The 57,671-nt window shown below is 65.6% G+C and carries 39 protein-coding genes (2 of these 39 only partly in view); 12 read left to right on the plus strand and 27 right to left on the minus strand.

Annotated features, from left to right (window positions below; genetic code table 11):
* The 6 genes from QM588_RS10775 to QM588_RS10800 all read right to left on the minus strand — a co-directional run.
* Nucleotides 1-14,341 carry the 5' portion of a non-ribosomal peptide synthase/polyketide synthase gene (locus QM588_RS10775; RefSeq protein ID WP_283313174.1) on the minus strand. It extends 12,413 nt beyond the left edge of the window, so only the first 14,341 of its 26,754 coding nucleotides appear in the window; the start codon lies at nucleotides 14,339-14,341; its stop codon lies off the left edge, out of view.
* 636 nt (nucleotides 14,342-14,977) lie between these two features.
* Nucleotides 14,978-16,555 carry an apolipoprotein N-acyltransferase gene (lnt, locus tag QM588_RS10780; protein ID WP_283313175.1) on the minus strand — a complete coding sequence of 526 codons (1,578 nt, stop codon included), beginning with the start codon at nucleotides 16,553-16,555 and terminating at the stop codon, nucleotides 14,978-14,980.
* On the minus strand, nucleotides 16,545-18,140 hold the full coding sequence (locus QM588_RS10785; RefSeq protein WP_283313176.1) for an amidohydrolase: 1,596 nt from the start codon (nucleotides 18,138-18,140) through the stop codon (nucleotides 16,545-16,547). Before QM588_RS10785 ends, lnt begins: the two co-directional genes overlap by 11 nt.
* Nucleotides 18,141-18,157: 17 nt before the next feature.
* Complete coding sequence (locus tag QM588_RS10790; protein WP_283313178.1) at nucleotides 18,158-18,694, minus strand: FxsA family protein; 537 nt, start codon at nucleotides 18,692-18,694, stop codon at nucleotides 18,158-18,160.
* An 81-nt stretch (nucleotides 18,695-18,775) separates the two neighbouring features.
* Nucleotides 18,776-19,432 (minus strand): response regulator, encoded by a 657-nt coding sequence (locus QM588_RS10795; RefSeq protein WP_135045852.1) that lies wholly within the window; start codon nucleotides 19,430-19,432, stop codon nucleotides 18,776-18,778.
* A gap of 16 nt (nucleotides 19,433-19,448) precedes the next feature.
* Nucleotides 19,449-20,609 (minus strand): sensor histidine kinase, encoded by a 1,161-nt coding sequence (locus QM588_RS10800; RefSeq protein ID WP_283313182.1) that lies wholly within the window; start codon nucleotides 20,607-20,609, stop codon nucleotides 19,449-19,451.
* Nucleotides 20,610-20,626: 17 nt separating this feature from the next.
* Here QM588_RS10800 and QM588_RS10805 point away from each other — a divergent pair, with 17 nt between their 5' ends.
* From QM588_RS10805 to QM588_RS10815, 3 genes are read left to right on the plus strand one after another with little or no spacing between them, the layout of a single operon-like run.
* Nucleotides 20,627-21,394: a TSUP family transporter gene (locus QM588_RS10805; protein ID WP_283313185.1), complete on the plus strand. Its 768-nt coding sequence runs from the start codon at nucleotides 20,627-20,629 to the stop codon at nucleotides 21,392-21,394.
* A 10-nt stretch (nucleotides 21,395-21,404) separates the two neighbouring features.
* Nucleotides 21,405-22,931, plus strand: a complete 1,527-nt coding sequence (locus QM588_RS10810) for a TldD/PmbA family protein (protein WP_283313188.1) — start codon at nucleotides 21,405-21,407, stop codon at nucleotides 22,929-22,931.
* Nucleotides 22,928-24,289, plus strand: coding sequence for a metallopeptidase TldD-related protein (locus QM588_RS10815; RefSeq protein ID WP_283313190.1), 1,362 nt, complete (start codon nucleotides 22,928-22,930; stop codon nucleotides 24,287-24,289). Before QM588_RS10810 ends, QM588_RS10815 begins: the two co-directional genes overlap by 4 nt.
* A 39-nt stretch (nucleotides 24,290-24,328) precedes the next feature.
* Here QM588_RS10815 and QM588_RS10820 read toward each other — a convergent pair whose 3' ends face one another.
* The 3 genes from QM588_RS10820 to cobN all read right to left on the minus strand — a co-directional run bounded on the left by QM588_RS10820 (nucleotide 24,329) and on the right by cobN (nucleotide 28,847).
* Nucleotides 24,329-24,754 (minus strand): VOC family protein, encoded by a 426-nt coding sequence (locus tag QM588_RS10820; RefSeq protein ID WP_032365857.1) that lies wholly within the window; start codon nucleotides 24,752-24,754, stop codon nucleotides 24,329-24,331.
* A gap of 88 nt (nucleotides 24,755-24,842) precedes the next feature.
* The gene (locus QM588_RS10825) at nucleotides 24,843-25,223 is read right to left on the minus strand and encodes a PPOX class F420-dependent oxidoreductase (protein WP_283313193.1); all 381 of its coding nucleotides are present in this window, start codon (nucleotides 25,221-25,223) and stop codon (nucleotides 24,843-24,845) included.
* 18 nt (nucleotides 25,224-25,241) lie between these two features.
* Nucleotides 25,242-28,847 carry a cobaltochelatase subunit CobN gene (cobN, locus tag QM588_RS10830; RefSeq protein ID WP_283313194.1) on the minus strand — a complete coding sequence of 1,202 codons (3,606 nt, stop codon included), beginning with the start codon at nucleotides 28,845-28,847 and terminating at the stop codon, nucleotides 25,242-25,244.
* A gap of 280 nt (nucleotides 28,848-29,127) precedes the next feature.
* On the opposite strand from cobN, the gene cobG reads away from it, so the two are divergent.
* From cobG to cobJ, 3 genes are read left to right on the plus strand one after another with little or no spacing between them, the layout of a single operon-like run.
* Nucleotides 29,128-30,258, plus strand: coding sequence for a precorrin-3B synthase (gene cobG / locus QM588_RS10835; protein ID WP_283313195.1), 1,131 nt, complete (start codon nucleotides 29,128-29,130; stop codon nucleotides 30,256-30,258).
* Between the two features lie 54 nt (nucleotides 30,259-30,312).
* A complete protein-coding gene (locus tag QM588_RS10840) occupies nucleotides 30,313-30,939 on the plus strand; it encodes a precorrin-8X methylmutase (protein ID WP_283313197.1) in 627 nt (208 codons plus the stop codon).
* Nucleotides 30,936-32,429 carry a precorrin-3B C(17)-methyltransferase gene (gene cobJ, locus QM588_RS10845; RefSeq protein WP_283313198.1) on the plus strand — a complete coding sequence of 498 codons (1,494 nt, stop codon included), beginning with the start codon at nucleotides 30,936-30,938 and terminating at the stop codon, nucleotides 32,427-32,429. The genes QM588_RS10840 and cobJ overlap by 4 nt, the downstream gene beginning before the upstream one ends.
* Here the strand turns inward: cobJ and QM588_RS10850 are convergent.
* Genes QM588_RS10850 through QM588_RS10860 form a run of 3 tightly spaced genes read right to left on the minus strand, consistent with a single transcriptional unit; the run spans nucleotide 32,412 to nucleotide 35,178 of the window.
* Nucleotides 32,412-33,158 carry a cobalt-precorrin-6A reductase gene (locus QM588_RS10850; protein WP_283313201.1) on the minus strand — a complete coding sequence of 249 codons (747 nt, stop codon included), beginning with the start codon at nucleotides 33,156-33,158 and terminating at the stop codon, nucleotides 32,412-32,414. The genes cobJ and QM588_RS10850 overlap by 18 nt on opposite strands.
* The gene (gene cbiE / locus QM588_RS10855) at nucleotides 33,155-34,447 is read right to left on the minus strand and encodes a precorrin-6y C5,15-methyltransferase (decarboxylating) subunit CbiE (RefSeq protein ID WP_283313203.1); all 1,293 of its coding nucleotides are present in this window, start codon (nucleotides 34,445-34,447) and stop codon (nucleotides 33,155-33,157) included. Before cbiE ends, QM588_RS10850 begins: the two co-directional genes overlap by 4 nt.
* On the minus strand, nucleotides 34,420-35,178 hold the full coding sequence (locus tag QM588_RS10860; RefSeq protein WP_283313205.1) for an SDR family NAD(P)-dependent oxidoreductase: 759 nt from the start codon (nucleotides 35,176-35,178) through the stop codon (nucleotides 34,420-34,422). Before QM588_RS10860 ends, cbiE begins: the two co-directional genes overlap by 28 nt.
* Nucleotides 35,179-35,242: 64 nt before the next feature.
* On the opposite strand from QM588_RS10860, the gene QM588_RS10865 reads away from it, so the two are divergent.
* Nucleotides 35,243-35,656 (plus strand): TIGR03618 family F420-dependent PPOX class oxidoreductase, encoded by a 414-nt coding sequence (locus QM588_RS10865; RefSeq protein WP_283313206.1) that lies wholly within the window; start codon nucleotides 35,243-35,245, stop codon nucleotides 35,654-35,656.
* Here the strand turns inward: QM588_RS10865 and QM588_RS10870 are convergent.
* Nucleotides 35,653-36,186, minus strand: a complete 534-nt coding sequence (locus tag QM588_RS10870) for a nucleotidyltransferase family protein (protein WP_283313208.1) — start codon at nucleotides 36,184-36,186, stop codon at nucleotides 35,653-35,655. The two genes, QM588_RS10865 and QM588_RS10870, sit on opposite strands and share 4 nt — an antisense overlap.
* A gap of 50 nt (nucleotides 36,187-36,236) precedes the next feature.
* Entirely contained in the window at nucleotides 36,237-37,367 is a 1,131-nt protein-coding gene (locus QM588_RS10875; RefSeq protein ID WP_283313209.1) for a M24 family metallopeptidase, read from the minus strand.
* A gap of 27 nt (nucleotides 37,368-37,394) precedes the next feature.
* Between QM588_RS10875 and QM588_RS10880 the strand changes: the two genes are divergently transcribed.
* Entirely contained in the window at nucleotides 37,395-38,372 is a 978-nt protein-coding gene (locus QM588_RS10880; RefSeq protein WP_283313211.1) for a 5'-3' exonuclease, read from the plus strand.
* A gap of 6 nt (nucleotides 38,373-38,378) precedes the next feature.
* Here the strand turns inward: QM588_RS10880 and QM588_RS10885 are convergent, their stop codons facing one another.
* The 7 genes from QM588_RS10885 to pafA form a co-directional block, all read right to left on the minus strand.
* Nucleotides 38,379-39,383 (minus strand): DUF4333 domain-containing protein, encoded by a 1,005-nt coding sequence (locus QM588_RS10885; RefSeq protein WP_283313213.1) that lies wholly within the window; start codon nucleotides 39,381-39,383, stop codon nucleotides 38,379-38,381.
* A gap of 108 nt (nucleotides 39,384-39,491) precedes the next feature.
* Entirely contained in the window at nucleotides 39,492-42,266 is a 2,775-nt protein-coding gene (locus QM588_RS10890; RefSeq protein ID WP_283313215.1) for a DEAD/DEAH box helicase, read from the minus strand.
* 27 nt (nucleotides 42,267-42,293) lie between these two features.
* Nucleotides 42,294-43,265, minus strand: a complete 972-nt coding sequence (gene tatC / locus QM588_RS10895; RefSeq protein WP_283313216.1) for a twin-arginine translocase subunit TatC — start codon at nucleotides 43,263-43,265, stop codon at nucleotides 42,294-42,296.
* Between the two features lie 109 nt (nucleotides 43,266-43,374).
* Nucleotides 43,375-43,641: a Sec-independent protein translocase subunit TatA gene (gene tatA, locus QM588_RS10900; RefSeq protein ID WP_027497093.1), complete on the minus strand. Its 267-nt coding sequence runs from the start codon at nucleotides 43,639-43,641 to the stop codon at nucleotides 43,375-43,377.
* 85 nt (nucleotides 43,642-43,726) lie between these two features.
* Nucleotides 43,727-44,722, minus strand: a complete 996-nt coding sequence (locus QM588_RS10905; RefSeq protein ID WP_283313219.1) for a helix-turn-helix transcriptional regulator — start codon at nucleotides 44,720-44,722, stop codon at nucleotides 43,727-43,729.
* Nucleotides 44,719-45,711, minus strand: coding sequence for a helix-turn-helix transcriptional regulator (locus QM588_RS10910; RefSeq protein WP_283313220.1), 993 nt, complete (start codon nucleotides 45,709-45,711; stop codon nucleotides 44,719-44,721). Before QM588_RS10910 ends, QM588_RS10905 begins: the two co-directional genes overlap by 4 nt.
* Before the next feature lie 93 nt (nucleotides 45,712-45,804).
* A complete protein-coding gene (gene pafA, locus QM588_RS10915) occupies nucleotides 45,805-47,163 on the minus strand; it encodes a Pup--protein ligase (RefSeq protein WP_200937361.1) in 1,359 nt (452 codons plus the stop codon).
* 58 nt (nucleotides 47,164-47,221) lie between these two features.
* Between pafA and QM588_RS10920 the strand changes: the two genes are divergently transcribed.
* Nucleotides 47,222-48,709 (plus strand): bifunctional phosphatase PAP2/diacylglycerol kinase family protein, encoded by a 1,488-nt coding sequence (locus QM588_RS10920; protein ID WP_442972900.1) that lies wholly within the window; start codon nucleotides 47,222-47,224, stop codon nucleotides 48,707-48,709.
* A 40-nt stretch (nucleotides 48,710-48,749) separates the two neighbouring features.
* On the opposite strand, the gene prcA is transcribed toward QM588_RS10920, so the two are convergent.
* From prcA to arc, 5 genes are all read right to left on the minus strand, one after another.
* A complete protein-coding gene (prcA, locus tag QM588_RS10925; RefSeq protein ID WP_283313224.1) occupies nucleotides 48,750-49,520 on the minus strand; it encodes a proteasome subunit alpha in 771 nt (256 codons plus the stop codon).
* Complete coding sequence (prcB, locus tag QM588_RS10930; RefSeq protein ID WP_283313225.1) at nucleotides 49,517-50,455, minus strand: proteasome subunit beta; 939 nt, start codon at nucleotides 50,453-50,455, stop codon at nucleotides 49,517-49,519. The genes prcA and prcB overlap by 4 nt, the downstream gene beginning before the upstream one ends.
* Nucleotides 50,452-50,646: a ubiquitin-like protein Pup gene (locus QM588_RS10935; protein ID WP_027497086.1), complete on the minus strand. Its 195-nt coding sequence runs from the start codon at nucleotides 50,644-50,646 to the stop codon at nucleotides 50,452-50,454. Before QM588_RS10935 ends, prcB begins: the two co-directional genes overlap by 4 nt.
* 195 nt (nucleotides 50,647-50,841) lie before the next feature.
* Nucleotides 50,842-52,341 carry a depupylase/deamidase Dop gene (gene dop, locus QM588_RS10940; protein WP_027497085.1) on the minus strand — a complete coding sequence of 500 codons (1,500 nt, stop codon included), beginning with the start codon at nucleotides 52,339-52,341 and terminating at the stop codon, nucleotides 50,842-50,844.
* Between the two features lie 81 nt (nucleotides 52,342-52,422).
* A complete protein-coding gene (arc, locus tag QM588_RS10945) occupies nucleotides 52,423-54,186 on the minus strand; it encodes a proteasome ATPase (RefSeq protein ID WP_032365854.1) in 1,764 nt (587 codons plus the stop codon).
* A gap of 184 nt (nucleotides 54,187-54,370) precedes the next feature.
* Between arc and QM588_RS10950 the strand changes: the two genes are divergently transcribed.
* The gene (locus tag QM588_RS10950; RefSeq protein WP_283313532.1) at nucleotides 54,371-54,856 is read left to right on the plus strand and encodes a hypothetical protein; all 486 of its coding nucleotides are present in this window, start codon (nucleotides 54,371-54,373) and stop codon (nucleotides 54,854-54,856) included.
* Nucleotides 54,857-54,878: 22 nt separating this feature from the next.
* Here the strand turns inward: QM588_RS10950 and QM588_RS10955 are convergent, their stop codons facing one another.
* On the minus strand, nucleotides 54,879-55,694 hold the full coding sequence (locus tag QM588_RS10955; protein ID WP_045841903.1) for a tRNA (adenine-N1)-methyltransferase: 816 nt from the start codon (nucleotides 55,692-55,694) through the stop codon (nucleotides 54,879-54,881).
* A 370-nt stretch (nucleotides 55,695-56,064) separates the two neighbouring features.
* Between QM588_RS10955 and QM588_RS10960 the strand changes: the two genes are divergently transcribed.
* Complete coding sequence (locus QM588_RS10960) at nucleotides 56,065-56,949, plus strand: RecB family exonuclease (protein ID WP_442972901.1); 885 nt, start codon at nucleotides 56,065-56,067, stop codon at nucleotides 56,947-56,949.
* Nucleotides 56,946-57,671 carry the 5' portion of a thioesterase family protein gene (locus QM588_RS10965; protein WP_442972895.1) on the plus strand. The gene runs 87 nt beyond the window's last position, so only the first 726 of its 813 coding nucleotides appear in the window; its start codon is at nucleotides 56,946-56,948; the stop codon falls past the right edge of the window. The genes QM588_RS10960 and QM588_RS10965 overlap by 4 nt, the downstream gene beginning before the upstream one ends.

Raw genomic sequence — 57,671 nt, forward strand, 5'->3', positions numbered from 1 at the left:
CCTTGACCTGGAAGTCGCTGCGTCCGACGTACTCGAGGGTGCCCGACTCGGTCCACCGCACGACGTCGCCGGTTCGGTACATACGCTCGCCGGGCTCGCCGAACGGGTTCGCGACGAACCGCTCTGCCGTCAGACCGAATCGCGAATGGTAGCCACGCGCCAGGGCGGGGCCGGCGAGGTAGAGCTCTCCTGCGACACCGACCGGTACCGGATGCAGACGCGAATCCAGCACTACTTCGCCGAAACCGATTGTCGGCGAGCCGATATCGATGGGCGAGCCCACGTGCAGCTGGTCGCTGACGGAGGAGAAGATGGTGGCCTCCGTGGGGCCGTACGCATTGAACATGCGCCGGCCGGGTGCCCACCGTGCGACGAGCTCGGGCGGACACACGTCGCCACCGGTTGCAACGACGCTCAGTTCGGTCAGACCGTCGGGGTCCACCGAGGCGAGGGCCGCGGGAGTCACGAACGCATGCGTGACGTGCTGCTGTGCCAAGAGCTCGCCGAGCTCCACGCCGCCGTAGACCGAGGTGGGTGCGATCACCATCGTGGCGGCACCCGAGATCACCATGGCCAGCTCGAGAATGGACGCATCGAAGCTCGGCGACGCGAACGCGAGAACCCGAGCGTTCGGAGTCACCTCGAAACGAGATCGTTCCTCCTCGGCCAGGTTGGCCAAGCCGTGATGAGTGACGGTGACGCCCTTGGGAACTCCGGTGGAGCCGGAGGTGTAGATCAAGTACGCGACCTGGTCGACGTGTACCGGTCGAGTGCGGTCGGAGTCGAGAACCGGCGCGGTCGAGCGGTTCTCGAGATCGCGGCGAGTGTCGTCGTGGTCGAGGACGGACCACGTAGCCGAGCCCAGACCCTCGACGGCACCGACGTGCTCGGTCGACGTGACGCCGATGGATGCGCCGGAGTCGACGAGCATGTGCTCGACTCGATCACGGGGGTAACTCGGATCGATCGGCAGGAAGGCCGCACCGGTCTTGGCCACGGCCCAGATTGCGAGGACCGATTCGATGGAGCGCGGCAAAGCAAGCGCCACAACGGTTTCCGGGCCTGCTCCGCGGGCGATCAACGCACGCGCCAACGCGGACGACCGAGCGTCCAATTCGGTGTAGGTCAGTGTCCGACCTGCGCTCCACACCGCCGCACCACCGGGGTTGCGGGCTGCGGCATCGGTGAGGATGTCCGGCAGGAGACGCGCGATCGTGGAAGCGGGACCACGTACCGGGGCCAGCCTGTTCGATTCTTCCGAGGACAGTAGCGACAGCGATGCGACCCGTTGGTCGGTGTCGGTCGCGATCGCCTCGAGAACACGCACGATTCGGTCGACCGTAGCGACGACGACGCTGTGCTCGAACAGCTCGGGCAGATACTTGGCTTCGATGTGCAATCGGTCGTCGACCATCGCGACCAGGGTCAGCGGATACTGTGCGGTGTCGCTGCCGTCGTGCACGTCGTGCACCCGCATGCCGGCGAGATCGGTCTCGGCCGACAGGCCCGCGCGATCCATCGGATACGACTCGAACACGGTGAGCGTGTCGAACGCGACCGCGGGACCGACGGCACGCTGGATATCGGTCAGGCCCAGGTAGTGGTGATCGAGCAGCGAAGCCTGTTCGGCCTGCACTCGATCGAGGTACTGGCCGAGTGTCTCGGCTGGATCCAGCACGATGCGCACCGGCAGCGTGTTGATGAACAGACCGACCATGGACTCGATGTCCGAGACCTCCGGCGGACGTCCCGAGACGGTGGCACCGAACACGACGTCTGTGCGACCGGTCAACGTGCCCAGCACCATCGCCCACGAAGCCTGCACCATCGAGTTCATCGTGATGCCGCGTGCTCGGGCGAGACTGCGCAGTCGCTCGGTCTGCTCGATGTCCAAGGAAACCAACGCGCGGCCGGCCAAGGTCGACTCCTGGCGACGGCTCTCGACCGGCGTCAGCAGGGTGGGTTCGGCGAGACCCGCGAGGGCCTCCGTCCATGCTGCACGAGCTGCCGAGTGATCACGCCGCGACAACCACGACAGATAGTCGCGGTACGCAGGTACGCGCGGAAGAACGGCGTCGTCGCCGTCCACGACGTAGAGCGTGAGCAGGTCCTTCAGGAGCAGCGGCGTCGACCATCCGTCGAGCAGGATGTGGTGGTTGGTCATCACCAGACGCCACTCGCCCGGGGCCAGCGTCACGAGCATGAAGCGCAGCAACGGCGCCTGTGCCATGTTGAATCGTGTTGCGCGGTCGTCGTGTTCGATTCGCTCGAGCTCGGCTGCGCGATCGTCGACGTTCAGCGACGACAGGTCGACCGAGGTCCACGGCACATCGGCGTCGTGATGCACGATCTGGATGGATTCGCCGTCGTTGTTGTGGACGAACGCCGTGCGTAGGTTCGCGTGGCGCCGCAGTAGAGCCTGGGCAGCGCGGCGGAAGCGAGCCTCGTCGACGTCCCCGCGGAGGTCGAGCACCAGCTGCACGATGTAGGCATCGACGGACTGATCCGACAGTTCGGCATGGAAGAGCAAACCGGCCTGCAGAGGCGTCATCGACCAGATGTCGTCGAGAGTCGGGTACACCCGCTCGAGATCGTCGATGGACTTCTGGTCGAGGCTGACCAGATCGAGATCGGACGGGGTGAAACCGCCGGTCCCCGGTCGCTGAGCGAGCTGCGTCAGCGCGGTGAGAGCCTGCTTCCACAATTGGGCGAGTTCGGTGACCTCGTCGGCGTCGAGCACGCCCGTCGGGAATGCGAAGGTCGCCTCCAACCGAGGTCCGGTCGGCGTCGCGGTGGTGACCGCGTTGATGTCGAGTGCAGCGGCGACCGGCAGGTCCTCGTCCTGGGAATCGCCGACGCCGGAGTCGTCGACCGGCAGCCACCCGTGTCCGCGGAGCTCGTCCGGAACGTCGGTGCTGTACCGACCGAGGTAGTTGAAACTGACCTGGGGTGCCGGGAAGTCACGCAGTGTCGCACCGGCCTCCTCGTCCAGGTAGCGGAGCATGCCGTACCCGATACCGTGATCGGCAACGGCGAGCAGCTGCTCCTTGACGGACTTGACCAGCGCTGCGGCCGCGTCCCCGCCGGCGAGAGCGTCGTCGAGGTCGATCCCGTCGAGGGTCAGTCGAAGTGGGTAGATGGTGGTGAACCAACCGATGGTGCGGCTGAGATCGGCTCCCGGAACCACATGGTCCTCACGACCGTGGCCCTCCAGGGAGATGAGTGCGTCGGACACGACGACACCGCGGTTTCGTCGCCACACGGCGGTCGCCAGAGCCAGGGCGGCCAGTAGACCGTCGTTGACGCTGCCGTGGAACGCCTCGGGCAGAGCCGTCAACAGCCCCTCGGTGACATCGGTCGGCAGGGTCACCTCGACCTTGTCCACCGTTCGGTAGACGTCGATCTCGCGGTCGAGTGCGCGCGAACCGATGAGCGGATCGGGATCGGCGAGCGCATCGCGCCATACTGCGAGCTCGGCCGAACGGGTTGCGGTGACCTCACGCAGACCGTGCGCCCAACGACGCATCGAGGTACCGACCGGGGCCAGTTCCGGTGTGCTGCCGCCGATGATCTGAGCCCACGCCGACGCGAGGTCGGGCACGAGGATTCTCCACGAGACGCCGTCGATCACCAGGTGGTGCGCGACGACGAGCAGGCGGCTGCCCTCAGAGCCTGCGTCGAACCAGACCATCTGGATCATGACACCGGCGTCGGGTGCCAAACGACCCACTGCTGCAGCGGCTTCCGACTTGGCCTGATCCGAGAACTCCGGTCCGCGAACACTGTTCGACTCCACCCGGCGGACGACGGACCGCGCCGTCACGGAACCGATCGGGAGCACCTCCATCGACGGTTCTCCGGCACGGTGCAGAACTGCACGGAGCATGTCGTGGTGATCGAGGACGGTCTGAACGGTTGCTTCGAGAACGTCGAGCTCGATATCGGACGGCAGTGTCAGCACGGCGGTCTGCGTGTGCTTGTCGAGAACCGACGTGCGGTCGAGCATCCAGTGCACGATCGGGGTGAGCGGGACGTCTCCGACGCCACCGCCGGGCAGCTCGTCCAGCACGAGCGGAACGGTCCCGTCGCCGGCGGCGACGACCTCGGCCAGCGCAGCAACGGTCTTGTGCTCGAACACATCTCGCGGCGACAGAGCCAGCCCTGCCGCTTTCGCGCGGGAGACGAGCTGAATCGACATGATGCTGTCTCCGCCGAGAGCGAAGAAGGAATCGTCGACTCCGACGCGATCGAGGCGGAGCACCTCGGCGAACAAACCGGCAAGCGTCTTCTCGACGGCATTGTCGGCGTCGCGTCCCGAGGTGACCTGAGCGGACCAGTCGGGTTCGGGGAGGGCTTTGCGGTCGAGTTTGCCGGCCGGAGTCAACGGGATCGACTCCAACATCACGAACGCCGAGGGCACCATGTGCGCAGGCAGCACCGACGCCGCATGATCCCGCAGCACACCGGCATCGAACGACGCACCGGCCACCGGCAACACATACGACACCAACACCGTCGACCCCGCCGCGGACTCACGCCCGACAGTGACCACGAAATCGACACCCGACACAGCCGCCAACACCGAATCGATCTCACCCAACTCGATGCGGAAACCACGCACCTTCACCTGAAAATCGCTGCGCCCCACATACTCCAACGCACCCGAGGCATTCCACCGCACCACATCACCGGTGCGATACATCCGCGAACCCGCACCACCGAACGGATTGGCCACGAACCGCTCCGCCGACAACCCCGACCGCGCGTGATACCCACGAGCCAACGCCGGACCCGCCAGATACAACTCACCCACCACACCCACGGGCACCGGATTCAACCGCGCATCCAACACCACCTCCGCGAAACCGATCGTCGGCGAACCGATATCGACCGACTCCCCCACCACCAACGCCGACGAAATCGACGAGAAGATCGTCGCCTCCGTCGGACCGTACGCATTGAACATCCGCCGACCCGGCGCCCACCGCGCCACCAACTCCGGCGCACACACATCACCACCGGTGACCACGACCTCCACCGAATCCAACCCCACCGGATCCACCGACGCCAACGCCGCCGGAGTCACGAACGCATGCGTGACCCGCTCCTGCGCCAACAACGACGCCAACTCCACCCCACCGAACACCATCGCCGGCGCAATCACCATCGTCGCCCCACCCGAGAACGCCAACACGAACTCGAGAATCGAAGCATCGAAACTCGGCGACGCGAACGCCAACACCCGAGACGACGGCCCCACACCGAACCGAACCCGCTCCTCGGCAGCCAAGTTCCCCACACCACGATGAGTGACCACCACACCCTTGGGCACACCCGTGGACCCCGAGGTATAGATCAGATACGCCGCATCATCGAGACGCAACACACCCGAACGCTCGGCATCCAACACCGGAGCAGGCGAAGCGAACGCCAGATCCGCCACCACATCGGCATCGTCGAGCACCACCCACGACACCCCACCCACACCCGCAACCGCATCCAGATGCGCACCCAACGTCACACCCACCACAGCACCGGAATCGACCAACATGTGTTCGATCCGATCCACCGGATAATTCGGATCCACCGGCAAGAACGCACCACCGGCCTTCGCCACCGCCCACACCGCCACCACGGACTCCACCGACCGCGACAACGCCAACGCCACGAACGACCCCGGACCCACACCACACGACATCAACACCCGCGCCAAACGCGACGACGCCGCATCCAACTCCCCATACGACAGCACCCGCGAACCCGACACCACCGCAACACCACCGACACCAGCAACACCGACCGCACCAGCCAACAACTCCGGCAACACCACACCCGCAACAGAACGCGGACCACGAACCGGAGCCAACGCGGAGTACTCGTCGGTCGAAAGGATGTCGATGTCGCCGACGCGAACGGACGGCGTGGCCGTCACGGCGTCGAGGATCCGCACCAGACGATCGGACATGAGGCGCACGGTGTCGGCATCGAACAGTTCTGTGGCGTAACGGAAACTGGCTTCGATGCCGACCGGGTTTCCGGACGCGTCGAACTCCTCGGAGACCGTGAGCTGCAGGTCGAAGTTGGAGATGTCGTTGGGCAGTTCGATGCCCTCGATCGACAGCCCGGGCAAGGTCACCGTCGGTCGATCGGTGTGCTGGAACTCGAGCATCACCTGGAACAACGGGGCGTGAGCGGTGGACCTGGCGGGATCGACGGCGTCGACGACCCGCTCGAACGGCACGTCCGCGTGCGTGAAGGCCGCCAGGTCGACGGTGCGCACATCCGCCAACAGATCCTCGAACGGAGTCGACCCGGGAACCTGGGTGCGGAGAACGAGCGTGTTGACGAACATGCCGACGAGCTCGTCGAGTGCGGCATCGCCTCGACCGGAGATCGGTGTGCCGACCGAAATGTCCTCGGTGCCGGACAGCCGTGACAGCAGCACGGCCAGAGCGGCGTGCACGATCATGAACGAGCTCGAATTGTGCTGCGCAGCAACGGCGACGAGCCGAGCATGCACTGCGGGATCGATCGCGAACGAGACGGTGTCGCCGCGCAAGGACGCCACTGCCGGACGCGGACGATCGGTCGGCAACGGTAGCACTTCCGGGCTTCCCGCCAACGCATCGACCCAGTACGTCACCTGCTTCGCCATCAGGGAGTCGGGATCGGATTCCTCGCCGAGGAAACGGCGCTGCCACAGCGCGTAGTCGGCGTACTGCACCGGCAACGGTTCCTGGCTCGGCGCATGACCTGCAGCTCGGGCGCTGTACGCCACCATCAGGTCGCGGGCGAGCGGCGCGCTGGAGAAGCCGTCGGAGGAGATGTGATGGACCACCATGACGAGTACGTGTTCGTTCTCGTCCTGACGGATCAGGCGGACGCGCAACGGAACGTCGGCCACGACGTCGAAGCCGGCACCGGCGGCGGCACCGATCAGCTCGGCGACCTGCCGGTCGTCCTCTGCGGGAACCGGAGTCAGGTCCGGTACGGCCGATGCCACGTCGAGGACGGACTGCACGGGGCCGTCGTCGGTGAGCGGGAACATCGTTCGAAGAGACTCGTGGCGTGTGAGCACGTCCGCTATGGCCGAGCGCATCGCGTCGACGTCGAGGATGCCGCTCAGGCGCATCGCGAATGCGACGTTGTAGGCAGCCGACTCGGTGTCGTACTGGTTGATGAACCACATCCGCTGCTGTGCCAGCGACAGCGGCACCACCGCGGGCCGTTCCTGCGGCACCAACCGAGGCGTCGGTGCGGAGTCCTGTGTGCTGACATCGATGCCCGCGGACAGCGATCGGACAGTCGGGGAATCGAAGAGATCCCTGATGCCGATGTCGGTTCCGAGGGCGGCATTGACGCGTGCAACGAGGCGCATCGCGATCAGCGAGTTACCGCCGATCTCGAAGAAGCTCGAGGTCGCGCTGACCTGTGCGACGCCGAGCAGATCCGCGAAGACACCCGCGACGATTTCCTCGACCGGATTCTCCGGTCCGACGAATTCGTGCGCGGCAACGGTGAACTCGGGGGCCGGCAGCGCTTTTCGATCGAGCTTGCCGCTGGCGTTGAGAGGAAGTGAGTCGAGTACGACCACGTGCGAGGGCACCATGTACCCCGGCAGCCGGCGTCCGGCCTCGGCGATCACCTCGGCCGAGTCGACGGCATGACCGGACGCGGAGACCACGTAGGCCACCAACGTCTCACCGGTGTTCGGATCCTTGTGCACCAGAGCGATCGCCTGGGCGACGGACTCCGAGCGCAGCAGCACCGCTTCGATCTCGGGAAGCTCGATTCGCAGACCACGGAGCTTCACCTGGAAGTCGGTACGGCCGATGTACTCGAGTTCGCCGTCGGCGCGCCAACGAACCAGGTCGCCGGTGCGGTAGAGACGATCACCCGGCTCGCCGAAGGGATCGGCGACGAAGCGATCGGCGGTGAGATCGCCGCGGCCGACATAGCCGCGAGCGAGCTGAACTCCGGCCAGGTACAGCTCGCCGGGAGCACCGATCGGGGCCGGTCGAAGCGACGCGTCGAGCACGTAGAGACGGGTGTTCCAGACCGGTGAACCGATGGGAATGGACACGCCGTCATGCCCGGTGACGTGGTAGTAGCTGACGTCGACGGCGGCCTCGGTAGGACCGTAGAGGTTGTGCAGCTCGGCCTGCGAGAACTGCGCGAACTGAGCGGCGGTGGCGGGCGGAAGTGCTTCACCACTGCAGAAGACGAGTCGTAGTGACACACAGTCCGCAGCCCGAGCTCCGGCTGCGAACACCGCGAGCATCGACGGCACGAAGTGCGCGGTGGTGATGTGTTCGGCCGCGATGATCTTCGACAGGTACACCGGGTCGCGATGGCCGTCGGGCTCCGCCACGACGAGCTTGGCACCGACCTGTAGGGGCCAGAAGAACTCCCACACCGATACGTCGAACGTGGCCGGGGTCTTCTGCAACACCGTGTCGGCGGGCGCGAGGTGGTACTCGTCCTGCATCCACAGCAGTCGGTTCACGATGGCCGAGTGCGTGACGGCGACGCCCTTGGGCCGGCCGGTGGAGCCGGAGGTGTAGATCACGTAGGCGGTGTCGGCTCCGTGCAGGCTTCCGAGGCGGTCCTGGTCGGTGATCGAGGAGCGGTCGCGATCGGAGACGTCGAGAAGATCCACCGCGAGAACCGGAGTGGCGACCGCGATGTCGATCCAATCGCGGCTCGTGGTGAGAATGCACACCGGCTGAGCGCTCGACAGCACGTAGGACGATCGCTCGACCGGGTGATCGGGGTCGATCGGTACATAGGCACCGCCGGCCTTGACGATCGCGTACATACCCACGAGCAGATCGATCGAACGTCGAATCGCGAGCCCGACGTGGGACTCGGGCCCCACGCCCAGTGAAATGAGATGTCGCGCAAGCTGATTGGCGCGCTCGTCCAGCTCCAGGTAGGTGATGTGCTCGTCCTCGAAAACGAGGGCGGTCGAGTACGGACTACGTAGCACCTGACGGTCGAACAGACTGCTCAGAGTCATGTCGACGGTCCCGGCAGGGAGCTGTCGGTGGAGCGGATCCTCGATGAGACGTGCGGTGTCGTTCCACTCGAACAGGACGAGTTCTCGTTCGGCCGGGGACAGAATGTCGATGTCGCCGGTACGAACGTCCGTGGAGCTGCCGATGGTCGCGACGATCCTCAGGAACCGGTCGACGAAACGGTCGATGGTCTCGGGATCGAACAGATCCGTTGCGTACGTGAACGACGCGGACAGGGCCCCGGACTCGTCGACCGGTTCCTGGTCGACGCGAAGCTGCAGATCGAATTTCGCAGTGTCGGTACCGATCTCCTCGAATTCGACGACGAGTTCGGGTAGCTCGAGCACGGCGGTGGCGTTGTTCTGGAACTCGAGGAGCACCTGGAACAGGGGTGAATGGTCGGTGGACCTGGCGGGATCGAGTACGTCCACGAGCCGCTCGAACGGAATGTCGGTGTTGTCGAAGGCCGCGAGGTCGGAGCTACGAGCGCCGGCGAGCAGTTCGGCGAAGCTTGCCTGTGGCTCGACCTGCGTGCGGAGAACGAGGGTTCCGACGAACATTCCGACGAGATCGTCGAGTGCTGCGTCCCCTCGGCCGGCGATCGGGGTGCCGATGGCGATGTCCTGGGTGCCGCTCAGGCGCGCGAGCAGCACGGCCAGAGCGGAGTGCACCACCATGAACAGAGTCGACTCGTGTTCGGCAGCAACCGAAGACAGGCGAGCTGCGACATCGGCCGGGATGGTGAACGGTGTGACGCTTCCGCGCATCGACTGACGGGTGGGGCGTGGCCGATCGAGCGGCATCGGTAGTACGTCGGGAAGGTCGGTCAGCGCGGACTTCCAGAACTCGATCTGGCGCGCTGCCACGGACGTGGGGTCGTTCTCGTCGCCGAGCACGGCGTGCTGCCACAGCGCGAAGTCCGCGTACTGCACCGGCAGTGGCGTCCACGTGGGCTGCGAACCCGCGGATCGAGCACTGTAGGCGACCATGACGTCGCGGGCGAGCGGTGCCATCGAGGCGCCGTCTGCCGCGATGTGATGGACCACGATCGAGAGCACGAAGCTCTCCGGGCCGGTGCGGTACAGAACCGCGCGGAAGGGCAGATCGACGGTGACATCGAATCCCGTTGTGGCAGAGCTACGCACGAGCGCATCGACTGCCTCTGCAGCCACGTCGACGATACGGAGCGGAAGGTTCGGTCCGGTGACGTTCTCGGGCGGAAGTATCACCTGGTTCGGCAGGTCGCCCACTGTGGGGAACACCGTGCGCAGCGACTCGTGTCGAGTCAGCACGTCGCCGACGGCAGCGGACATCGCATCGACGTCCAGCCGGCCCGACAGACGAACGAGGAGAGGAATGTTGTACGCAGGCGAGGATGCATCGAACTGATTGATGAACCACATGCGTTGCTGCGCCAGCGACAGCGGAACGGACTCCGGCCGATCGGCGGGAACCAGTGCCGGGCGACGGTGCAGCGATGCGCCCGTCGACTCCGCACGGTCGGCGAGGGTGCGCACCGTCGATGCCTCGAACAGATCGAGAACCCGCAGATCCGTACCCAGAGCTGCGTTGACGCGGGCGATCAAACGTGTTGCGACAAGGGAGTTTCCGCCGAGATCGAAGAAGCTGTCGGTGACGCCGACACGATCGAGCTCCAGTACGTCGCAGAACACGGCAGCCACAGCCGCCTCGTACTCGGTTTCCGGCGACTCCGTTGTGCTCTGGGAACCGAGCTCGGGTTCGGGGAGGGCTTTGCGGTCGAGTTTGCCGGCCGGAGTCAACGGGATCGACTCCAACATCACGAACGCCGAGGGCACCATGTGCGCAGGCAGCACCGACGCCGCATGATCCCGCAGCACACCGGCATCGAACGACGCACCGGCCACCGGCAACACATACGACACCAACACCGTCGACCCCGCCGCGGACTCACGCCCGACAGTGACCACGAAATCGACACCCGACACAGCCGCCAACACCGAATCGATCTCACCCAACTCGATGCGGAAACCACGCACCTTCACCTGAAAATCGCTGCGCCCCACATACTCCAACGCACCCGAGGCATTCCACCGCACCACATCACCGGTGCGATACATCCGCGAACCCGCACCACCGAACGGATTGGCCACGAACCGCTCCGCCGACAACCCCGACCGCGCGTGATACCCACGAGCCAACGCCGGACCCGCCAGATACAACTCACCCACCACACCCACGGGCACCGGATTCAACCGCGCATCCAACACCACCTCCGCGAAACCGATCGTCGGCGAACCGATATCGACCGACTCCCCCACCACCAACGCCGACGAAATCGACGAGAAGATCGTCGCCTCCGTCGGACCGTACGCATTGAACATCCGCCGACCCGGCGCCCACCGCGCCACCAACTCCGGCGCACACACATCACCACCGGTGACCACGACCTCCACCGAATCCAACCCCACCGGATCCACCGACGCCAACGCCGCCGGAGTCACGAACGCATGCGTGACCCGCTCCTGCGCCAACAACGACGCCAACTCCACCCCACCGAACACCATCGCCGGCGCAATCACCATCGTCGCCCCACCCGAGAACGCCAACACGAACTCGAGAATCGAAGCATCGAAACTCGGCGACGCGAACGCCAACACCCGAGACGACGGCCCCACACCGAACCGAACCCGCTCCTCGGCAGCCAAGTTCCCCACACCACGATGAGTGACCACCACACCCTTGGGCACACCCGTGGACCCCGAGGTATAGATCAGATACGCCGCATCATCGAGACGCAACACACCCGAACGCTCGGCATCCAACACCGGAGCAGGCGAAGCGAACGCCAGATCCGCCACCACATCGGCATCGTCGAGCACCACCCACGACACCCCACCCACACCCGCAACCGCATCCAGATGCGCACCCAACGTCACACCCACCACAGCACCGGAATCGACCAACATGTGTTCGATCCGATCCACCGGATAATTCGGATCCACCGGCAAGAACGCACCACCGGCCTTCGCCACCGCCCACACCGCCACCACGGACTCCACCGACCGCGACAACGCCAACGCCACGAACGACCCCGGACCCACACCACACGACATCAACACCCGCGCCAAACGCGACGACGCCGCATCCAACTCCCCATACGACAGCACCCGCGAACCCGACACCACCGCAACACCACCGACACCAGCAACACCGACCGCACCAGCCAACAACTCCGGCAACACCACACCCGCAACAGAACGCGGACCACGAACCGGAGCGAGACGCGCACGTTCGGCGGCGGAGAGCAATTCCACGTCACCGACGGCACGCTGTGGGTCATTCGTCAGTGCGTCGACGATGCGCACCAGACGACGACCGATCTGAGCAACACTGCCGGCATCGAACAGTTCTGTGGCGTAATCGATGACGACATGCGGAGATTCGGACTCGTGAACCGTGACGACGAGATCGAAATCTATTCCGTCGCGCGGCAGCGGAGACTCCCCGAAGCGGAGCGCGACCTGGGCGAGGGGGTTGTGCGAGCCGGTTTCGGCCGAGCCGAGTGCTCGGGCTATCTCGGCGAAGGTGGCATCGGCGTGGGCCGACGCATCGACGAACTCTGCCGCGGTGGTGCCGACGAAGTACGAGAACGACTGGCGGCGGTCGGGGCGGGTGCGCAGAACAACCGTCTCGCCGCGGCCGGAGGGTACTGCAATCGAGACGTCATCGGTGGATGCGAGACGCGAAAGAAGAACGGCCACAGCGGATTCGAGCACGACGAACGGGGTGGTCGAGCTGTCGTCGGCGAGTCGGCTCACGGCATCCCACGCTGCGGACCCCAGGGCAACCTCGTGCGATGCGCGAACATGCCCGATGCGCGAAGGCCGGGGGCGGTCGGTCGGCAGCGCGAGCAGGTCCGGTGCATCGGCCAGTCGATCGACCCAGTGGGCTACGTGCGCCGCAGCGCGACGGCGGCGGCGACCTTCGAGGGCGCTGTCCGGATGAACTTGCAGGACGGGCACGTCCGGGCCGGACGCGATGAATTCGGTGACCATGTCGACGAAACTGGAGTGATGCGTCGTCAGGTCGTTGTCGTCGTAGCGGTTGGGGTTTGCCCGGAAATCGACGAATGTTCTTGCAGGAGTACCGCTCTGGTAAACGTTGACGAGGAGGTCCTCGACCGGGCCGGACGTGACGATGTTGAATTCGCCGACGATCGAGCCGAGCTGAATCTGCTGATGGAACAGCATCATGTTGACCATCGGGCCGGCGAGTTGTTTGTCGCTTCCCGTGGCTGCCAACTCGCGCCGGATGTCTTCGATGCTGAACCTCTGGTGCCGCAACGCACCCATCAGCTCGAGCTGTACCTGCTGTACGAGTTCACCGACGGTGGCCTTCTCGGAGACGCGCATCGGAATGGGTGCGACGTTGACCAACATTCCGCCGGATCGACGGAGGAGGGCCGTGGTGCGCGCGGACACGGGGATGTTGACCAGGACGTCTTCTCGCCCGGTCATGCGCGAGAGGTAACAGCCGAATGCAGCGATGAACACCGCGGCGGCCGTCCCGCCCTTCGTCGAGTCAGACGCTTCGAGTTCGGTGACGACGTCATCGGGCAGTGCGACACTGCGCAGCTTGCTGGCCGCGATGGTACGACCGGGTGTGTTGGACAGCGTGGCACCGTCGTGGATGCCCGCGGCCCTCGATGTCCAGTACTCCTTGTCCGTCTCGAAACGAGTGGACGTCCGGTACTCCTGATCGAGGTCGTACAGTCGCCGAAGTTCGGCTGCCTTGTTCGGCTCGGGTTCGACATTCTCGACCGCTGCGGTGTAGAGCGCTGCGGTGCGCTGGACCAGTGTCATGGCACCGTAGCCGTCGAGGGCGACGTGGTGGATCTTGCTGTACCAGAGGTTGCGTTCGTCCTCGACCTGAAGGATCCAGCTGTCGACGAGCGGATCGTTCTCCATGTCGACCGGCTTGACGTAGTTCTCGTCTATCCATGCCAGCGCCGACGCCATCGGATCGTCTTCGCCGCGAAGATCCAGGTAGTGCACCGACTGATCTATGCCGTGGTCGACCGTCTGAACCGGCTCCCCGTCGACCTGGGCCAGGCGCAGGTAGGCCGACTGGAACTCGTGCCCGGCGCGGGCCGACGCCTCCTGGAGAACCGCTATGTCGAGTGGTCCGCGCAGATCGACGTATTGGGCGATACAGACAGCGACGTCAGGCGCGAGTTGTTGCGCAAACCACATTCCGCGCTGCGCCGAGGACAGCGGGAAGGAATTGTCGAACCCTGTTCCGGTCGGCGGGACCTGCGAGCCACCGGTGGTCACTGCGCGCATTCACTTGCCTTTCGGCGGGACGGAGGCACCGGCAAAAACCGACGTCGAACCCGTGGAATCGGAGCCTTCGGCCGGGTGAGAGATCTTCGGCCGCGGCGGCGTCTGCGCGCGATTGAGCAATTCTGGCGTCCGTTCTGGTCTGCGTTCGTATCGGTCCACACACACTCGATGGCGGTTGTGGGGCTGTTTGGATTCGTCGCCTGGAGCTTGTCGGATTGAAACAGGGAAGAACCCCGTTTTCACCGGGCGGGCTGCATCGCGGGAACCTCACGCGAAGTAGAGCCGATCGACGGTGTCCGTGAACTCAGGAACACGGTTCCCCCTCCCTGTCAGGCGCTCGATCCGGACGCGGCATCGATGCCGATTGTTCACTCCCCTGACATCGTGACCGAGGCGGCGTTCGGGGGTACGACGGCGGCCGCATCCTGGACCTCCAACACCTCCAGCGGCTTACAAAGATACAACATCGGCGAAGTTCTTTTGTGCGGTAGTCCTAGTGGGCATCGATTGTTCGGGGAAGCTTGTTACAGGATTGCTTGTGTGCGCCACCCGGCCACCGTTTTTACATCGAACGAATGATAGTGATTCGGACCGTCGATGCGCCGAATGTCGACCCGAACGAACTTGACGATTGTTTCATTCACGAAGCCGCAGACGTCGGACGTCGACGAGCGTCGCGATCAACCCCACTGCCGCGGCCAGAATCAGCGCCAGCTCCGCGCCGAAACCGATGCGTGTTGCCGGTGTGAGCGAGCTCCGCAGTTCGACCGTCGATACCAGTACATCCGGCTCGAACAGCGGGGTTTGCTGCAGGACGTTCCCCTCGGGTCCGACTACAGCACTGACGCCGCTCGTCGCCGCAACCACGACGGTGCGTCCGTGTTCGACGGCTCGCACCCGCGACATCGCCAGCTGTTGATACGTCATTTCCGTATCGCCGAACGTGGCGTTGTTGGTAGGGATCGCGATGAATTGCGCACCCGAACGAACGGACTCGTCGAGGGCCCGATCGAATGCGACTTCGTAGCACGTGGCTATTCCGGCCGCTATTCCTGCAGCGTGTACGACACCGTTTCCATTTCCAGGAACGAAATACCCCGCTCGATCGGCGTATTCCGAAAACAGCCGAAAAAAACTTCGGTACGGCAAGTATTCACCGAAGGGCTGAATGATCTTCTTGTCGTGCCGCTCCCCTGGTCCGTCGGCACCGTTCCATGCGATGACGGAATTGGTGTTCGTGTTGTTCGCGTTGACCAGGACGGTGCCCACGAGGATCGGGGCACCGACGGCAACCGACGCCTGCGTGATGAGCGTCGCAGCGTCGGAGTTGCGCAGCGGGTCGATATCCGATGCGTTCTCCGGCCACACGACGAGATCCGGCGCGGGTTGCCTGCCCGCGTCGACATCGGCGGCCAGCGCCATCGTCTCGCGCACGTGGTTGTCCAGTACCGCGCGTCGCTGCGCGTTGAAGTCCAGCCCCAGGCGAGGAACACTGCCCTGAATGGCAGCGATCGTCGCCGTGCGATCGCCGTCCCCGGTGTCGTTCGTGTGCAGAGTCGGGATCAGCGACACCGCAGTGATCGATGCGATCGCCGTGGTCACGACCGGTCCGACGAGCGATCGGGCGGTGACGCGACGCGTGAGTGTCAGCATCAGCGCGGCCAGTCCGGTACCGGTGAGCGCGACCCCGAAACTGAGCAGCGGTGCGCCTCCGACGCTCGCCAACGGAAGCAACCAGCCCTCGGGTTGTCCGAACGCCAGCCGGCCCCACGGAAATCCTCCGAAAGGAACGCTCGACCGAAGCCACTCGGCGGCGCTCCACATCAGTGCCATCGACAGCGGCCACCACGCACTGCGCGCAACCAGCACGGCCGTCATACCGAACAGACCGAGGAATAACGATTCGGCTGCGGCCAGCGCGAGCCACGGCACCGGGCCGACGTAGACGCCGATCCACGGGAGCAGAGGAACGAAGAAGGCGAGGCCGGCCACGTAGCCGTATCCGAATCCGCCTTTCAGCGACACCGATCGCCGACCGCCGAACCCCGTCAGAACCAGTGCCAGTACTGCGATGCCGATGGGTCCCAGAAACCAGAGCGTTCGCGGCGGAAAACTGGCGAAGACGAGCGCGCCGGCAACGGCAGCCAGGACGGTCGACAGCGCAGGCCCGTACAGCCGGGTCAGTCGCGCAGTCGAGGAGTTCTCACTGCTCATGAACGACCCGTCCACGGTGCACCGTCATCGAGCAGCGGGGACCGACGGACGACGCCTCGAGGCTGGGCAGCGGTGCCACGCCCGCACGGGGGTCGGTCGACCACCGTTGAACGCTGTCCTTCGGTGCTCGCACGACGAGTTCGTCCACGTCCCATACCGCAAAGGACGCGGGGGCGCCCGGCACCAATGTTCCGGCCAAACCGTCGCGCACTCCCCCCGCCCGCCATGCACCGCGCGTCGCAGCCGAGAACGCCGCACGCGGCGACACCGAGCTCCCCGGAGTGCGGTGGTTCGCCGCAGCCCGGACCGTCGCCCACGGATCGAGGGACGTCACCGGCGCATCGGAGCCGAACGCCAGCGAGACTCCCGCAGACGCCAAGCGTGCGAACGGGTGGAGTTCGGCAGCGCGCTCGGCACCCAGACGTGCGGCGTAGAGGCCGTCGGCTCCGCCCCACGCCGCGTCGAACGCCGGCTGCATGCTGGCGATGACGCCCCATGACGCCAACAGGTCGGCTTGCTGCGCGGACACCATCGCCACGTGCTCGAGCCGGTGTCCGCAGGACGCGACGGCGGGTGTGCCCAGATCGGCGACCACCCGGCCGAATGCAGTGACGGCGGCCGACACCGCGGCGTCGCCGATGACGTGGAAGCCGGCCTGAATTCCGGCCGTCGTGCAGGCGGCGATGTGTGCAGCTATCGCGTCGACATCTGCGTACGACACCCCGGTTCCGGGACCATCGGCGTACGGCGAGCTCAACCATGCGGTGTGCGACCCGAGGGATCCGTCGACGAAGATATCGCCTGCCAATCCGTGGGCACCGGTCTCTTCGAGCAAGTCACGGGCGCGTTCGGGGGTATCTGCCAGCTCGCCCCAGTAGCCGCGTACTTCGACGCCGTGCTCGGTGTTCATGAGTTCTCGGAAATCGACGATGCCCGACACCACCGGTCCTGCACATTCGTGGACCGCGACGATTCCGTGCGCCGCGGCTGCATCGAGCGCAGCAGCCCTGGCCCGGCGTCGGGTATCGGCGGTGAGCAGCGAGCGAGCGGTCTGCCGAGCACGATGGTGCGCGTCTGCGGTCAGTGGAGACTGTTCGGAGTAGCCGGAGGTGGCGTCGGCAGCGGACGCGGCGAACCGCAAGCGGGTGGATACGGCGGCCGAGTGCGAGTCGACTCGGGTGAGGTACACCGCTCGTCCGGGAGCAGCCGCATCGAGTTCGGCGGTGGTGGGAGGACGTTGTTCGGACCAGGTGGACTCGTCCCAACCGTGACCCCAGATCAGGTCGTCTTCCGAGGATGCCGCATGTTCTCGCACCATGCGTACGCAGTCCTCGACCGACGTGGACCGGCTCAGGTCCAGGCCGATCAACGACAGTCCGAGGTCGGTCACGTGAACGTGCGTGTCCACGAAGGCCGGAGCGACGAAAGAACCGGCCAGATCGATGACGGGAACGCCGGGATGCAAGGCTCGTCCGGTGCGATCCTCACCGATCCAGCTGATGATTCCGTCGGTCACGGCCATGGCGGTGGCATCGGGAGCCGAAGGACTGTAGATCCGTCCGCCGCAGAACAATTCGGTGGTCACGAGCGACCAGTCTGCCCCTACCGGTGGGGCTTGGGGAAATCCCCGGCAGCGGGATCGACGCGGCCCGGGTCGATCACCTCACCCTCGAGAACGAGCGACGGTCCGGTGGTTCGTGGTCCGCGATTCTCGCCGGCCGCACGGTCGTCGAGTACCTCACCGTCGATGACCGTGGGGCGCATGCGCCGAGTGGACGCCGCGACTCGGGGCAGCCACCGCGCGGCCGCCCACAGCACGGCAGGCCGGAGCAGCCAGCGAGTCGGTGGGATCAACAGCAACAGGCCTACCACCGTGGTCACCAGGCCGGGCACGAACATGGCCACCGACCCGGCAGCGAAGAGTGCGCCGTCGGCCACGGCTCCCTCGGCCGAGCGTTCACCCTGCGATGCGCGTCGCAGGCCGTCCAGTACCCGCCGGCCTTGCGAACGGACCAGCAACGAACCGACCAACGATCCGGCGATGAGCAGCACCACGGTCCACAGCACACCGAGTGCACTGCCCACAGCGACCAGGGCTGCGACCTCGACCACGACGTAGAGCACGAACAGAGCGAGCATGACGGTCCTTTCTTCGCTTGGTCCGTACAACGTCCGGCACAGTCGTTTTTCTCCCGATGCGTCCTGTTTGCCGGGAGATTCTCAGGATCCAGGTCTGACGAGGCCGGATTCGTAGGCGAGTACGACGGCTTGCACTCGGTCACGTACTCCCAGCTTGGTCAGTATTCGGCCGATGTGGGTCTTGATGGTTGCCTCGGACAGGTGCAACACCGTCGCGATCTCGGCATTGGACAGCCCGGTTGCCAGGTGCGCCATGACCTCTCGCTCACGCCCGGTCAGGCCGTCCAGTACCGATGGGTCGACGGCCGGCTCGGTGCGCTCGACGAACCGCGACAACAGCCTCTTCGTGACTTTCGGTGATACGACGGCGTCACCCGCAGCCACGCTCCGAATCGCGGATACCAGATCCTCGGGCGGTGTGTCCTTGAGCAGAAATCCACTGGCTCCTGCCCTGAGCGCACCGAGTACGTGCTCGTCGAGATCGAACGTAGTCATGACCAGAACCCTGGTGTCCGATCCTGATTCGGTGATCGCTCGAGTGGCGGAGACCCCGTCGATCCCGGGCATGCGGACGTCCATCAAGACCACGGCGGGCGCCAGCCGTGCCACGGCTTCGATGGCACCGGAGCCGTCGGACGCTTCACCGACCACCTCGATGTCGTCCTGGGCTTCGAGCACCATGTTCAGGCCCATTCGCATCAGTTCCTGGTCGTCCACGACGACAACGGTGATCGGCACCGACACAACCTAACGCCTACTCGATCGGCAGTCTCGCCCGCACGAGCCATGAGCCCTGGGGTGTACGACCGACCTGCAACGTGCCCTGCAACACCGCGACTCGCTCCCGCATCCCCACGAGTCCGTGTCCTCCGCCACCGGTCGGTGGTGCCGCATTGCCGGTGCCGTTGTCGGAGATTTCGACGGTGACGGTGTCTGCTTCGCGTGCGACCCGCACGACGGCTCGCGGGGCATGGCCGGCGTGCCGAAGAACGTTCGTCAGCGATTCCTGGACGAGTCGGTGTACGCCGAGACTGATCGCCGGACTGATGTCGTCGAGATTGCCCGTCTGTTCCAACTCGACGTTCAGGCCCGCTCGACTCATCATTTCCACGACGCGGGCCAGACCGGCCGTGCCGTACTCGGGCATGTCGTCCGCGTCGGGGGTCGTCCGCAGCAGCGCGACCGTCCTACGCAGTTCGGCCAGCGCCTGTCGGCCCGTCGCCGAGATGTTGGCCACCGCCTGCTCGGCACGTTCGGGGTTGCGCCGGATCGCATACGACGCCCCGTCGGCCTGGACCACCATCACGCTCACCCCGTGGGCGACGACATCGTGCAGCTCGCGCGCGATACGTGTCCTTTCCATGAGCACGGCCTCCTCGGCGCGGCGATCCCGGTCGTACTCGGCCACGATCAGTCGGGCTTCCATCGCCTCGTCGTATGCGCGTCGGGCACCGAGGAATTCGGCAGCGACCCACGACAGTGCGTACAGCAGAGCGCTGAACAGCAGCGTCGTGAACAACGGCTGGTGGAAGAGCAACAACGACGACACCGAGTAGGCGGCCACACCGGCGGCGTAGACGGCCCCCTGCGCGCGGCCCACGTAGGCCACCAGGGTGTAGAGCATGATCGGCAACGCCAGTGCGGCCGGATGGCCGTTGGAGGTATCCCCGACCATGGCTCCCCACACGTCGGCGACGAACGTCGAGACGAGCGCCACGGCCGCCACGGACCTGGGGAATCGACGCCGCCACGCGACGGGAACGGTCAGCACCACCGAGAAGGTCAGAAACAACGGCCCGTTCAGGCCGTCGGCCGAACTGACGAACACGAGGATCTCGATGACGAAAAGCCCACCGGCGAGCAACGCGTCGGCCACGAACGGTTGGCCACGGAGCCACAGGCTGAATCGACGCATGTGATTGAGTTTGCCGTATGACTGTCGCGGACTGGGGATTGTTGATGGCCGCCGCGACAGCAGCAGGATGGGTCGACGCCGTGGTCGGCGGAGGGGGTCTCATTCTGTTGCCGGCGATCTTGCTCGTGGCACCGCAACTGACGCAGCAAGCAGCCCTCGCGACCAACAAGGCGACCGCAGTCTTCGGAACAGTCGCCGCCGTCGTCACGTTCGCCCGCAAGGTCTCGCTCGACTGGAAGGTGCTCGTTCCTGCCGGTGCGATCGCGGCGACGACCTCGGCGGCGGGCGCTGCCGCGGTGTCGTTGATCGACCGTGACCTCTTCGTGCCGATCATCATGGTCGTGCTGGTCGGCGTTGCGGTACTGGTGACCTGCCGACCGACCATCGGCCGCACCGCGGCACCGTCGCCCCCGACACACCGCAAGGTTCTGATCGTCATCGGCCTCGCCGCAGCGGGCATCGGCTTCTACGACGGCATTCTCGGTCCTGGGACCGGCACCTTCCTCATCATCGTCTTCGCGACGATGCTGGGCACCGAATTCGTCCGCAGTGCCGCGATGGCGAAAGTGATCAACGTCGGCTCCAACGTCGGTGCGCTGGCCTACTTCGCGTTCACCGGCAGCGTGTACTGGCAACTCGGTGCTGCGATGGCGGCCTGCAATGTCGTCGGTGCGGTACTCGGTTCGAGGACGGCGGTCGCCCGTGGCGCAGGCTTCGTCAGGATCGTGTTGCTCGTCGTTGTCATCGGCATGGTCCTACGCCTCGGCTGGCAACAATTCGGCTAGCGTCACCGTGGTGACGACACCATCGGACCGGTCGGTCGACGCCGACTTCCTCGCCCTCCCCCTGCGAGAACTGGCCGACGCAGCCCTGAGCGCGGCGCGCACGGCCGGGGCCTCGCACGCGGACTTCCGGGTGCAGCGGCTGACGACCCAGTCGATTGCACTGCGGGACGGCTCTGTGCAATCCGCCGTCGACGCCGGGGAAATCGGGTTGGCGGTGCGGGTGGTCGTCGACGGCACCTGGGGTTTCGCCTCTCACGCCGAGCTGAGTACCGACGCGGCTGCCACCACGGCGCGGCGTGCGGCCGAGGTGGCGACGGCGTTACGCGTGCTCAACCGCGAACGGGTCGAACTCGCGCCCGAACCGGTGTACTCGGACGCGGTCTGGGTCTCGCAGTACGAGATCGACCCGTTCGACGTTCCCACCACCGACAAAGTGGCGCTGCTGGCCGAGTACTCGGCCAGGTTGTCCGCCTCCGACGGCGTCGACCACGTCACGGCGTCGGTGCTGCAGGTCAAGGAACAGTCGTTCTATGCCGATTCGGCGGGTAGCTCGATCACTCAGCAACGGGTACGACTACACCCGCAGTTCGAGGCCACTGCCGTGGACCGAGCGGCCGGTGCGTTCGATTCGATGCGGACATTGGCACCGCCCGTCGGACGTGGCTGGGAACACCTCGGTGAACACAGCACGTGGGACTGGGCGGACGAACTCGCGCGCATCCCGGAGTGGCTGGCCGAGAAGGTCAAGGCCCCGTCGGTGGTGGCAGGTCCGACGGATCTCGTCATCGATCCCACCAACCTGTGGCTCACCATCCACGAATCCATCGGACACGCAACGGAATACGACCGAGCGATCGGGTACGAGGCCGCCTACGCCGGGACGTCCTTCGCCACACCCGATCAGCTCGGAACCTTGCGTTACGGCTCACCCATCATGCACGTCACCGCAGACCGGACCGAGGTGAACGGTCTCGCCAGTATCGGCTACGACGACGACGGCGTGGCCGCGCAGAAGTGGGATCTGGTTCGCGACGGAACACTCGTCGGCTACCAACTCGATCGGGTCTTCGCCCCGAGGCTCGGACTGGAACGGTCCAACGGATGCTCCTACGCCGACTCCGCACATCACGTTCCGATCCAACGCATGGCGAACGTGTCGTTGCAGCCCGATCCCGACACCGATCGGTCGACCGAGGAGGTCATCGCCGCGGTCGAGGACGGTATCTACGTGGTCGGCGACAAATCGTGGTCGATCGATATGCAGCGGTACAACTTCCAGTTCACCGGACAACGCTTCTACCGGATTCGAAACGGTGTGCTCGACGGCCAGGTGCGCGACGTCGCCTATCAGGCAACGACGACGGATTTCTGGGGTTCGATGGAACTGCTCGGAGGTCGCTCCACCTGGAAACTCGGTGGGGCGTTCAACTGCGGCAAGGCCCAACCCGGTCAGGTCGCCGCGGTCAGTCACGGTTGCCCGGTCGCACTGTTCCGCGGGGTCAACGTCCTCAACACCCGATCGGAGGCAGGTCGATGATCGAGCCGCAGCAGGTGATCGAACGTGCGTTGGCGTTCGCGAGCGTCGACGACACCGTCGTCCTCGTCACCGACTCCAGCGACGCGACGCTTCGGTGGGCGGGCAATTCGATGACCACGAACGGCGTCTCCACTTCGAGGCAGTGGGTGGTGGTGTCCATCGTCCGCAACGGGGACGTCGCGCGGGTGGGTTCGGTGTCGTCCACCAGTGTCGATCCGAACGAGATCGCGGACATCGTGCGTGCCAGTGAAGCAGCGGCCCGCGCCGCCGAGCCTGCCGACGACGCGATGCCGCTGCTGAGCCCCGATTCCGAGCCGGACGGCTGGGATCGACGCGCGCAGGACACGTCCATCGACGTGTTCGGTTCTCTGGCAACGGAACTGAACGTCGGATTCGACGGCCGAGACACGTTGTACGGATTCGCCGAGCATCGCGTGGACAACGTGTGGCTCGGAACCTCGACCGGAGTGCGACGCACGTTCACACAGCCGACCGGGTCGATCGAGATCAACGGAAAGCGGTCCGGGGCGAGTGCCTGGGTGGGGAAAGGTACAGCCGATTTCCGCGACGTGTCGGCGGCATCGATGCTCGACGAATTGTCCACCAGGCTGGGCTGGGCGCAGAACATCGTGGAGCGTCCCGCCGGTCGGTACGACACGGTGTTGCCGCCCTCCGCCGTGGCCGATCTGATGATCTACCTGATGTGGACCATGGAGGGGCGCGGGGCCCAGGAGGGGCGCACGGCACTCTCGCGGGCCGGCGGGACCCGAGTCGGCGAGACGCTCACCGAGCTGCCGCTGACGCTGCACTCCGACCCGCGCGAGCCCGGTCTCGGATACGCGCCGTTCGTCGCGGCGGGTTCGTCCAGTGATGCAGTGTCGGTGTTCGACAACGGTCTCGGCATCGACCGCGTCGATTGGATCCGGGACGGCGCGATCGCGGCACTGGCGTATACCCGCGCCGCAGCCCGGAAGTTCGAGGTACCTGTCGCCGTACCCGGGGAGAATCTGATCCTCACCGGTGGCAGCGACACCGGGATCGACGCTATGGTCGCGTCGACCGAGCGCGGGCTGTTACTGACGACACTGTGGTACATCCGAGAGGTCGATCCGACCTCGTTGCTGCTCACGGGTCTCACCCGCGACGGGGTCTACGCCATCGAGGACGGCCGGATCATCGGAGCCGTCAACAACTTCCGGTTCAACGAGAGTCCTCTGGATCTGTTGCGACGTGTCACCGAGGCCGGACGGACGGAGGCGACACTGCCGCGCGAGTGGAAGGACTGGTTCACTCGCACGGCAATGCCGCCGCTGCGCATTCCGGACTTTCACATGTCCTCGGTCAGCGCCGCGCAATAGGGTCTGCGGGGTCGTTCCCGCAGGCCCTGCGTCCGACCGTTACTTGTCGGGTCCGGACAGCTCGAGAGCGATGTTATCGGGGTCGCGGAACTCCACGATGGACAGTCCGGGCCCTGCGTCCTTGATGCCCTCGTGCGCGATGCCGAGCTCATCGAGCGTCTTGACTGCATCCTCGAGCGCGGCACGGGTATCGACGGTGAAGCTGAGGTGGTCCAGCCCACAACGATCTTCGGCGAAGGTGTCGTCGCTCGGCGCGACCGGGCGCAGACCGAGCAAACCCCCGCCGAACTTGTAGATCACACCGCCGAAGAGGAACCACAGGGCTTGTTTGGTCTCCTCGTCCGCGTCGGGATCCCAGGCGTAGGCGACCTCGAAGCCGAACACCGAGTCGTAGAACGATCGGGATCTGTCGATGTCGCTGACGGTAAGTCGGACATGGTTGTAATCGGTCACTGCAATAGGCACGTGGTGCTCCGTTCCGGCAGCAGGGGAAGCCGCCTCATGAAGCATTCGGAACTGCGCATACCAACGATGGTGTCGTCGTGCAGACCGGTTACGCAGGAGTGATCGCGAGCCCGACCGAGCCGCTCTTGCCCCGCCGAAGAACGCTGCCCTTCACGGTGAGCCAGCCCAGGATGCCGTACTTCGACACGATCGCCGCGCGAGCCTTCTCGGTGCCGGATGCATCGAGGATCTCGGCTGTCGCGTCGACCGCGTCGCCCTGGGGTTTGCCGCGCATGTCGCACGGCGCGAGCAGAACCTTCGAGTTGCGGCGAATGCGCTTGACCTTCCACGAATCCGACACCGTCCACACCAGCAGCCGATCTCCGTCGAGCGCACCCCAGAGCGGGGTCGGTACGGCGGTGCCGTCCTTCTTGAACGTCGTCAGCAGTACGTACTTGCCCTTGGCAATGTCCTCGAAGGTGGCAGTCATACAGAGAAGGGTACGTCGCTACTCCCCCTCGAGCTCTCCTTCGGTTTCCAGGTACACCTGGCGCAAGCCGTCGAGAACCTGCTTGTCCGGCTCGGCCCACATCTTTCGCTCCACTGCCTCGAGCAGGCGCTCGGCGATGCCGTGCAGTGCCCAAGGATTCGACTGCTGCATGAACTTCTGGTTCTGCTCGTCGAGCACGTACGTTTCGGCCAGCTTCTCGTACATCCAGTCCTGCACGACATCCGTGGTGGCGTCGTAACCGAACAGGTAGTCCACCGTCGCCGCCATCTCGAAGGCGCCCTTGTAGCCGTGCCTGCGCATGGCCTCGAGCCATTTGGGGTTCACCACGCGGGCACGGAACACTCGCGCGGTTTCCTCCGACAGTGTGCGCGTGCGTACCGATTCCGGACGCGTGCTGTCGCCGATGTACGCCTCGGGCGACTTTCCGGTCAGCGCGCGAACGGTCGCGACCATGCCGCCGTGGTACTGGAAGTAGTCGTCGGAATCTGCGATGTCGTGCTCACGGGTATCGGTGTTCTTGGCGGCCACGGCAATACGCTTGTACGCGGTGCGCATGTCGTCCGACGCGGGTACTCCGTCGAGTCCGCGGCCGTAGGCGAAGCCGCCCCAGGTGGTGTACACCTGAGCGAGATCGTCGTCGCTGCGCCACGTCTTGCTGTCGATCAGCTGAAGCAACCCGGCACCGTACGTTCCCGGCTTGGATCCGAAAATCCTTGTCGTGGAACGTCGCTCGTCACCGTGTTCGGCCAGATCGGCCTGCGCATGTGCACGGACGTAGTTCTGCTCGGGCTCCTCGTCCAATGCGGCAACCATCCGAACCGCGTCGTCGAGAAGGGCGAGCACATGCGGGAATGCGTCACGGAAGAAGCCGCTGATCCGTACCGTCACATCGATGCGAGGGCGGCCGAGCTCGTCGAGGTCGATCACCTCGAGGCGCGTCACCCGGCGCGAGGCCTCGTCCCACACCGGGGAGACTCCGAGCAGAGCGAACACCTCGGCGATGTCGTCGCCCGAGGTGCGCATGGCCGAGGTGCCCCACACCGAGAGGCCGACCGATTTCGGCCACTCGCCGTGATCCTGGCGGTAGCGTGCGAGCAGGGATTCTGCCATGGCCTGACCGGTCTCCCAGGCCAGCTTGGACGGTACTGCCTTCGGGTCCACCGAGTAGAAGTTGCGCCCGGTGGGAAGCACGTTGATCAGACCGCGTAGCGGTGAACCGCTCGGCCCCGCCGCGATGAATCCGCCGTCCAGAGCGTGCAGCACCTGCTCGATCTCGCGGGAAGTTCCCCGCAGACGCGGAACCACCTCGGCGGCTGCGAACTTCAAGATCTCTGCGACCACGTCGCCGTGTTCGCCAGCGACGCGCTCGGCCTCGTCCGGATTCCAAAGCGTGGCCTGCATGGCCGCGACCAGCCCGTGCGCCACGGCCTCGATGCTGTCGACACGCGTGCGTTCCTCGTCGCCGTCCTCGCTGAGGCCGAGAGCTTCGCGAAGTCCGGGGACCGTCTGTTCGCCGCCCCACATCTGCCGGGCTCGGAGCATCGCCAGGACCAGTTCGACCTCGGCGTCGCCGACGGGTTCCTGGCCCAGGATGTGCAGTCCGTCGCGGATCTGCACATCCTTGATCTCGCACAGCCATCCGTCGACGTTGAGCAGCATGTCGTCGAATACTTCCTCGTCGGGGCGCTCCTCGAGCCCCAGGTCCTTGTGCATCTGAGCCGCGGTCATGAGCGTCCAGATCTGCTGACGAATAGCGGGCAGCTTGGCTGGATCGAGCGCAGAGATATTCGCGTGCTCGTCGAGCAACTGCTCGAGCCTCGAGATGTCTCCGTAGCTCTCCGCGCGCGCCATCGGGGGTATGAGGTGGTCGACGAGAGTGGCGTGGGCTCGCCGTTTGGCCTGTGTGCCCTCTCCCGGATCGTTGACCAGGAAGGGATAGATCAGCGGCAAGTCGCCCAGTGCAGCGTCGGTGCCGCAGGAGGCGGACATGCCGAGCGTCTTGCCGGGGAGCCATTCCAGGTTTCCGTGCTTGCCCAGATGGACCATCGCGTCGGCCCCGAAACCGCCGTCCTCGCGGGCTGCGGAGATCCACCGGTAGGCGGCCAGATAATGATGGCTCGGCGGCAGATCCGGGTCGTGGTAGATCGCGACAGGCTTCTCACCGAATCCACGCGGCGGTTGAACCATGATGACCACATTGCCGAATTGCATTGCTGCGATGACGATCTCACCGTCGGGATCGGCGGAACGATCGACGTAGAGATCACCCGGTGCCGGTCCCCAATGTTCGATCACACCCTCGCGAAGGTCGTCGGGAAGCTGCTCGAACCAGGTTCGATACCGGGCCGCCGAAATGCGAATGGGATTGCCCTCGAGCTGGGCGTCGGTGAGCCAGTTGGGGTCCTGACCGCCACGGGCGATCAAAGCGTGGATCAGTGCGTCGCCGTCTCGGGCCGCCAGACCGGGCACCGAATCCGGGCCCTCGAGCGGTCCGAGGTCGTAGCCGGCCTCACGCATGTCCGACATCAACGCGATCGCGCTGGCGGGAGTGTCGAGGCCGACGGCATTGCCGATGCGGGCATGTTTGGTGGGATACGCGGAGAACATCAGTGCGATTCGGCGATCGGCGGCCGGGATGTGTCGAAGCCGCGCATGGCGGACGGCGATGCCGGCGACGCGTGCTGCTCGCTCGTGGTCCGGAACGTACGTGGTGAGGCCGTCGTCGTCGATCTCCTTGAACGAGAACGGAACCGTGATGAGTCGTCCGTCGAATTCCGGGACAGCGACCTGCGTGGCCACGTCGAGGGGCGAGAGTCCGTCGTCGTTCTCGGACCACGTCGCGCGGGAACTCGTCAGGCACAGACCCTGCAGGATCGGAACGTCGAGGGCGGCGAGTTCGGCGACATCCCAGGCTTCGTCGTCGCCGCCGGCCGAAGCGCCGGCGGGTTTGGTACCGCCTGCAGCCAGCACGGTCACGATCAAGGCATCCGCCGACTTCAGCGTCTCCAGCAAGTCGGCTTCCGCCGTGCGCAGTGACGCACAGTAGATCGGCAGTGCGTTCGCCCCGGCGTTCTCGACGGCGGCGGCGAGGGCATCGATGTAGGTGGTATTTCCGGCGAGATGCTGAGCGCGGTAGTACAGAATCGCCACCGTCGGGCCGTCGGAGTGCTGGGCGGAGTTCCGCTCGAGGTGGCCCCACGTCGGCAGGTGTCGAGGTGCATCGAAACCGTGACCGGTGAGCAGCACTGTGTCGGACAGAAAGTTGTACAGCTGCCGCAGGTTGCCCGAGCCGCCCTCGGCCAGATAGTTGTGCGCTTGGGCGGCGACGTTGGCGGGCACCGTGGAGATCTCCATCAGATCCGCATCCGGGGCCTGCTCGCCGCCCAGCACGACCACGGGCAAACCGGTGGCCAGGACGGCCTCGATTCCCGACTCCCACGAGCGGCGCGATCCGAGAATGCGCACGATGATCAGCTCGGCCGATTCGGCCATCGACGGGATGTCCTCAGCCAGCAGGCGGGACGGATTGCCCCACGTGAAATCGGCCCCACTGGCGCGGGCACTGAGCAGATCGGTGTCCGATGTGGACAGCAACAGAAACACGGGTAACGCCCTCCTCGGGGTTTCGCGCCCCTGGATCGGTGAATCGTCCGAGCTCGTCGGTGAGAGGGTCCGACTCCCGCCCCATCCCGAAGGCACGGCCCCCGAGAACAGGTCCAGAAACCATTCCCGACGAGCTGTTCTCGACGAACTACAGGGCGGTCACGGTGGCGCGACCGTACCGGGATTTCACCGGTTTCCTCTCGGCCGGAGCCGTGAACATCGAATGCTACCGGTGCCGGGACGAGATCGGGCCACCCGTCGCACTTGTAGCCTGGTGAACATGAGTTCGCCCAGTAGGTCCGTGCCCGACGGCTGCCCCGGAGCTCTGTCGACGCACCGCGCGGCGGACGGTCCGTTGGCCAGAATCCGGCTCCCGGGCGGCCTCGTGCTGCCGGAGCAGATGCAGGTCCTGGCCGAGGCCGCGGCCGAGCTCGGTGACGGTTCGCTCGAACTCACGTCGCGGGGCAACATCCAGGTTCGTGCGGTCTCGGACCCGGACGAGCTCGCGAACAGGTTGGCCGCGGCCGGGTTGCTGCCGTCTCCGACGCACGAGCGCGTGCGCAACATCCTCGCCTCGCCACTGTCGGGCCGGGTCGGCGGACTCACCGACGTCCGCAGTCTCGTCGGTGAGCTCGACGCTGCCGTGTGCGCTCGCCCCGACCTCGCCGGACTGCCCGGCCGAACATTGTTCGCCCTGGACGACGGCCGCGGAGATCTGTGCGGACTCGAACCCGACTTCGGGGTGTACGCCCAGGCCGACGGGTCGTTCGCAGTGCTGTTGGCAGGACGCGACAGCGGTGTACGCGTCGACCGCGAGCACGTGGTCTCGACTCTGCTCGACTGCGCGGATGCCTTCGTCCGGTTGCGAAACAAGGAATGGCGACTGGCGGAATTGGACGGCGGTGCCGAGCGCATCGTCGACGTGCTCGGGTTGCAGGCCGGACCGGTACTGGCCATGCCCGCGCCGGTCGAGGTGCCACCGATCGGCTGGCTCGATCAGGACGACGGCCACGTTGCGCTCGGCGCAGGTCTGGCCAACGGCGTCCTCGGCGCGCGGTTGGCCGAATTCCTCGCGGCCGTCGATCGTCCGCTGATCGTGACGCCGTGGCGATCGCTGATCGTGGGTGATCTGGACGAGGAACCGGCCGAACAGGTCGTTCGAGTTCTCGCACCTATGGGCCTGATCTTCGACGCCGCGTCACCGTGGATCCGAGTCAGTGCCTGCACCGGATCGCCCGGCTGCGAGAAGTCCCTCGCCGACGTCCGGGCCGACCTCGCGGCCGCGGTCGACGCGCGGATGACTCCACGGGACGAGCGGCAGCACTGGTCCGGTTGCGAGCGTCGATGCGGCCGACCCAAAGGCGAGGTGACCGACGTCATCGCGACGGGAATCGGCTACCAGGTGTCCTGAGCACCTGGAGACCGGCTTCCGGCTGAGGGGTCCCTCTCCCCTATCGTGACACGCATGCACGACTACATCCGTGACGGCGCGGAGATCTACCGCCAGTCTTTCGCAACCATCCGTGCCGAAGCGGATCTGTCTCGGTTCACCCCGGACGTCGCCCAGGTCGTCGTGCGCATGATTCACGCTGTCGGTGAGATCGACCTGACCGAGACGATCGGCTTCACGCCCGACGTGGTGGAGTCCGCCCGAACTGCTCTGCGCGCAGGGGCACCCGTGTTGTGCGACGCCAACATGGTTGCCGCCGGTATCACTCGTCGCCGTCTGCCGGCCGACAACGAGGTGCTGTGCACCCTGTCCGATCCTCGGGTACCGGATTTGGCTCGGGGTATGGGCACCACGAGAACCGCTGCAGCGCTGGAGTTGTGGGGTGACAAGCTGGGCGGGGCCGTCGTCGCGATCGGAAACGCGCCGACCGCCCTGTTCCACCTCATGGAAATGCTCGCGGCCGGAGCTCCGAAGCCGGCAGCCATCGTCGGCGGCCCGGTCGGATTCATCGGCGCGGCGGAGTCCAAGGAAGATCTGATCGCCGCCGACCTCGGCGTGGAATATCTGGTCGTTCGAGGCAGACGCGGTGGCAGCCCCATCACCGTCGCTGCGGTCAATGCCATTGCGAGCGAACAAGAATGAGCTCCAGCGGAAAGTTGTGGGGTGTGGGCGTCGGCCCGGGCGACCCGGAGTTGTTGACCGTCAAGGCCGCTCGCGTGATCGGCGAGGCCGACGTCGTCGCCTTCCACAGTGCTCGGCACGGACGCAGCATCTCGCGCGCCCTCGCGGCAGGTTACATGCGCGACGGGCAGATCGAAGAACACCTGGTGTATCCGGTGACCACCGAGGCGACGGCTCATCCCGGTGGGTACCAGGGTGCCATCGACGAGTTCTACGAGTCCGCTGCCGCACGGCTCGCCGCCCATCTCGACGCCGGCCGATCGGTTGTGCTTCTGGCCGAGGGCGATCCGCTGTTCTACAGCTCGTACATGCACATGCACAAACGCCTGGCACACCGGTTCGAGGTCGAGGTGGTTCCCGGCGTGACCTCGGTCAGTGCTGCGTCGGCCGCACTGGCAACTCCACTGGTCGAGCGCGACGAGGTTTTCACAGTCCTCCCCGGCACCTTGCCGGTGAACGAACTCACTCGCCGACTCCGCGGCACCGACGCCGCGGTCATCATGAAACTCGGTCGTACCTATCCGACCGTGCTCGACGCACTGGAACGATCCGGCAGGCTCGACGAAGCGCGGTACGTCGAGCGAGCCAGTACAACCGAGCAACGCGTCCTCGATGCGGCCGACGCGGACAACGTGCCGTACTTCTCGATGATCGTGGTGCCGAGTCCGTCCAATCGAACCGACATGCCCACCAGCACCGGCGAAGTGGTCGTGGTCGGTCTCGGTCCGGGCGACGACGCGTGGACGACGGACGAAGTGCGAGCCGAACTCGCGGCAGCGACCGATCTGGTCGGGTACATCACCTACATCGATCGAGTTCCGCAGCGGCCCGGCCAGATTCGGCATGCGAGCGACAACAAGGTCGAATCCGAGCGCGCGGCGTTCGCCCTCGACCTCGCCAAACAGGGCCGCCGCGTCGCTGTGGTGTCCTCGGGTGATCCGGGTGTGTTCGCGATGGCGACAGCGGTCATCGAGGTTGCAGCCGAACAGCAGTGGAGTTCGGTACCGGTACGCGTGGTCCCGGGAATGACGGCAGCCAATGCTGTTGCCAGCCGCGTCGGCGCGCCGCTCGGGCACGATTACGCGGTCATCTCCCTCTCCGATCGCCTCAAGCCCTGGGACGTGGTGGCCCGACGGCTCTCGGCAGTGGCCGAAGCCGACATGGCGATCGCGATCTACAACCCGGCCTCGAAGACTCGCACCTGGCAGGTCGCGGCCATGAAAGATGTTCTGCTCGAACATCGTTCACCGGAGACGCCGGTGGTGATCGGGCGGGCGGTAGGCAGTGCGCAGGAATCGGTGCGCACCGTGACCCTCGGCGAACTCGATCCCGAGTCGATCGATATGCGATGCCTGCTCATCATCGGCTCCTCGATGACGACGGTGGTGGAGACCGGAAGCGGTCCGAGAGTGTTCACGTCGCGGCGCTACCCGTCAGGGAGTGACGCGTAGGCGTTCGATCAACCACCGAGCGGCGGCATCGACCTCGTCGACCGTCGATGCCGAGGTGTCGACGGTGGGTCGCGAGATCATCAGAACGGGAATCGATGCCGATCGCGCCGCGTCGAGCTTGGCGCGGGTCATCGTGCCGCCGCTGTTCTTGGTGACCAGCACGTCTATCCGGTTGTCGGCGAGCATCGCCGACTCGTGCGCGAGGTCGAACGGCCCGCGGCCCAGTTCCAGGGTGGCGCGAGGGGGAACGGCACCGGTCGGTGGATCTATCGAACGAATCAGGAACCACGCATCGGCGACTCCGGCGAAATGGTGAACGCCTTGCCTTCCGATGGTGAGGAACACCCGACTATCCGGTTCTATCGATGCGGCCGCCTCGGGTAGGGATGCCACGGTGGTCCACTGGTCGTCCGTCGACGCGATCCACGGCGGCCGGGTCAGCACGAGATGAGCGACACCGGTTGTCCGAGCAGCGTAGTGGGCATGCGCGGTGATGGTGGCGGCAAACGGATGCGTCGCGTCGACCAGTGCGTCGACGGCGTTGTCTCGAATCCACTGTGCCAATGCGTCGGCACCGCCGAAACCGCCGATCCTGGTATGGCCCGACACCGGCGCCGGCTCGGCGACGCGCCCGGCCAGCGAGGTGATCAACTCGATCCCGGGCACGCCGGCCACGGCGGCGGCGAGTTGCCTGGATTCGGACGTGCCGCCCAGGAGTAGGACCTTCACTGCTCGTCCGCATCCGCTCCGTCGGGCGCACCCCAGGGTTTCGTCACGCACCACTGAGTGACCGGCAGTTGTGGTCGCCAGGTGGTGAAGGACCCCAACGGCTCACCCCGGTAGATCTGGAACCGGCGCAGCCTGCCGCCGTATCGTGCTACTGCCGAGAGCAGCAGTGAATCCGATTCTGCGGTTACCGAATTGGCGACCAGCCGGCCGCCGGGACGCACGGCTGCCCAGCACCGCTCGATCATGCCCGGCTCGGTCGCCCCGCCGCCGACGAACACCGCGTCCGGAACGCCTACACTGCCGGGGACCTCGTCGAAAGCTCCGGGCGCGGTGCCGAGCACTGCCAACCCGGGCACCCCGAGCCGTTGTGCGTTGGTCGTGATCTGGTGTCGACGGTCCGCGGACGACTCGAATGTCACTGCACGACACGATGGATCGGTGCGCATCCATTCGATGGCGATCGTCCCTGAGCCCCCGCCGACGTCCCACAGGACCTCGCCGGGTCCGGGCGCCAACGCACACAGCGTCAGTGCGCGCACTTCCTGCTTGGTCATCTGACCGTCGCCGGTGTACTGCGAATCGGGCAGGCCCGGAACGCGAGTGAGTCTGGTGGCACCGCGATCTCGAACGCATTCGAGCGCGACGACGTTCAGCGGGTCGGCATCGGCGAACGTCGAGTCCGTTGCCGTCCCCCGGGCGACGCGTTCGGCCGGGCCGCCGAGTTGTTCGAGCACGCTCACCGTACTGGCACCGAAACCGTTGTCACGCAGGAGCGCACACACGTCACCCGGTGTCGAGCTGCCTCGGCTCAGTACGAGAAGTCGACGACCGTGGCCGAGTTCCGGGAGGACGATCTCGACCGGGCTGTTCACCAACGACACCGTCGTGGTGTGCGCGAGCGACCAGCCCAGACGCGCACAGGCGAGCGAAACCGACGACGGTGCGGGATACACCCTCAGACGTTCGGTGCCGAATTCGCGAGCCAGACTCACACCGATACCGTGAAACATCGGGTCGCCACTGGCCAGCACACACACGGTCCGGCCGTCACAGGAGTCGATCATCGGCCGCAGGCTCGGCAGCAACGGACTGGGCCACGCACGAGCGTCGGCGCACCTGTCCCCCACGCCGGCAAGCTGCCTCGCCGACCCGAAGACGACATCTGCCTGCTCGACCACGACACGTGCGACTGCAGACAGTCCGTCCCAACCGTCCGCGCCGATTCCCACCACTGCGATGGGGTGAGGGTTGGGCTCCGCCATCAGCGCGGCATCCTGCGCCACAGCCATTGCGGAAGCAGTCGCATCGCGAAGAACACCGGACGAAGAGTGCCGGGGATCCACACCGTCGACTTCCGGCTGCGCAGCGCAGCCACCACCGCGGCGGCCACCTGATCGGGTGTGCTGGACATCGGTGCCGGGTCCATGCCCTCTGTCATCGAACCGATGACGAACCCTGGGCGCGCGAGCAACAGATGAACGCCGCTGCCGTGCAGGGAATCGCTCAGTCCGCTGGCGAAGCCGTCCAGACCCGCTTTGGCCGAGCCGTAGACGTAGTTGGCCCGCCTGACCCGGACACCGGCGACGGACGAGAAGACCACCAGATCGCCGCTCTCCTGCGCCCGCAGTACCTTCGCGGCGTGGGTGAGGACGGAAACCTGGGCCAGGAAGTCGGTCGTGATCACCTCCAGCGCATGCGCCGCGTCGTCCTCGGCGCGCGTCTGATCCCCCAATATCCCGAACGCCAACACCACGATTCCGATGGGCCCGTGCCGTTCCACGACGGAGCGCAGGAATTCCTCGTGGGTGTCCATGGCGTTCGCGTCGAACTCGACCGCATCGACGGTCGTCGCACCCGCCTGCAGTACACGTGACCTTTGCGGCGCCAGGTCGGAACTGCGCCGAGCGGCCAGTACGACGGTTCGTCCCGGTGCCAGCCGAGTGGCGACCTCGAGACCGATCTCGCTTCGGCCGCCGAGCAACAACAACGTTCCCGAGGCGGGTTCAGATCGTCTGCTCACGCCGAACAGTCTCTCCGATCGAGCCCCGCTCGTGGCAGTCGGGGCACGTCACTACAGTCGAGTCATGGCCGCTACCCCCGCTGACGCGACTGCCCTCACCGACGAGGCGATCGAATTTCTCACCGAACGGCACCTCGCCACGCTGACGACGTTGCGACCGGACGGCACGCCCCATGTCGTCGCCGTCGGGTTCACCTACGACGCGGACGCGCACGTTGCCCGTGTCATCACCAACGATGTGTCGCAGAAGGCCATTAACGCCGGCCGCGGTGCCTATGCTGCCGTCACCCAGATCGACGGTGCCCGCTGGCTGACGTTGGAGGGCCCTGCCACCGTTCGTGACGACCACGAGTCCGTCGCCGATGCGGAGAACCGCTATGCCCGACGCTATCGAGTGCCGCGGGAGAATCCGACTCGCGTCGTCGTCGAGATAGCGGTGCGGCGGGTACTGGGCAGCCGCTCGCTGCTGCGACGCTAGTCGTCCGTCGGCCAGGGCAGAACGGTCAGGTTCGGCCATTCGGTGGTCCACCGCGCGGCCTTCGCCTCGTAGACGTGCCGCATCGGTAGTCGCGGATTCGGCCGGACGATCCCGGCGAACAGGTCGTCGAAGCCGTGTGGGGCATAGACGCGGTCCATACCGTGGGAGTCCACGGTGATCCCGAAACAGCACGTGGTCGACACGAAGTGGTCGATGGCATCCTCGGAGCTTCGGTACGGAGCCAACGTCGCTCCGAAATGCTGCTCGTACCACAGGTGTACACGCGCTTGATTACGCACTTCGACGTCGACCCCGAGGTCGGCGAACACGTCGGCCGCGGTCTCGATCACGTCGTTCTCGGCGGCGTACGACAGATCCGTGTCGTCGAAGTAGAAGAAGTCGTAGTCGCGAATTCCGGCCCCGAGGTCTCGGTCGGCGAGGTGATTCCACACGGTTTGGAACAGACCGCCCGCCGTCAGGTACCAACCCGAAAGCCCGAGCTGCGGCGCACGCCGAAGTACCTCGGCCACAATCGGATTCGTCCTGACGACGGAGACGAACTCTACTTGGCGGCCGTCGGTCACACCGGCAGCACGGCGAGACCGTGGGGGCGGAGATTGACCGATTCGCACCCGTTCGCAGTCACGACGACGATGTCCTCGATCCTGGCACCCCACTGTCCACGGAAATAGATGCCCGGTTCGATGCTGAACGCCATTCCTTCGGTCAGCGTGATGTCGTTACCCGCCACGATGTACGGCTCCTCGTGTACCGACAGGCCGATACCGTGTCCGGTGCGGTGCAGGAACGCCTCTCCCAGACCGGCGTCGACCAACACCTCGCGTGCGGCTGCGTCGATGGACTCCGCGCTCACTCCCGGCGACACGGCGTCGACTGCCGCCTGCTGAGCTCGCTCCAGTACCGCGTATCGGGCAGCGACCTCGGCCGAAGGCTCGCCGAGACTGTAGGTGCGGGTGGAGTCCGAGTTGTATCCCGGCGCAACGGGTCCACCGATGTCGACGACGACCACGTCGCCGGCCTCGACGACGCGATCGGAGACCTCGTGGTGCGGATCGGCACCGTGCGGACCGGAGCCGACGATGATGAATTCCGGTGCGGTGTGGCCTTCTTCGACGATCGCCGTCGCGATGTCTGCCGCGATCTGGGCTTCGGTTCGGCCCACTCGGAGCCACTCGCCCATCCGGGCGTGAACCCGGTCGATGGCATGGCCGGCTCGTCGCAGAGCATCGATCTCGGCGTCGTCCTTGACCATCCGCAGCTGTCGCAGAACGTCTGTCGCCAGCACCGGCACGGTCCCGAAAATTGTTGCCAGCGGCACGAAGTGCAGGGCGGGCATTGCGTCGGCGACGGCGGTCTTGTTGCCGGCCGGTACGGCCGCAGCCACGAGCGCGTACGGATCGACGCCGTCCACCCAATCGACGAGTGTCAGTGCGAGATCCTCGGCGGCGGAGTCACCCAGCGCGGCGAGTTCGAGCCGCGGCACGACGATGCTGGGAGTCCTGCCGTCCGCCGGCACCACCAACGCGATGAGGCGCTCGAACGAGCTGGCCGTAGACCCGATCAGATACTGCAGATCAGGGCCCGGAGTGATCAGCAGGGCGTCCAGGCCTGCGTCCGACGTCAGGCGGGCTGCGCGCGCGAGCCTGGAGGCGTAGACATCGCTGGGAAAACGAGAAGAATCGACACTCATACCTCCAGGCTAGTGCCGTACGGCAAGATGAGCCCCATGACCACCCCCGGAAAGTCGCCGTTGCTGCTCCTCGACGGCGCGAGCCTGTGGTTCAGGGCCTACTACGCTCTGCCCGAGTCGATTACGGCGCCCGACGGCCGTCCCGTCAATGCCGTGCGAGGTTTCCTCGACATGATCTCGGCCCTGATCACGCGAACCGAACCGAGCCGATTGGCTGTATGCCTCGACCTCGACTGGCGTCCACAGTTCCGAGTGGACCTCGTTCCCTCGTACAAGGCTCACCGGGTTGCCGACGCCGCGCCTGATGTGGCCGAGAGCGAAGAGGTTCCCGAGACCCTGACGCCACAGGTGGACATGATCATGGACGTCCTGGCGGCGTTGGGAATTGCCACCGCGGGGGCCGACGGCCTCGAGGCCGACGACGTGCTCGGAACCTTGGCTGCACAGGAACGACGCGATCCCGTCGTCGTAGTCAGCGGCGACCGAGATCTGTTGCAGGTGGCGGCGGACGAGCCGAACGAGGTACGGGTGCTGTACGTGGGTCGAGGCTTGGCCAAGGCCGAACTCTTCGGCCCGGTCGAGGTTGCCGAGCGGTACGGCGTCCCGTTGCACCGCGCGGGAGCGGCCTACGCGGAGTTGGCGCTTCTGCGCGGCGATGCGTCGGACGGGCTACCGGGTGTCAAGGGTGTCGGTGAGAAGACGGCCTCCACACTCATGCTGCAGTACGAGTCCGTCGCTGCCCTGCGTGCAGCGGCACTCGATCCGGCTTCGGACATGGCCAAGGGAATTCGGGCGAAGCTGGCCAATGCCAGCGACTACCTCGATGCGGCACTGCCGGTGGTGCGGGTCGTCACCGATGCCGACGTCGTTCTGTCGAGGTCGGACGAGATTCCGGCCGAACCGGCAGATCTCGAGGCACTCGACACGCTCGCGGAGACCCTGGGAATCAGAAACGCCGTGGACCGCCTCGTCTCGGCGATGGCGGCCACGGCGTCGCCGAATTGACCGGGGCTATTTCGGGAGTGAGACCTCGTAGTCGGCGTCGTCGTTGAGGAACGTCAACGTCACCTTCTTGAACGCGCCGTCGACCGTCAGCGTGCAATCGACGCTGGCGCCGGCCTTGACTTCGATGTTCTGCGGGCACGACACCCCCGAGACGTTCGAGGCACCGTAGGACTCCGTCAACACTGTACGAATACCGTCCTGAGCGGCCGTCGTATCGAGGGTGGTCGTGCGCCCGAACGCGAAGTACAGCACTGCCGCGACCACGGCCACGACGGCGATGACGGAGCCCGCGATGATCAGCGGCTTCTTGGACTGTGCGCCACTGCGACCGGGACCTGGCTGCTGTCCCGGGTACTGCCCGGGGTACACACCCGGATACTGCTGTCCGGGAAACTGCTGACCGGGATACTGCTGATTCGGATTCTGCCCGCCCGCGAAGGGAGGCTGCTGACCGTACTGGCCGGCACCGTACTGCCCACTGCCACCGAATTGTTGTGGTGCGTAGGGATTTTGGTAGGCGGCGTCACCGGCAGGCTGCCCTCCGGCCCCCGAATACGGTGCCCCGTACGGCTGTCCCGCCGGGTATTGCGCGGTCGGGTTCTGTGCGGTGGGATTTTGTGCGGTGGGATTCTGGGGGTTGTAGCCCTGCGGGTACTGCCCCTGCGGACCCTGAACCTGAGGACTCTGACCCTGCTGCGGGTAGGGTCCGGCCGGATACGCGCCCTGGGGGTACTGCCCCTGGGGATACCCGCCCTGGGGGTATTGCCCCTGGGGAGTTTGCCCCTGCGGAGACTGGCCGTACGCGCCTGCCGAAGATTCGCCGTACTGCGTGGTCGGGGTGCCGGTGGGTGGCGCGTACTGTCCCCACGCCGACGGAGTCGGAGTTAGCGATTCGGACGACGACGCGGATTCGCCGGTGGATGCTTCCTGCCCGTCCTTCGCGGCACCGTCCTGGTCCGGCTTTCGTGACCAACTGTTGTCGGGGTCGGTCGGACCGTATGGGCCGCTCATCTCGCCTCCACTGAAATCTCGAATCCGTCGGGGGTACAGTATCCCGCTTGCCGCTGCGTCCGCTGTACCGACCCGGCAGTCCGGTTTCGGCCCGTCACGCAGCGTCGGTCACGCAGCATCGACGGCCACCACTCCTTGTCGCAGCGCGGCGACGGCACGGGCGGCGGTTCGCGACAGCTCGGGTTCTGGAGCGGCGAGCCGCACCTGGTCGAGCAGGTCGATGACCTGCCGACACCATCGGACGAAGTCGCCACCTGACAGCGCCTTGCCGTTGTCGCCTGCCGCGACCAGTGCGTCGACGAGTGAATGGTCGGAAGCCCACTTGTAGATCGCTTTGACGAAGCCCATGTCCGGCTCTCTGGTCGGTGGCAACTTGTGCCGAACCTCGTCCGCCCGCAGCTCGTGCCACACACGCACGGTCTCGGTCAACGCATGCCTGATGGGTCCGGTCGGGCCGTGCGGGGTGATATCACCTTCCGAACGAGACTCGTAGACCACGGCCGAGACCACTGCTGCCAACTCTGCGGCCGACAGTCCCTGCCACAGTCCGCCTCGGAGGCATTCCGCGACCAGAAGATCGGATTCGGAGTAGATCCGGCTCAATCGAGCACCGTCGTCGGTCACCTTGGGATCCTTGCCCGGGGTCACGTAGCAGCGGTCCGCCAGCAAGGCCAGAATGCGGTCGAACGTTCGGGCCAACGAGTTCGTCGTGGCCGACACCTTCTGCCGCATCGACTCGGTCTCCCGGGCCAGCCGGTTGTAGCGTTCGCCGGTTCGAGAGAGTTCCTCGCGATCCGGCCGGCTGTGCACCGGATGCGAGCGGATGGCCCGCCGCAGGGTTGCCAACTCCTTGTCGTCGGCGGCGGTCGACTTTCGTCCCACGCGATCGGAGGGCTGGGATATGCCGCGGGTGACCAACGCCGCCGCCAGATCCCGACGGGTCTTGGCGGTGCGGTGATCGACGAACCGTGGCAATCGCATGGAGCCGAGAGATGTTGCAGGCGTGGGGAAATCGGCGGCGGACAGACGGCCGGCCCATTTGTCCTCGGTCAGCACGAGCGGCCGCGGGTCGCCGCGATCGTCGTCCGGTTCGAGTACCACTGCCAATCCGCTGCGCCGTCCGGACGGCACCGAGATCACGTCGCCGCGGCGCAACGCACGCAACGAGTCGACGGCTTTGTCCCGCCGATCGGACCTGTTCTGACGCTCGAGGGTCTTCTCTCGATCCTTCAGACGCTCGCGCAGTCGCGCGTACTCGAAGTACTCCCCGTCGGGGCCACCGAGCGTTGCGCCGAGCGCCTCCAACGTCTTCATGTTCTTCTCGATACCGCGTACCATGCCGACGACGGACCGGTCGGCCTGGAACTGAGCGAACGACCGTTCGAGCAACTGACGTGAATCCGCCGCCCCGAACTGTTCGATCAGATTGATCGACATGTTGTAGGCGGGGGCGAAGGAGCTCCGGAGGGGAAACGTTCGCGTCGACGCGAGTCCGGCCACCTCGGTCGGTTCGGTACCGGGCTGCCAGAGCACAACCGCGTGACCTTCGACGTCGATGCCGCGTCGCCCGGCCCGGCCGGTCAGCTGGGTGTACTCCCCCGGTGTCAATTCCGCGTGCGTCTCACCGTTGAACTTGACCAGCTTTTCGAGCACCACGGTGCGGGCAGGCATGTTGATTCCGAGAGCCAGGGTTTCGGTGGCGAACACCGCTCTGACCAATCCCTTGACGAACAGCTCCTCGACGGTGTGGCGGAAGACCGGCAGCATTCCGGCGTGGTGCGCGGCGAACCCGCGTTCGAGCGCATCTCGCCATTCCCAGAAGCCGAGCACTTCCAGATCCTCGCGCGGGAGTTCGGAGGTGTGCTTCTCGACGATGTACCTGATCTCCTCGGCCTGCTCCGGTGTCGTCAGAACCAGCCGCGAACGCATGCACTGAGTCAGGGCCCCGTCGCAGCCTGCACGACTGAAGATGAACGTGATGGCCGGGAGCAGACCTTCCTCGTCCAGCTTGGCGATCACATCGGGACGAGCCAGCGGACGGTTGGCACCTCCGCCTCCCTGGTGGCCGCCGCGTCCGCCGCCCCCGCTTCGACCTACGCGTCCTCGACTGTGCGGTGCGTGCCACCGATCCATGGAGTCCAGCGACTGACGCTGCTTGACGTGCCGCACCAGGTCTCGGTCGACGACGACCTTCTGGTGGCCGTCCGGTGACTGTGCTCGGGTGTCGAAGAGATCGAACAACCGACGGCCCACCATGATGTGCTGCGAGAGCGGAACGGGACGGTTCTCGTCCACGACGACCGAGGTGTCGCCGCGAACGGTACTCATCCACGCGCCGAACTCCTCGGCGTTGCTGACCGTTGCGGACAGGCTCACCAGACGCACGTCGTCTGACAGGTGCAGGATCACTTCTTCCCAGACCGCACCTCGGAACCGATCCGCCAGGTAGTGCACCTCGTCCATCACCACGTGCGAGAGCCCGCGCAGTGCGTCGGAGGATGCGTAGAGCATGTTGCGCAGCACCTCGGTCGTCATGATGACGATGGGTGCATCCGGATTGATGGACGAATCACCGGTCAACAGGCCGACCGTCTCGCGTCCGTATCGCGCAGTCAACTCGGCGAACTTCTGGTTGCTCAGCGCCTTGATGGGGGTGGTGTAGAAGCATTTGCGACCGGCGGCGAGGGCCAGGTGCACCGCGAACTCGCCGATCACCGTCTTGCCCGCGCCGGTCGGGGCGCAGACCAACACACCGTGACCGTTCTCCAACGCAGTGCACGCATCCACCTGGAAGCGGTCCAGCGGAAAGCTCAGCTCCGCGGAAAACCGTTGCAGTTCAGTGGGTTCTGGCCTGGACCGGGTGTCGACAACAGCCTCGCTCATGGTCGCACCCCGCCGCTCGGACTCACATCAGATCGTGTCGTCGTACTCGGCCTGTGTTCGGGTCGCAATGCCGGTACCGCCCACAGGCGGTGTCGGTGCGACAGCGTGTGGGGCCTGGATAGAACTTGCGCCTTCGATGCGTGTTGCTTCGTCATCTGACACATCACCCCATTCGTCTCTTCTCTTGCGCAACTTACGCTTGTCGTGAATCCGCGCAATCTGCACTGCCATCTCGAAGAGCACCGTCAGAGCCAACGCCAAGGCCAGCATCGAGAAGGGATCCTGTCCGGGCGTTGCGATCGCCGCGAACACGAACAGTCCGAAGATCAACCCGCGACGCCACGCTTTCAGGCGTTCGTAGGTGAGAACACCGACGAAGTTCAACCCGACGACCAGCAGCGGTATTTCGAAGCTGACACCGAAGATGATCAGAAGATTGATCAGAAAACCGAAGTACTGATCGCCGCTCAGTGCCGTGATCTGGACGTTGTCACCGATCGACAGCAGAAAGTGCAAGCCCTTGGCGACGACGAAGTACGCCAGAATCGCTCCGGTCACGAACAGCGCAGCGGCACCGGTGACGAAGGAGACTGCGTAGCGGCGTTCGTTGGCGTACAGGCCGGGGGTGATGAACGCCCAGATCTGGTACAGCCAGATGGGGCAGGCGAGCACGACGCCTGCGGTGAACGCCACCTTGAAGCGCAACAGGAACTGGTCGAACGGGCCGGTGGCGAGCAGGCGGCACTGATCGTCGTTGCTCAGATCCGCACGCAGGCTCGGGTCCAGGGTGCAGTACGGGCCTCGGAGCAGATCGCCGAGGCTTTCGACGCCGAAGATCGTGTGTGAGTACCAGAAGAATCCGAATGCAGTGGTCACCGCGATGGCCAGCAGCGACCAGAGCAGCCGGGTTCGCAGCTCGTACAGATGATCGACCAACGACATCGTGCCGTCGGGATTGACTCGACGCTTACTGCGCCGTGGATCGAACGGAATGCGCATGGTGTTCTACGGTCAGCCTTCTTCGGTCGGCAGGCGGCACGGGGCCGTCACCGACAGCAGTGAACCTTCGGTGCCGACGCGGCACCGAAGGTGTGCTGAGCGGCGTCGCTCAGGCAGACTTCGCGTCGTGCTGGGGTGTGGTCTCGGTCTGCGCCACGGGTGCCGGGGAGGGCAGCTGAGCGGGTGCGGCCGGCTGCTGTGCAGTCGCGGTATCGGTGTCGGATTTGCCGTCGTTCTGCATCTCCTTGACCTCGCTCTTGAAGATGCGCAACGAGCGTCCGAGTCCACGCGCAGCCTCGGGCAGCTTCTTGGAACCGAACAGAATGATGACGACCACCGCGACGATGGCCCAGTGCCAGGGACTGGTGAATCCCATGTGAACCTCCTGAGATCAGATGAATCGAGCGTACCCGACGGCGGGCGGTGCGCTCGGCAACGGAGCGCACCGCTTCACCTCACGTTCATGTTGCGACGGCGCCGCCGGTGTCGGTGGCGTCGAGCTCCGCGTAGGCATTCAGGGCGGACCGTGCGCGATCGCGGACGGAATTCACCAAGGATTCAGGTCCCAGTACGGTGACGCCACCGCCGAACCCGAGGGTCAGCCGGGTCATCCACTGCAGTGTCGCGAAACGCATGGTCACCTCGATGGACCCGTCCGACTCGGCGGCTACCTGCGTCATCGGGTAGTAGTCCAGGATCCAGGTGAACGCAGGTGACACGCGTAACCGCGCTTGGGACAGAGAGGGGTCGTCGTTGAAGATCTCGAAAGCGTCCTCGTCCTGCACCGACTCCGGCGGGGACGACGGTTCGTCGAGCTCGGTGGCCGAATCGATGCGATCGAATCTGAACAGGCGAACGCCCTCGGCACCGCGACACCATGCCTGCAGATAGCTGTTGTCGTCGACCACCACGGTCCTGATCGGATCGACGACGCGCTCGGTGAGCACGTCTCGGGACGCCGAGTAGTAGGTGAGTTCGAGTGCGTGCCGGGCCCGGAGCGCAGACCGTACGGTGCTCGATACCGGACCCTCCTCCGCCTCGGCCGTGTCGTGGTCGGACGAGAGCGGCACGTTCGCCGCCGCCGACCCGGCCGCGGTCTCGATCTTCGCGATCGCTCGCTGAGCGGCCGACGGATCGACCATCCCCGGCATCGAGGTCAACGACCGCAGTGCGACCAACAGTGCTGTGGCCTCGGTGGACGTCAACCGCAGCGGCCGGTCGATCCCGGCGGAGAAGGTGACGTCGATGCTCTCCTCCGAGAACGACAGATCGATGAGATCACCCGGTCCGTACCCGGGCAGACCGCACATCCAGAGCTGATTGAGATCGGCCATCAGCGTCGCGGTGGTCACGCCCAGTTCCCGAGCGGCCTCCTCTGCGCTCAAGCCCGGATTGGCCATGAAGAAGGGCACCATGTTGAGCAGGCGGGCCAACCGCACCGACAGACGCGCGCTCATCGTTCGTTCTCCAGTTCGGCTGCAGTCTGCAAGGTCGAGATGACATCGGCCCGCAGCTCTGCCGGGGCCAACACCATCGCGTCGGGACCGTGACCGGCGATGAGCCGCGAAATCCAATCCCAGGACCGTACCGGAACCTCGACGACCGTTCCGGCACGCGAGCCCACCGTCTGCTCCCCCACCACGGTGCCCATCCTCCGCAGCTCCGTCGCCCGACCGTCCTGGAGCCACACTCGCGCGGTACCCGATACCGAGGACGTGCCCGCGACGCGGCGGACGATGTCCTGCAGATCGATACCGTCGGGCTTGCGGACACTCTGAGGTGATCCGAAGGCTTTGACGTCGTCGCCGATCCGGGACAGTCGGAAGGTTCGGGTGTCGGCTCGGTCCACGTCGTGTCCCACGAGGTACCAACGGCCCCGGAACGTCACAACGCCCCACGGCTGGACCGTTCGGGTGACGAACGGCTCGGTCAGCGAGGGTCGGTGCTCGAACCGCACAGACTTACCCTCGTCGATCGCCGCGAGCAGGGCACCCAGTGCGGGCTCGGACCCTCGGGTTCGCGCCGGAACAGCCGTGACGGCAGCGGCCGACTCGCTCTGGTCGACCTGAATACCTGCGGCGCGAAGCTTCAGCAGCGCGCTCTGGGCCGCGGACGTCAGTTCCGGTGATTCCCACAGTTTGACGGCCACCGCGACCGCAGCCGACTCCTCGCTGGTGAGATCGATGTCCGGCAGCTCGTAGGCATCTCGGTTGATCCGATAGCCCTCGACACCACCGAACCGCGTGGCGATGCCGGTCTCGAGCGGCACCCCGAGATCGCGCAGTTCGTTCTTGTCACGCTCGAACATCCTGCTGAACGCCTCGAGGCTCGTCGAGTCGTCGTACCCGGCGACACTCTCGCGGATCCACTCCGCGGTCAGGAACTGACGCGTCGACAACAGACAGATGACCAGGTTCATCAGGCGTTCGACTTTGGTGGTGGCCACGACAGTCGAGCCTAGTTGTTCACTGCCCGCCGGAGCTGTAGCGACCCGAGTTGCCTGGATCGGTACCCGGCCTCCAGTCGAGTCGCGGTCGGACTACATCGATGCGATGAGTCGCTCGACGCGCTCGTCGACCGAACGGAACGGGTCCTTGCACAACACCGTTCGCTGCGCCTGATCATTGAGTTTGAGATGCACCCAGTCGACGGTGAAGTCGCGTCCGGCTTCCTGGGCCGCCGTGATGAATTCGCCGCGCAGCTTCGCGCGGGTCGTCTGCGGCGGCAGATTCACCGCTTCGTCGATCTGCTCGTCCTCGGTGACTCGCTTGACCAGACCCTTGCGCTGCAGCACGTCGAACACTCCGCGTCCACGCTTGATGTCGTGGTAGGCAAGATCGAGCTGAGCGATCTTGGGATCGGAGAGTTCCATCGAGTAGCGGTCCTGATACCGCTCGAACAGCTTGCGTTTGATGACCCAGTCGATTTCGGTGTCGACCTTGGCGAAGTCCTGCGACTCGATGGCATCGAGTGTGCGTCCCCACAGGTCCACCACTTGCGTCACCTGAGCATTCGGCTCCCGCGTCTGGAGATGCTCGACGGCCCGGGCGTAGTACTCACGCTGGATTTCGAGCGCACTGGCCTGACGACCGCCGGCGAGGCGGACCGGCCTGCGACCGGTCAGATCGTGGCTGACCTCGCGAATGGCCCGAATCGGATTGTCCAGCGCGAAGTCTCGGAACGAGACGCCTGCCTCGATCATCTCGAGGACGAGCGCGGCCGTCCCCACCTTGAGCATGGTCGAGGTCTCGGCCATGTTGGAGTCGCCGACGATGACGTGGAGCCGGCGATACTTCTCGGCATCGGCGTGCGGTTCGTCGCGGGTGTTGATGATCGGCCGCGAGCGAGTGGTTGCCGACGACACGCCTTCCCAGATGTGCTCGGCGCGCTGCGAGAGGCAGAACGTCGCGGCCTTGGGTGTCTGCAGCACCTTGCCTGCGCCACAGATCAATTGGCGGGTGACCAGGAACGGTAGGAGCACATCCGAGATGCGCGAGAATTCGCCCGCTCGCTGGACGAGGAAATTCTCGTGGCAACCGTACGAGTTACCCGCCGAATCGGTGTTGTTCTTGAACAGGTAGATGTCTCCGCCGATGCCCTCCTCGGCGAGACGCTGTTCGGCGTCGATCAGCAGATCCTCGAGTACCCGCTCGCCTGCGCGATCATGGGTGACCAACTGCAGCAGGCTGTCGCACTCTGCAGTGGCGTACTCGGGATGCGAACCGACATCGAGATAGAGGCGAGCGCCGTTGCGGAGGAACACATTCGAGCTGCGGCCCCACGAAACCACGCGACGGAAGAGGTAGCGGGCCACTTCGTCCGGACTGAGCCGTCGGTGTCCGTGAAAGGTACATGTGACACCGAACTCGGTCTCGATGCCCATAATTCGTCGCTGCACACTTCGACACTACAACGCAACCCACCGATGGATGTGTCGGAGCGCCCCGATGGCGTCCATGCCTAGGCTGGGTCCTGTGACTTCCACGCCTACGTCTGTTGCGGCCTCGGTTCACGCTTGGGACCTGTCCCTGGTGGCGCGAAGTGCGGCACTGCGCTCGAGCAGGGCCGACGCGGGTCTTCGCGCGCTGAGCACGGCCGCCGATCACAGTCGCCTGTGGCTCGGCGCCGCCGCACTTCTCGGCGCGGCCGGTGGCTCGGCCCGACGTGGCGGCGTGCGGGGGCTGATCGCCGTGGCGGGTGCCAGCGCCGTGGCGAACGGTCTGCTCAAGCCGGTGTTCCCGAGGTCGAGGCCGGGTACCGAGCTGGTTCCCGTACTGCGCCGCGTGCTCGCCCCGCCGGTGTCCTCGTCGTTTCCCTCCGGTCACTCGGCGTCCGCGGCCGCCTTCGTCACCGCGGTAGCCATCGAATCACCGAAGGCAGGATTGCTGCTGGCTCCGGTCGCCGCCGCAGTCTGCTATTCCCGCGTTCACGTCGGAGTCCACTGGCCCACCGATGTCGTCGCCGGAGCTGCACTCGGCTCGGCGATCGCGTTGTCGACCCGCCGCTGGTGGGCCGTACGGTCGGCGAAGCCCGCCGCTCTCGGCTCGCCGGTCGAGGTCGAGCCACTGCCGGGCGGACGGAGACTGTTGGTGCTCGTCAATCCCGCATCCGGTGACGGTTCGGAGGCGGTACCGGACGCCATCCGCCGCGAGCTCCCCGACGCCGACCTGTTCGTACCCGATCCCGAGAAGGACTTCAACGAGCAACTCGAAGCAAGAATTCGGGACACGACGCCGCGTGCTCTCGGAGTGTGCGGAGGCGACGGCACGGTCGTCAGCGTCGCTGCCTCGGCTGCCCGCAACGGCCTGCCGCTCGCCGCGTTTCCGGGTGGCACTCTCAACCACTTCGCTCGCGACACCGGTCTGACCGCAGTCGAAGACACCGCTGCCGCCGTCGAGGCGGGCACCGCGGAACTGGTCGACATCGCCGAGGTGGACGTCGACGGCCGCAGTGTGTCGTTCGTCAACACCGCGACGTTCGGGGGCTACCCCGACTCGGTGCGGTTACGGCAGAAGCTGCAGAGACGAATCGGTAAGTGGCCGGCCGCTGCGGTTGCGATGACCAGAGTGCTCGCGGCTGCAGAGCCACTGAACATTCGACTCGACGGGGTGGCTCACTCGGTGTGGATGCTCTTCGTCGGCAACGGTACCTACGATCCAATCGATCAAGTTCCCATGTCGCGCAGCAGCATTCATACCGGCACCCTCGATGTTCGCTTTCTCCCGTCGGAGCCCAAGGCATCGAGAACACGACTGCTGTGGGCGACGATCACCGGAACGCTCGGCTCGTCGCCTGCCTACGTGCGGAGTGTGGCGAAACGACTGACCGTCGAGGTGGACGGTGCCCCGGTTGCCCTCGCGGCCGACGGTGAGGTCGTCGGAGACGGCACGACCTTCCAGTTCGGCAGTGACGAGAACGGCCTCGTGCTCTATCGGAAGCGATAGAGCACGAGGCCGTCGATCTCGATCCGAAGTGTTCGGACTACTACGGAGTCTCCGGCTGCGGGGAGCCGTCGCCGATCTCGGACGGTGCCGATGCGGGCAACATGTCCGCCAGAGCAGCTCCGGCGATACGCCGGAACGCTCGACGCGGTCGCCCCTGATCCAGGACGGCTACCTCCAGGGCCGATACCTCGAGAACCTTCTTCTCGGGCTCGGCACCGGCAGTAGCAGGCGCCGTCGGTCCAGCGGTGAGCGCGTCGACGGCGATACGAACCGCGTCCGCCAACCCGAGGCCGGACCGGTACGTATCTTTCAGCGCGGCCACGATGGGCTCGGTGGTACCGCCCATGACGACGAAATCCTGTTCGTCGACGATGGAGCCGTCGTACGTGATGCGGTACAGCTGCGTAGCCATCGGCTCGTCCTGATGGGACACCTCGGCGACGCAGATCTCGACCTCGTACGGCTTGAGCTGCTCGGTGAAGATCGTGCCCAGCGCCTGGGCGTAGGTCTTCGCCAACGACCGGCCGGTGACATCGCGCCGATCGTAGGTGTATCCCTTGATGTCCGCGTGCTGGATGCCGGCCTTGCGCAAGTTCTCGAACTCGTTGTACTTGCCGACGGCAGCGAAACCGATGCGGTCGTAGAGTTCACTGACCTTGTGCAGCGCGGTCGAGCGATTCTCGGCGACGAACAAAACCCCGTCGGCGTAGGCGAGCACGATGACGCTGCGGCCGCGGCCGATTCCCTTGCGCGCCAATTCCGAACGATCGCGCATGATCTGCTCGGCAGATGCGTAGTACGGCATCGTCATAGCGCGCTACCCCCTTCGCTGACTTCCTGGCCTGCTCGGGTGTGGTGGTCCGCGCCGCCGGTGTGCGCTGCGCTCTCGGTCCGTTCCGCGAGAACCGATCTGGCCGCAGCCGATATTCGATCGTGCGCGACGTCGTCCGCACCGACGCTCGTGATGGCAACCGCCGTCGGGTAGATGCCGCGGGTGACGTCGGGCCCACCGGTGGCCGAGTCGTCGTCGGCGGCGTCGTACAGCGACTCGACTGCAGCACGGAGTGCCTCGTCCTCGGACATTCCGGGGCGGTACAACTTCTTGAGCGCAGATTTGGCGAACAACGAGCCCGAACCCACCGCGTGATAGCCCGACCGCTCCTCGTAACGCCCGCCGACCACGTCGTACGACACGATGCGTCCGGCTCTGTCGGGATCGGAGATGTCGATGTCGAATCCGACCAGCAACGGCACCGCAGCCAGTCCCTGCATCGCCGCACCCAGGTTGCTGCGAACCATCGACGACAACTTGTTGGCCTTGCCGTTGAAGGTGAGGGGTACGCCCTCGATCTTCTCGTAGTGCTCGAGTTCGACAGCGAACAGTCGCACCAATTCGATTGCGATACCGGCAGTTCCGGCGATACCGGCCGCGGAGTACTCGTCCGTGACGTACACCTTCTGCATGTCTCGGTTGGCGATCAGGTTGCCCTGTGTGGCACGGCGATCACCGGCGATCAACACCCCGCCCGCGTACGTCAGCGCCACGATCGTCGTGCCGTGGGGCGCAATCCCCGACTTGTCGGAATGCTCGTGCGCCCTCGTCGCCAGATCGGCGGCGAGGCCGCTCTCCGGCAACAAGTGCGGGGCGTGTTGCCGGAGGTAGTCGGAGAAGGACGAGCTGCTGGAACCCAGCGGAATTGCCGGTCCGTCGCCTGCCGACCGTGGGTCCGAACGATCCACCGTCACTGGCCGCCCTTCTGAACGTAGGCGCGGACGAAGTCCTCGGCATTCTCCTCGAGTACGTCGTCGATCTCGTCGAGAAGATCGTCGGTCTCCTCGGCCAACTTCTCGCGTCGTTCCTGGCCACCGGCCCCCGTGTCGCCTGGGACCTCGTCGTCGCCGCCGCCGCCCGAGCGCCGTGTCTGCTCCTGAGCCATAGTCGCCGACCTCCTCCGTGTATCGAGAAAACAGATCTACTGCACGGTCGCCGGGTCATCCGAAGCGCACCGGCGTGGATGTGCAAGTGCTACCGAACGTTCCGCCGAAAGTGCACGGACCTTTACCCTACCGACAGTCCGACCTCGCCGGTTGGCAAGACACCGCCGAACGACCCATCCGAATGCCGTGGCCGATCAGGTCGTGAGCTGGTCGACCAGTTCCGCTGCACTGTCCACGGACTCCAACAGGGCACCGACGTGGGATTTCGTTCCCCGCAACGGCTCGAGCGTCGGAATTCGTACCAGCGAATCGCCACCGAGGTCGAAGATGACCGAGTCCCAGCTCGCTGCGGCGATGTCGGCACCGAATTTGCGCAGGCATTCGCCGCGGAAGTAGGCCCGCGTGTCGTCGGGCGGTGTGCCGACCGCATCGAGAACTTGCTGCTCGGTCACGAGACGATCCATCGAACCGCGGGCGACCAACCTGTTGTAGAGCCCCTTGTCGAGGCGAACATCGGAATACTGCAGGTCCACCAGGTGTAGCCGCGGAGCGGACCAGCCGAGGCCTTCACGCTGGCGGAACCCCTCGAGCAGGCGCAATTTCGCCGGCCAGTCCAGTAGATGAGCGCACTCCATGGGATCGCGCTCGAGCAGGTCCAGCACCATCGCCCACTTGTCGAGCACGTCCAGTGCCCGTGCGTCGTCGCTACCCTCGGCGGCAACGAACTTCGCCGCCCGCTGGTGGTAGATCCGCTGCAGCGCAAGGCCCGTCAGTTCGCGGCCGTCGGCGAGTGCCACGGCCTTGCGCAGGGTGGGATCGTGGCTGATCTGATGGACAGCCGTGACCGGCCTGGCCAGCTGCAGATCCGACAGGTCGACGCCCGCCTCGATGAGGTCGAGCACGAGGGCCGTGGTTCCCACCTTGAGGTAGGTCGACATCTCCGCCAGGTTCGCGTCGCCGATGATGCAGTGCAGACGTCGGTACTTGTCTGCGTCTGCGTGCGGTTCGTCCCTGGTGTTGATGATGCCGCGCTTGAGGGTGGTCTCCAGTCCGACCTCCACCTCGATGTAGTCCGCTCGCTGCGAGAGTTGGAACCCGGCCTCGTCGCCCGACTGGCCGATACCGACTCGACCGGAGCCGGTGATGACCTGCCTCGAGGCGAAGAACGGCGATAGCCCCGCAATCACTGCCGAGAACGGCGTCTCGCGCGACATCAGGTAGTTCTCGTGTGTGCCGTACGACGCGCCTTTGCCGTCGACGTTGTTCTTGTACAGCTGCAGGCGCGGAGCCCCCGGGACGCTCGACGCGTGCCGTGCGGCCGCTTCCATGACGCGTTCGCCTGCCTTGTCCCAGATCACCGCGTCCAGCGGGTCCCGCACCTCCGGGGCCGAGTACTCGGGGTGCGCGTGATCGACGTACAGGCGGGCACCGTTGGTGAGAATCATGTTCGCTGCGCCGATCTCGTCGGCATCGATGACCGGAGCCGGTCCGCTGAACCGTCCGAGATCGAAGCCTCGGGCATCGCGCAGCGGTGATTCCACCTCGTAGTCCCAGCGGGTGCGCTTGGCGCGGGGCACTCCTGCGGCTGCCGCGTACGCCAACACCGCCTGGGTGGACGTCAGGATCGGGTTGGCGGTGGGCTCGGTCGGTGAAGAAATGCCGTACTCGACCTCGATACCGATGATGCGCTGCATAAGTCGAGCCTAGACGGCCGACAGATGCAGTTCGGGGCGCGCCCTGTGCGGACGTGCCCCGAAAACTGCCCAGCGGTGGATCTACAGGTACTGACCGGTATTGGCCTCGGTGTCGATCGCCCGGCTCGCGCTGGCGTTCTTGCCGGTGACCAACGTGCGAATGTAGACGATTCGCTCGCCCTTCTTGCCCGAGATCCGAGCCCAGTCGTCCGGATTCGTGGTGTTCGGCAGATCTTCGTTCTCCGCGAACTCGTCGACGATGGAATCGAAAAGGTGCTGAATCCGCAGTCCGGCATTTCCGGTTTCGAGAACCGACTTGATGGCGTACTTCTTCGCCCGGTCGACGATGTTCTGGATCATGGCCCCGGAGTTGAAGTCCTTGAAGTACAGAACTTCCTTGTCCCCGTTGGCGTAGGTGACCTCGAGGAAGCGATTGTCGTCACTCTCGGCGTACATGCGCTCGACGACGCGATCGATCATCCCCCGGATGCACGCCGCACGATCGCCGCCGAACTCGGCGACGTCGTCGGCGTTGACCGGAAGCGAGTCGGTCAGGTACTTCGAGAAGATGTCCTGTGCCGATTCGGCGTCGGGACGCTCGATCTTGATCTTCACGTCGAGCCGGCCGGGTCGCAGGATCGCGGGGTCGATCATGTCCTCGCGGTTGGACGCACCGATCACGATGACATTCTCGAGGCCTTCGACACCGTCGATTTCGGCGAGCAGCTGGGGAACGACCGTCGTCTCCACGTCGGACGAGACGCCGGAGCCGCGGGTACGGAAGATCGAGTCCATCTCGTCGAAGAACACGATGACCGGCGTTCCCTCGGACGCCTTCTCGCGTGCCCGCTGGAAGATCATGCGGATATGACGCTCGGTTTCACCGACGAACTTGTTGAGCAGCTCGGGACCCTTGATGTTGAGGAAGAACGACTTCGCCTCCCGCGCATCCTGGCCACGTGCCTCGGCAATCTTCTTCGCCAACGAGTTGGCAACGGCCTTGGCGATCAATGTCTTTCCGCACCCGGGAGGGCCGTACAGCAGCACGCCCTTCGGTGGACGCAGTGAGTACTCCCGGAACAGATCCTTGTGCAGGAACGGCAATTCGACGGCGTCCCGAATCTGCTCGATCTGCCGCCCGAGACCGCCGATGTCCTCGTAGCCGACGTCCGGAACCTCCTCGAGGACGAGATCCTCCACCTCGGCCTTGGGAACTCGCTCGAACGCGTAGCCGGCCTTGGTGTCGACCAGCAGTGAATCGCCGGGACGGAGCTTTCGTGACGGCTCGTCCGGGTCGACCGGTCCGTCGTCGTTGACCATGTCGATCAACGGCTTGGCCAACCAGACCACCCGTTCCTCGTCGGCGTGCCCGACGACGAGTGCGCGCGATCCGTCCCCCAGAAGCTCTCGGAGAGTGCTGATCTCGCCGACCTGATCGAAGGTGCACGCTTCGACGATGGTCAACGCCTCGTTCAACCGCACGGTCTGCCCCGGAGCGAGCGTGTCGGCCTCGATGTTGGGTGAGCACGTCAGCCGCATCTTCCGACCGGACGTGAACACGTCGACGGTGCCGTCCTCGAACACGCTCAGCAGGACGCCGTATCCGCTCGGCGGTTGACCGAGACGGTCCACCTCCTCGCGCAGCGCAATGAGCTGTTGTCGGGCCTCCTTGAGAGTGTCGAGCAACTTCGTGTTGCGCAGCGACAAGGAATCGACCCGGCCCTCGAGCTCGCGTACCTGCTCGGGGGACTCCCCCAGTTGGCGCCGTAGCGACGCGACTTCGGCTCGCACGGCGTCCAGTTCGGCTCTGGCCGCGGCCACATCCGGATTGTCTGTTGAGCTCATGAGCGACTCCTCCCAGTGACGATCTATCAACGCTACCGGCAGCGGCGCGGAGATGCGGACCGACACCTCGAACGGGGTCGGCATCCACTCTGCTCGGCGGCCCCGAAAGGCCATCCCAGTTCATGTTAGCCTCACCTGACCAAACGATCGACAGACGACGGAATCAGGGGCCTCACCAGTGAAAATGCGTATTCTCTCGGCAAGCGTCGCAGTAGCCGCGGTGGCTCTGGTGGGTGCAGGATGCAGTTCGAGCGATGAATCCGATCACGCCGATCACAATTCCGCGTCGACCAGCGACTCCATGGAGACGACCACCGCTGGGCCGGCTGTCACAGCACCTACCGTCGCCGAGCTGCAGACCTCGCTGCAGCAGTTGGTGGCTCCGGACGTGGACGCCGCGACCAAGGCGGCGGCGGTGGAGAACGGTCAGGCGCGCCTGACGAACCTGGAGACGATGACCGCCGCACTGGCGAACTACGGAGCGATCACCTTCGAGGTGTCGGAACCGACCGTCGCCGGCGAGACGTCCACCGCGGACGTCGCCATCGCCACCCCACGCGGGACCGCGGCTCCGGCACCGCAGACCTGGGTGCTGATCGATGGCACCTGGAAGCTGTCGGACGCAAGCACGTGCCAGATCCTGGCCATGGGCCAGGCACCCTGCGTCTGAGTCGACAGCCGAGCCTGCAGCGTCAGCCCTTACCGGAACGACGCTGCGGTTTCGGGGTCACGGTGCCCTCGGCAAGGCGTCGAACGCTGACGAGGAATGCCGTGTGACCCTGCATGCGGTGCTCGGGGCGAACCGCGAGACCCACCACGTGCCAGCCGCGAACCATCGACTCCCACGATCGAGGTTCGGTCCAGCACTCCTGTGCGCGCAGGGCCTCGACGACCTTGGACAGCTGCGTCACCGTCGCTACGTAGACCAGCAGCACTCCACCGGGGACGAGGGCCTTCGACACCGCGGGCAACGCGTCCCACGGCGCGAGCATGTCCAGGACCACCCGATCGACCTGCTCACCCGGGCGATCGACACCGAACTGGTCGACGTCCGCCACGGTCAGGTGCCAGTTCGACGGGCGCTCGCCGAAGAACGTCTCGACGTTCTTCACGGCATAGTCGGCGTGGTCCTGCCGGATCTCGTACGAGATGACCGTGCCCGCAGTGCCGACCGCGCGCAGCAGCGAGCACGTCAGTGCTCCGGATCCTGCACCGGCCTCGAGCACCCGAGCACCGGGGAACATGTCACCTTCGTGCACGATCTGCGCCGCGTCCTTGGGGTAGATCACCTGGGCTCCGCGAGGCATCGAGAGCACGTAGTCGGTCAGCAGCGGCCGGAGCGCGAGGTAGGGGGTGCCGTTCACCGAGGTGACGACGCTGCCCTCGTCGGCACCGAGCAGTTTGTCGTGAGTGATGCCGCCGCGGTGAGTGTGGAACTCCTTACCGGCTTCCAGTACCACCGTGTAGTGACGGCCCTTGCCGTCGGTGAGCTGAACTCGATCGCCCACTCGAAACGGCCCACTGCGGGCGGGACCGGTCTCCGCCGGTGCGTCGGCAGCTGTTGTGTCGGCAGCGGGAGTGACCTCCGCGCCGGATGTGACATTCGGGTCGAGTTCGATCTCGTCGGTCGTGGCAGTGACCACGTCGTCCGCACTGGGCAGCGATGCGTCGACCGTGGCGTCGGCCTCGAATCCGTCGGTCGACGCGGATGTGGAATCACCGGAGGACACAGCGGACCTGCTTTCGTTGCGATGTGACGCTCGGCCTCGATCGGCAGGCGTCGGGGGGACGACTCGACGTGCCAGACTACGGCCTTCACCGAAGATGTCGGACCAGCGGCATAGTCTCGCAGTCGTGAGTATTTCCGTGTCGAGCCCCATCGACTTACCTCTTCTCGATGTCGGTGACAGCGCCGGCGTATCGCGTTCGAGGTCCGGCAACCGCAGTACCCCGGCTCTGTCCCCTTCTCGCGCAGGTGATTTCAAGCAGTGCCCGCTGTTGTATCGCTTCCGTGCCGTGGACCGACTTCCCGAGGTCTCCACCGAGGCTCAGGTGAAGGGAACTGTGGTGCATGCCGCACTCGAGGCGCTGTACGCACTCCCTGCCCGCGATCGAGTGCCCACCACCGCCCGCGATTTGGTGGACCCGGCTTGGGATCGGGTCGTCGCCGAGTCACCCGACATCGCGTCGCTCGTTCCGGCGGACGACCGTCCGGCCTTCCTCGACCGGGCTCGTGCCCTGGTGGACGGGTACTACGAACTCGAAGATCCCACGCACTTCGATCCCGAGTCCTGCGAACAGCGCGTCGAGATCGCGTTGGACGACGGAACGCCGCTGCGCGGATTCATCGACCGGATCGACGTCGCACCCAACGGAATGATTCGCGTCGTCGATTACAAGACCGGACGTGCGCCGCGTGAGTTCACCGAATCCAAAGCTCTGTTTCAGATGAAGTTCTATGCGCTGATGATCATGCGCATGCGCGGAGTCGTTCCCGCGCAACTGAAGTTGATGTACCTGGCCGACAAGCAGGAGCTGACGTACGCCCCAGACGAGGGTGAGCTGCTGCGCTTCGAGCGCATGCTCTCGGCCATCTGGAAGGCGATTCTGGCGGCCGGTGAGACCGGCGACTTCCGCGCCAAGAAAGGCGCACTGTGCAAGTGGTGCGATCATCGGGCACTGTGCCCCGAGTTCGGCGGCACTCCCCCGCCGTACCCCGGTTGGCCGCAGGCGGCTGCGGAGCAGGAGGAGACGGAGCTGTGACGAGTCCGGACGCCTTCTTCGTTCCTGCCGGTGTCGACGACGACGGTGACGAGATCGTCACCGCCACCGAGCACACCGTCAGCCTGTGGGCACCGACGATGCAGCACGGCGCTCCGCCGTCCGCGTTGTTGGTCCGCGCACTCGAGCGGGTCGACGCCAGACCCGATACTCGCATCAGCCGGGTGGTCGTCGACATTCTCGGACCTGTTCCGGTGTCGGACATCACGATTCGCGCATGGACGGCGCGACCGGGAGCAAATGTCGAACTCGTCGTCGCCGAACTCTGGGCTCGAGGATCAGCGGGGCCGGCGCGAGCGGTGGCGCGGGGCAGCGCATGGCGTATGCGTACCGAGCCCACCGACGACGTCGTGCACGTGGGCGATCCGGTGATGCGACCGGTGAGCGCCGGCGTCGACAGTACCTTCGGCGGACTCTGGACCTCCGGATACCTCGACGCGGTCGAGTTCAAGTTTCTCACCGAGCTCGGCGCAGCGGGGCCCGGTGAAGTGTGGGCGAAGCCGACTCCCGTTCTGGTGCAGGGTGAGTCGATGACGCCACTCGAACAGCTGTTCTCGATTGCCGACATCGCCAACGGTGTGGGTGCGAAATTGCCGATCGAGCAGTGGACGTTCCTGAACACCGATCTGACGGTGCACGTCTTCCGCGAACCCCAGGGCGACTGGATCGGAGTGTCGGCCGAGACGTCGACGGGTCCGGACGGC

The sequence above is a fragment of the Rhodococcus sp. IEGM 1354 genome, from assembly GCF_030056855.1.
Lineage (GTDB): Bacteria > Actinomycetota > Actinomycetes > Mycobacteriales > Mycobacteriaceae > Rhodococcoides.

Coding starts and splice junctions, on each gene's coding strand:
- QM588_RS10800 (WP_283313182.1), bottom strand. CDS start 20,609: ATGCGTCGATTCAGCCTGTGGCTCCGTGGCCAACCGTTCGTGGCCGAC.
- QM588_RS10865 (WP_283313206.1), top strand. CDS start 35,243: ATGGCCGCTACCCCCGCTGACGCGACTGCCCTCACCGACGAGGCGATC.
- QM588_RS10950 (WP_283313532.1), top strand. CDS start 54,371: ATGCGTATTCTCTCGGCAAGCGTCGCAGTAGCCGCGGTGGCTCTGGTG.
- tatA (WP_027497093.1), bottom strand. CDS start 43,641: ATGGGATTCACCAGTCCCTGGCACTGGGCCATCGTCGCGGTGGTCGTC.
- QM588_RS10885 (WP_283313213.1), bottom strand. CDS start 39,383: ATGAGCGGCCCATACGGTCCGACCGACCCCGACAACAGTTGGTCACGA.
- cobG (WP_283313195.1), top strand. CDS start 29,128: ATGAGTTCGCCCAGTAGGTCCGTGCCCGACGGCTGCCCCGGAGCTCTG.
- QM588_RS10905 (WP_283313219.1), bottom strand. CDS start 44,722: ATGAGCGCGCGTCTGTCGGTGCGGTTGGCCCGCCTGCTCAACATGGTG.
- QM588_RS10935 (WP_027497086.1), bottom strand. CDS start 50,646: ATGGCTCAGGAGCAGACACGGCGCTCGGGCGGCGGCGGCGACGACGAG.
- prcA (WP_283313224.1), bottom strand. CDS start 49,520: ATGACGATGCCGTACTACGCATCTGCCGAGCAGATCATGCGCGATCGT.
- cobJ (WP_283313198.1), top strand. CDS start 30,936: ATGAGCTCCAGCGGAAAGTTGTGGGGTGTGGGCGTCGGCCCGGGCGAC.
- arc (WP_032365854.1), bottom strand. CDS start 54,186: ATGAGCTCAACAGACAATCCGGATGTGGCCGCGGCCAGAGCCGAACTG.
- dop (WP_027497085.1), bottom strand. CDS start 52,341: ATGCAGCGCATCATCGGTATCGAGGTCGAGTACGGCATTTCTTCACCG.
- QM588_RS10805 (WP_283313185.1), top strand. CDS start 20,627: ATGACTGTCGCGGACTGGGGATTGTTGATGGCCGCCGCGACAGCAGCA.
- QM588_RS10815 (WP_283313190.1), top strand. CDS start 22,928: ATGATCGAGCCGCAGCAGGTGATCGAACGTGCGTTGGCGTTCGCGAGC.
- QM588_RS10840 (WP_283313197.1), top strand. CDS start 30,313: ATGCACGACTACATCCGTGACGGCGCGGAGATCTACCGCCAGTCTTTC.
- cbiE (WP_283313203.1), bottom strand. CDS start 34,447: ATGGCTGTGGCGCAGGATGCCGCGCTGATGGCGGAGCCCAACCCTCAC.
- QM588_RS10875 (WP_283313209.1), bottom strand. CDS start 37,367: ATGAGTGTCGATTCTTCTCGTTTTCCCAGCGATGTCTACGCCTCCAGG.
- QM588_RS10790 (WP_283313178.1), bottom strand. CDS start 18,694: ATGCTCGCTCTGTTCGTGCTCTACGTCGTGGTCGAGGTCGCAGCCCTG.
- QM588_RS10920 (WP_442972900.1), top strand. CDS start 47,222: ATGCCTAGGCTGGGTCCTGTGACTTCCACGCCTACGTCTGTTGCGGCC.
- QM588_RS10825 (WP_283313193.1), bottom strand. CDS start 25,223: ATGACTGCCACCTTCGAGGACATTGCCAAGGGCAAGTACGTACTGCTG.
- lnt (WP_283313175.1), bottom strand. CDS start 16,555: ATGAGCAGTGAGAACTCCTCGACTGCGCGACTGACCCGGCTGTACGGG.
- tatC (WP_283313216.1), bottom strand. CDS start 43,265: ATGCGCATTCCGTTCGATCCACGGCGCAGTAAGCGTCGAGTCAATCCC.
- QM588_RS10890 (WP_283313215.1), bottom strand. CDS start 42,266: ATGAGCGAGGCTGTTGTCGACACCCGGTCCAGGCCAGAACCCACTGAA.
- QM588_RS10880 (WP_283313211.1), top strand. CDS start 37,395: ATGAGCCCCATGACCACCCCCGGAAAGTCGCCGTTGCTGCTCCTCGAC.